A 55,745-nucleotide genomic window follows, 5' to 3' on the forward strand; every position below is an offset into this window, starting at 1 on the left:
CGTTCATCCTGAGCCAGGATCAAACTCTCCAATAAAGTTAGTTTGTCTAGCATCTAAAAATAAAAATTGACGTTTCACGTTGTTTGTTTCGTTCAGTTTTCAAAGAACTACTTGGTCGCTCATTTGCGACTTCCTTATGTTAACATCTTCGTTTTTCGATGTCAACTAAGTTTTTCAATTTCTTTTTTGTCGTTTTCTGCGTTTCCGCATCAGCGACGGTTATTAATATATCATGCAGAAAAATGAAATGCAACACCTTTTGAAAACTTTTTTAAATTAACTACATTTCTTTTTTAATATCATATACTTAAACGAAATATCTCTTTCATGTATGAGCAATTCCTACATATATTCTATATAAAGTTACTCTATCAAAAAGCGTTTCTTTCTATAATAAACGTTTTATTCATATACCATATCATACAAGGAGGAATATATATGGACTATACCGATTTATTAATCAAACTAGGTCTCTCGGCAATTTTAGGATTTGCCATCGGTTTAGAGCGCGAATTAAAACGGAAACCACTTGGTTTAAAAACTTGTTTAGTTATTTCTATCATTAGTTGCCTCCTGACGATTGTTTCTATTAAAGCAGCTTACAATTTACCACATACCGACCATATGAATATGGATCCTCTTCGACTTGCAGCTCAAATTGTATCTGGAATTGGTTTTTTAGGTGCCGGTGTTATTTTACGTAGAGGAAACGATAGTATTGCAGGATTAACAACTGCTGCTATGATTTGGGGTGCTTCCGGTATCGGTATTGCCGTTGGGGCCGGATTCTATATCGAAGCGATTTTCGGGATGTGTTTCCTTATGATTAGTGTAGAACTTATACCATTAACAATGAAATTTGTAGGACCTAGATCATTTCGCCAACGTGATATCGTAGTGAAACTTGTTGTGCGAAATATGGACAATATCCCGGTTGTAATTGAAGAAATAAAAGAAATGGATATAAAAGTGAAGAATATGAAGCTTAAAACGTTAGAAAATAGCTCTCACTATTTACATCTTAAATTATGTATCGATCAAAAAAGACATACTGCCGATGTTTACTACGCTCTCCAACATCTTGAAAGTGTCCAACAAACTGAAGTGGAAAGTATGTAACAGAAAACAAACTCCCTTTATAAATTAGAGAGTTTTTCTTTTTTCTATAATGGTAACAATGAATGTAGTCCTGCAAAGTAAGGAGGAATTGGCAATTGAAATCCCGTCCAAAATTAGTAGATACATTTCGTGATTCCATTATTTTTCGTTTAATTTGCTTTATTATTGTACTTACTGCTTTTTCCGGCTTTCTTATACATAGATTAGAGCCATCGCACTTCACCACATGGTTTGATGGAATTTGGTGGTCAATCGTTACAATTTTCACTGTTGGCTATGGTGACTTTGCCCCGCATACACTAATAGGCAAGCTTATCGGTATGGGTATTATTTTATTTGGAACCGGTTTTTGTTCTTATTATATGGTTCTATTCGCCACTGATATGATTAATAAACAATATATGAAAGTTAAAGGAGAAGAAGCTGCGACCTCTAACGGTCATATGATTATTGTCGGCTGGAACGAACGGGCAAAACACGTTGTAAAACAAATGCACATCTTACAACCGAACCTTGATATCGTTTTAATTGATGAAACACTTTCTTTACTTCCAAAACCATTTCATCATTTAGAATTTATAAAGGGATGCCCCCATCACGATCAAACGTTATTAAAAGCTAATATTACAACTGCTCACACTATATTAATAACAGCTGATAAAGAAAAAAACGAAAGCTTAGCTGATACACAGTCCATCTTAAATATTTTAACTGCAAAAGGACTCAATCCAAACATTCACTGCATCGCAGAACTTCTTACTTCTGAACAAATACAAAATGCAACGAGAGCTGGTGTATCAGAAATTATAGAAGGAAATAAATTAACGAGCTATGTTTTTACCGCTTCTCTTTTATTCCCTTCTATTTCAGGTGTACTATTTTCACTTTACGATGAAATCTCTGATAACAAATTACAACTGATGGAGCTTCCTCCATCCTGCACCGGACAAACTTTTGCAAATTGCAGCTATACTCTTTTAAAGCAAAACATTCTCTTATTAGGTATAAAGCGCGACGAACAATATATGATTAATCCAGTCCATTCCTTTGTTCTCATTGAAAGCGACATACTCATTGTTATTCACCATTAATAAAATGACGCTCTAGTTCTTGTACAAGCACTTTCCCAATATTGATATATTTTCTTTTCACATCTCCATCTGGATCTTTCGGCTCAGCAAATTGATCCATCCCACTCGTTCCAGCTGTTAAAGTATTCACATGATCATCTAGTTCGTCTTGATATACGTGCGAAAGAATATACGGCGTTTCAAGGCGGACTACTACACCAGGTACATCTAGTTCTCCATCAATGGCTGTAAATGGCACTCGTAAAAATTGATAGCCATCTTCTTCATCGATTTTATAATCAAAGCATCCTTTATCATAATCCCAGTTGCCACCAATGCTATATCCGAGTGGCTTCATTATTTCTTCTAACTTATATAACGCATATGTACGTCCTTCTAAATTTGATTGAATCGGAATCAAGTCCATCCCTCCTAGACTTTTTCTTTAGCATACCCACTCTAGTTTGAATATATTGATGGACTTTTCGATGAAATAATAAAAAGCGGCCGGATTCCGGCCGCTTTTTATTATTTTAAACGCTCTTCTAATTCTGCTTTTAATTCTTCAAATCCTGGTTTACCAAGTAAAGCAAACATGTTTTTCTTGTATGCTTCTACCCCTGGTTGGTCAAATGGATTTACGCCTAATAAGTAGCCGCTCATCGCACATGCTTTTTCGAAGAAGTATACAAGGTAACCGAATGTGTACTCATTTAATTCAGGAATATTTACGATTAAGTTTGGTACTCCGCCATCGCTATGTGCAAGTAATGTACCTTCGTATGCTTTTGTGTTTACGAAGTCTACAGTTTCACCAGCAAGGTAGTTTAATCCATCTAAATCGTTTTCTTCTGCTTCAATTGTCAGTTCATGTGTAGATTTACCTACTTTAAGAACTGTTTCAAATAAGTCACGACGACCTTCTTGAACGTATTGACCTAATGAGTGTAAGTCAGTTGAGAAGTTTGCTGAAGATGGGAAAATACCTTTTTGATCTTTTCCTTCACTTTCACCAAATAACTGTTTCCACCACTCAGCGAAGTATTGAAGTGCTGGCTCATAGTTAACAAGCATTTCAATTGTTTTTCCTTTATTGTATAGAGCGTTACGAACTACCGCGTATTGGTAAGCTGGGTTTTCTTCTAGCTCTGATGTTCCGAAGTCATCATGACCAGCAGCTGCACCTTTCATCATCTCTTCAATATTTAAGCCACTTACTGCGATTGGTAATAAACCAACTGGCGTTAATACAGAGAAACGTCCTCCAACATCATCCGGAATAACGAATGTTTCGTAACCTTCGTTATCAGCTAATGTTTTTAATGCACCACGCGCTTTATCTGTAGTTGCATAAATACGTTTGCGAGCTTCTTCTTTTCCATACTTTTCTTCTAATAACTTACGGAAAATACGGAATGCTAGTGCTGGCTCTGTTGTTGTACCTGATTTGGAAATAACGTTAATAGAGAAGTCTTTACCTTCTAATACGTCCATTAAATCTTTCATGTAAGTGGAGCTAATGTTTTGTCCAACAAATAGCACTTGTGGAGTTTTACGTTGTTCTTTAGAAAGCGTGTTGTAGAAAGAATGGTTTAACATTTCGATTGCTGCACGTGCTCCTAGGTAAGAACCACCGATACCGACAACAAGTAAAATGTCAGAGTCATTTTTAATTTTTTCTGCGCATTTTTGAATGCGAGTAAATTCTTCTTTGTCATATTGAAGCGGAAGGTCTACCCACCCAAGGAAATCGTTCCCAGCTCCAGTTTTTTCGTGGATTGCGTGATGTGTTACTTTCACTGCATCACGTAAATAAGTGATTTCATGTTCACCGATGAAGGATAACGCTTTAGAATAGTCGAACGTTACATGTGTACTCATCTTTTTCCCTCCAATTATGGATATGTATTTCTGTATTCACTTTAGCGAAACTGAAGTTGTAAATCAAGCGATTCACCCATTGTAAACGTAACCAATATATATTTTTTAGAAAAAGTTCATTTTTTGCATAAAAATTCGCATTTTTCGGTATAGATGTATATACATCCTATTTCAAACATTTTTTATGTATAAAAACAACATAACTACCCCATTCTATAAAAGAGTTAATTAACTCATCGCTTGCTCATGCTTCACAACTAAGGGGGGGCTTTTTCATGAGTACTCTGCAACGTATCGCATTAGTTTTCACTGTAATTGGCGCTGTGAACTGGGGACTAATCGGGTTCTTCCAGTTTGACTTAGTGGCAGCCATTTTCGGTGGACAAAACTCAGCTCTTTCACGTATTATTTACGGCATCGTTGGTCTTTCTGGGCTTATCAATCTTGGTTTACTCTTTAAACCATCAGAAAATCTTGGCACTCACCCAGAAACGAACGAAATTCGCTAGTCAGTATGTCTTTACTTCACCTCCGACATACGAATATGATTGCATGCAATCATATTTGCAAATATATATCATAAGATAAAGTAAAAGAGGAACGCTCATATGCGTTCCTCTTTTACTTTGTTAACTCGGACTCTTCAATCCATTCTGTTAGCTTTTCTCGCAGCGTATTAAATCCGTTCTCAGATGGATTCGGTATAAGAATCCGTCCTTGTTTTCTTTTCGCCGCTTTTAACGATAAACTCATTTTTCTGTGTTCTTCATCAATTGAAAGTACTTTTACTTCTACTGTATCGCCGACTTTTAAAAAGTCATGAATATCCTTTACATATCCATTTGTAATTTCAGATATATGCACAAGTCCTTGCGTTTCTGCATCTAACGCTACAAATGCACCGTAATCTTGAATCCCAGTCACTTTCCCTGTTACAACCACTCCTGTTGTATATTGTTCTGACATATGAAACACTCCCATACGTTTACCATTTTCTCTACAATTGTAGATAGCAAAGCAGATGATTTATTGTTAAATATCCGATTAGTTAGTACGTACCCTAAGTAAAGCTACTCAGGATACGTATACCTTATATTAGTAAATTATACCACTATGACAGAACGCATTCAAAATTCATGAAAAAATTTCCTTAAGGAAGTATAATTCTCCAATATTAGGATAGAATACTAACACATGGCTTTCTAGTATTCCCCCCCTTTTATGGACAAAACGTATTGTGTTTTGTCCTTTTTTTATTCTCTACGAACCGTTCCATTCTCTTCATTGCTTCCATTAGTTGTTCAAGCGATGTTGCATACGAGCAACGAATAAATCCTTCACCACTTTCGCCAAATACACTTCCAGGTACAACAGCCACTTTTTCTTCTAATAATAACTGTTCTGCAAATTCCGCCGAAGATAGTCCAGTTGAAGAAATAGAAGGAAAGACATAAAATGCTCCGCCAGGCACATGACATGTTAATCCCATTTCATTGAAAGATGTCGTCATAAAATTACGGCGTTTCTTATAACTATCTCTCATCCGAATTACTTCATCATTCCCCGCGCGTAACGCTTCAAGTGCTGCGAACTGAGACATCGTCGGTGCACACATCATGGAATATTGGTGAATTTTGAGCATTAATTCTGAAAACTGAACAGGAGCTGCAATCATACCAAGGCGCCATCCTGTCATCGCAAATCCTTTTGAAAACCCTGAAATTAAAATCGTATGGTCACGCATATTTTTAATACTCGCGAAACTTGTATATACTTCGTCGTATACGAGCTCTGCGTAAATTTCATCAGATAATACGATTAAATTGTACTTCTCAACAATCACTGCTATTTCTTCGAGCTCGGACTTATTTAACATTGCACCTGTTGGGTTATTTGGTGAACAAAGTAAAATTGCTTTTGTTTTCGCTGTAATAGCTGCTTCGATCTGCTGTGGTTGTACTTTAAACTCATTTTCTAAAGTAGTCGCCACAGGAACCGGAACTCCTCCAGCTAATGTCACAAGCGGGGCATAAGAAACGAAACTTGGTTCAATAATGAGTACTTCATCATCAGGATTTATAATGGTGCGCATCGCTACATCTAACGCCTGACTCGCTCCAACTGTAACAATGATTTCATCGTTTGGATCATAAGATACTTCAAATTGTTTTTTTAGATACTTTGCTATTTCTTGACGGAGCTCCAATAATCCTGCATTTGCTGTATATGACGTATATCCTTGTTCTAAAGAACGAATACATGCTTGCCTCACGTTCCAAGGTGTAACAAAGTCAGGCTCTCCTACTCCAAGAGAAATAACACCTTTCATATTTGCTGCTAAATCGAAAAACTTTCGAATACCAGATGGTTGTAAAGATTCTGCCGATCTAGATAGTTCAAATTGCTTCATGGCGTCACCACAATTCGCTTATCGTCATCGTTTTTGTCATAAATAATTCCCTCATGTTTATACTTCTTCAAAATGAAATGCGTTGTTGTAGAAACGACAGATTCAATTGTTGCTAATTTCTCAGAAACAAACATCGCTACTTCTCCCATCGTCTTTCCTTCTAATGTAATAGAAAGATCGTATGCCCCTGACATTAAATACACAGATTTCACTTCTGAATAACGATAAATTTGTTCAGCAACCGCATCGAATCCAACGCCGTGCTTTGGCGTAACTTTCACATCGATCATTGCCGTTAAACCTGTATGTTCTTTCACCTTCGTCCAATCGATATGTGTTACATAATCCACGATAATCTTTTCCGCTTCTAATTTCTCAACCATTTTCTTTATTTCTTCTACTTCTATATTTAACAGCTTCGCTAATGTATCTACAGATAATCGACTACTTTTTTCAAGACAAGCTAATAATTCTAATTCTTTTTCTGTCACCATATAAATCATCCTTCCTTTTCGTTTGTGTCTAAATTATACAAATACACTTTCCAGTTTGAAAAGAAGATTTTTTTAGTGAATTATGTCAAAATAAAGTGAAACTTTAATCCATGGAAAGGTTCACCCCATGGATTATTAGCCCACACCAATCGGGCTTTTACGAGCAGTTGATCTCCCACCTCACTTCTTTGCCTCAACCGTCTTTTTAGGTGGAGTCTTACTGCTCGTTAAAGCGGGGTAAAGTGAAACTTTAATCAGTGAAAAAATACGTGATAAAGCGAAAGGGGATGGAACCGTGAAACCAAAAGTTTATATTGCTGAACCAGTTCCAACATTTGTAGAAAACTATTTATCAGAACACTGTGATTATGAAAAATGGGAGCAAAATGAGAAGGTACCTCGTGATGTTCTATTGGAGAAAATACAAGATAAAGATGGTTTATTAAATTTTGGATCTGCTATTAATGAAGAATTATTGGAGGCGGCTCCTAACTTAAAAGTAGTGAGCAACATTTCTGTCGGTTACGATAATTTTGATTTACAAGCGATGGCAAATCGAAATGTAATCGGAACAAATACACCATACGTACTAGATGATACAGTAGCTGACCTCGTTTTCGCTCTTATGCTATCTGCTGGTCGCCGTGTTTGTGAACTCGACTCTTACGTAAAAAATGGTGAATGGAATGCCGAAATTGGAAAAGAGCACTTCGGACTGGATGTACACCATAGTACAATCGGTATTATCGGTATGGGCCGAATTGGAGAAGCCGTTGCAAAACGAGCGAGATTCGGATTTGATATGAATGTTCTTTATTACAACCGTCGCCGTAAAGAAGAGGCTGAACAAAAATTCGATGCTACATATTGTGATTTACAGACGATACTAAAACAGTCTGACTTTATCGTTCTTCTTACTCCATTAACAGATGAAACGTATCATCTTATCGGAGAAAAGGAATTTTCATTAATGAAAGAAACAGCTATTTTCATTAATGCTTCTCGCGGGAAAACAGTAGATGAAGAAGCATTAATCCATGCATTAGCAGAAAAGAAAATCTTTGCAGCAGGCATCGATACTTTTACACAAGAGCCAATTCAAAAAGATAATCCGCTCTTATCATTACAAAATGTTGTGACTTTACCGCACATCGGATCTGCAACGTTAAAAACTAGGCAGCAAATGGCTATGACAGCCGCTGAAAATTTAGTTGCAGGCTTACAAGGAAAAACACCGCCTAATGTTGTTCGCGGGTAATGATAAATAAACGAAAGGCAAGATGACATCGTCATCTTGCCTTTTTTTGTTAACATATTTTCTTTTCTCTTGGAGATGATATGAACAAAAATCAATGGAGTGACAAAAAATGAATCACGAATATACTTGTCCTTATTTCACTTTTTCCACTCGCGGCACTACTATTCATTACGAATTGTATGAACATGATAATAAAACGGAACGTCCTACTTTTGTGCTCGTTCACGGCTTTTTATCTTCCTCATTCAGTTACCGCCGTCTCATTCCTTTACTATCGAAAGAAGGAACAGTCATTGCTCTTGATTTACCACCGTTCGGAAAAAGTGATAAGTCTCATCTGTTTAAGTATTCTTATCACAATTTAGCAACGATTATTATCGATTTAATCGAACACTTATCTCTCTCAAACATTGTATTAGTTGGGCATTCTATGGGTGGGCAAATTTCTCTTTATGTAAACCGTATACGTCCTGAATTAATTTCAAAGACGATTTTACTATGCAGCTCGAGTTATTTAGCACGCGCAAACTTACCTTTAATGTATTCTTCTTATTTGCCGTTCTTTCATTTATACGTAAAGAACTGGATTATACGCCGCGGCATTGTTCATAACTTAATGAATGTCGTTCATGATCATTCATTAATTGACGATGAAATGAAGGAAGGTTACTCCGCTCCTTTTTATGACAACCGTATATTCCCCGCTTTAACTCGTATGATACGAGATCGTGAAGGTGACTTATCTTCAATTGAATTAAAAAAAATTGAAACACCTATACTGCTCATTTGGGGTGAAAAAGATCGCGTCGTCCCTGTACATGTAGGTCATCGTCTACACAAAGATTTACCGAATTCGAAATTTATTTCTTACGAAAATACAGGGCATTTACTACCTGAGGAAAAACCTGAACATGTTTATGAAGAAATTATCGCGTTTTCCGCGCAATAATATAAAAAAGGCTGTCGGAATTTCCGACAGCCTACAATGAACAACTTCCGCCTTCTTTTATTACAAGTAATTCCACAGCTAACTTCTCACATTTTTCAAGCGCAGGTACTTCCTCAAAAGACATAAAGTATATATGTTGAATCTTCTTTGCGATGTATTTTGGATCATCAAACACACTTGCGACGTTCACAGCATCGCTCGCTTCTGTTTCATAAAACTCCGGTCCCATTTGAAACGGATCCCAATTCTTCACAACCTCTATCATCTTTTCATATGTACCCATTCGCTTCCCGCCTTTTCACTTTTTAATACTTTTCTTTATCCTATCACATCAGCTATTCTATAAGAAGAGAGAGAACTTTCATAACTTAACGGTTTTACAGAAGAAGGGGGCAAACTTATGCAACTATTTCATAAAACAGTCAATCGACGTGGAACTCATAGTATAAAATGGGATACATATAAAAACGAAGAACTTATCCACGCTTGGATTGCTGATATGGATTTTGAAGTACCACAACCAATTCAAACTGCTTTAAAGAAACGTATCGAGCATCCTATTTTCGGCTATACACTTCCTCCCGAAAATATTGGCGATATTATTTGTAACTGGACAAAAAAACAGTACAACTGGGATATTCAAAAAGAATGGATTGTCTTTAGCGCTGGGATTGTTCCAGCTCTTAGTACGAGCATACAGGCCTTCACAAAGGAAAACGAATCCGTTCTCGTACAACCACCTATTTATCCCCCATTTTTCGAAATGGTCACAACAAACAACAGACAATTATGCATAAGTCCATTACAGAAACAAAATGATACATATACGATAGACTTCGAGCATTTAGAAAAACAATTTCAACAAGGCGTCAAACTCATGCTTCTTTGTAGTCCTCACAATCCGATCGGACGTGTTTGGTCAAAAGAGGAACTCACACAACTTGGCGCGTTATGTACAAAATATAATGTAATCGTTGTAGCAGACGAAATTCATTCTGATATTATTTATGCAGATCATACACATACACCGTTCGCTTCCTTATCCGAAGAATTAGCAGCGCGCACGATTACTTGTATGGCTCCGAGTAAAACATTTAATATCGCTGGATTACAAGCATCGATTATTATCATTCCAAACGAAAAACTCCGTCAAGCCTTTACATCTATCCAATATAGACAAGGATTCCACGGATTAAATATATTCGCCTATACAGCGATGCAAAGTGCCTATACAGAATGTAACGATTGGCTAAATGAAATTCGATTATATATAGAAGATAACGCTCAATTCGCTTGTAAATATATTAAAGATCACATACCTACTCTTTCCGTAACGAAGCCAGAAGGTAGCTTTTTATTATGGATTGATTGCTCTCGCCTACAACTTTCTCAAAGTGAGCGCACCACATTGCTTGAGGAAAAAGGGAAAATTATCGTTGAACCTGGTGAGAAATACGGATTAGGCGGCGAAGAACATATTCGAATTAACATCGGCTGTCCAAGATCTGTTTTAGAAGAAATTTTAAATAGAATGCGCCATACGTTTTCATCATAAGAAAGGAGGCTGTCCTACATCATTTGGGACAACCTCCTTTATCGATATCTTTTCAATTACGTCTCACAAAAAAAGCTACCATGCACGGTAGCTTTTACTTTTTCTTCATATCCGATGCTTTTTTTACAATGACGCCACAAGCAATTCGATCACCGGATTTACCTGTCGGTTGTGTCATGCCATCATCAGCGTTTTCTGTAATAATAATAGACGCTCCATCTTTTCTATGAATCGTCGTTTTTCCTTCTTCAAGTGTTATATGCGGCGCATCGATTTCTGCTTTAATTTTTCCAGAACCGTCTGCGATTACGTTCGGTAAATCACCGTTTTCTGCACCCTTCGGATTAAGAAGTCCATGTTTTTTATTATCAGGATTAAAATGATTCCCAGATGACTCAAAACGTGGTGCTTTACACTCGCCAATTTCGTGTACATGTATACCGTGCGGGCCAGGTGCAAAACCTTCTCCTTTAATCGTAATTTTCACTCCGCTTGTTTGTTGTACTACTTTCGCAGTCCCTACTTCATCACCTGAAGCATTATGTAATTTTACGTCAATTTCTTTCGGCTTTCCTTGGTCACAACCCGCCATCAGAAATAATAAACAACAACTGAAAAAAAGCCGTTTTTTCATTCAATTCCCTCCAAAATATATTCTGCCCTTAGATTGTCCGAGCATAGAGGGAAACATACAAAAATGAATTACTGTTTCTTTTCTGCTAACAATTTTTCTTCAACCTTCTGCAATCGGTCTGCTTCTCGTTTTGATACACGAATGAACATACGCCACGTGGCAACAGCACCAATGATAAATAGAACGCAAACAATCCCTGGAATAATATATTCTGTTTTATCTTCCGGAAAATATAAAGGCATCATATGAAACACTCCTTATTATAGGATTAACAAACCATCAGAATTTTCTGTTATATTATTTTAAATTATAGTTGAACCGATTCATATTCTCAAGGGGTGTTCCGAAAGCGAATGATTTCTTTGACTCCTTCTGCTACTTTCCTTACTATAAACTTGAGGTGAAAAATATGAGAGAAACATTTGAAATTGGTGAAATCGTTACTGGTATTTATAAAACGGGAAAATACATCGGCGAAGTTACAAATAGCCGCCCTGGTAGTTACGTCGTAAAAGTATTAGCTGTTTTAAAACATCCGGTGCAAGGTGACTTACATAACGTAAAACAAGCTGACGTACCATTTTTCCATGAAAGACGCGCTTTAGCTTTCCGTGAACAGACGAACATTCCAGAACAAATGGTGAAGAAATATGAAGGAGAAATTCCAGAGTATACAGATTCACTCAAATTAGCATTAGAAACTCAAATGAATTCATTTTCTGAAGATGATTCACCTTTTGCGGTTCGTAGTCTAGAAACATTAGAGCAATTAAAAAAAGACTATAAACTTTAAAAAAACAAAACGACCAAATTACATACTGTGCAATTTGGTCGTTACTGTGTACTCACTTTCTTTAACACTTTTGAAAAATCAACAAGTTCTCCCAACGTTGGAGGTGCTGGTTTCACTAAATACTCTTTATCTTTTTCTACTAACTTAAAAATATTATACGTCGTCATCGCATCATCTAGCGCACAATGATGCTTACCCGTCCCTACTTTTCCATACGCCTCAATTGCTTTCCACAACCCTGTTTGATTTCTCTCCCCAAAAAACTTCTTATACTCAAGCGATAAATCACGGCACTGTCCTAAGAATGGAAAGTCGACTCCCGCCATTTCACAATTATGCTTCAACACTTTCATATCCATATTTCCCCACGTAACAATGGTCGGTTTACATCTCTTTTCATATTCTGCAAGTTTTTCAACGAGTTCTGGAAACGAAATTCCTTTATCTACGGCTTCTTGTTTAATCCCTAAAAATTTCTTGCATCGATCTGTTAAAGAAGGAAAAGTTTTCGGCCTAACATGAGCTGAATACGTGTCTTCTACCTTACAGCCAACAACCGAAACGAGTCCTACCTCAATAATCTCCGGGAAAAATCCTTTTGGTTTTTTTCTGTGCTGGGGCATCGTAAACTCAAAATCCAAAAATAAAAATCGTTGTTCATCCATACGATCCCTTCCTTATCATCTTTGTCATTCCTTTCTATTTGACACTCCTACACGAACAAGCTCGAATGCTAATTCCATTTTAAATATTCAGATTGGATGTATCTTATATATATGTCAAATGCCCACAAATATTTTTAAAAATAAGAAAAAGTAACCGTTGCAGAAAATATAACAAAATACGCCCTTTCATTTACATCCTCCATTTTTCTACTTTATAATGACTTTATGTGTGTTTCTTTGAGAACATTTTTGACACACTAAGAAAAGTGAATGAAAGGAGATGAGAGTTTTGCACGAAACAACGCAAGAGCTCGCAAACTGGCAGTATTATTTTGCTATCGCAGTCTTTTTAATTACATATGCCATTATTATTTCTGAAAAAATTAATCGTGCTGTCATCGCACTTCTTGGTGCAGCACTCATGGTAATTATGGGGGTCGTTGATTTACACAACGCCTTTACGAAACATATTGAATGGGGGACGATTACGCTACTCATCGGTATGATGATTCTGGTGAACATTACGAGTAAATCGGGTGTCTTCCAATACGTTGCCATTAAAGCAGCAAAAGGGGCACAAGGAAATCCAATTAAAATTTTAATTTCACTTTCCTTACTTACTGCGCTTGGTTCCGCATTTTTAGATAACGTTACAACTGTACTTCTTGTTGTTCCAGTTACTTTATCTATTACGCGCATACTGAAAGTAAATCCTGTTCCTTATTTACTTTCTGAAATTATTTTTTCAAACATTGGAGGAACAGCAACATTAATTGGTGATCCACCAAATATTATGATTGGTTCTGCAAACAAGCATTTAGACTTCAATGCATTCTTGCTAAACTTAGCACCAATCGTAATTATTATTATTGCAGTTACAGCAGTAATACTTTACTTCATGTACCGTAAACAATTAATTGCTGATCCTGTACAAGTTAAGAAATTAATGAGCCTTGATGAAAAACAATACATTAAAGATCCAGTATTAATGAAAAAATCTTTAACAGTACTTGGACTTACAATCGTAGGTTTCATGACTCATTCAATCTTCCACGTTGATGCAGCTATCATTGCTTTAACTGGTGCTACTGTTCTTATGCTAATTGGTGTGAAAGAGCATGAAATTGAAGAGGTATTCGCAAGTGTAGAGTGGGTAACAATCTTCTTCTTCGCAGGACTATTCGTACTCGTTGGAGGACTTATCGATATCGGTCTTATCAAAATGTTAGCTCAAAAAGTAATTGGAATAACGGGCGGAGATATTTCTCAAGCATCTATCCTTATTTTATGGGTATCTGGTATCGCCTCGGCAACAATTGATAACATTCCATTCGTTGCAACAATGATCCCACTTATTAACGATATGGCAGTTGGGCTAGGTTTATCACCTTCTGACGCACAAATCGACGTATTATGGTGGGCATTAGCATTAGGTGCTTGTCTAGGTGGAAACGGAACATTAATCGGAGCTTCTGCTAACGTAATCGTTGCAGGTATCGCAAGCCGCGAAGGACATAAATTTAGCTACATGGACTTCCTAAAAGTCGGTTTCCCAATTATGATCGTTTCATTAATCATTTCTCATATTTATATTTATTTACGCTACCTAATGTAGTAGAAAAAGCGCCCAAATAAACAGGGCGCTTTTTTCATTACACATATTTAAAATATATCAATTTATCAACAAAAAATAACAAATCTACTCGTTATACCTCACCGGCTCATTTCGAATAATGAACAAGTGAATCGGCAAGAAAACTGAAAATGTAATGGTATGAATAATCGTAAATAATATAGAGTTCGTTCCGTATCTATCTAAAATTGCGTAGATAAGATAAATAGACAGCACAATCGATACAGCTGTTGCTATTAAATATAGAATTGGTACGAAATTAAAAATGAAACATGCGACATATATACCGAATACTTTCCATCCCGCTTCTTCTTTCAAGAAATCTGGTAATTTGTCTTTCGCTAAATCACCCCATATCTTACTATTTAAAAAAGGAATAAATGCAAGAGCACCATCGGTTGCACCATCATTTTTCGCCATCGTATACAGTGCAAAAGCCGTTAACAAATATGCAATAACTGCCCAAATCAATATAACAAGAATAAACGCAAAACTAAGAGCAAAGAAACCTGCTAGTAAACCCTGATCTTCCATCTTATCCTCTCCTCTCTACTCTCAACATATTTCATTCCATTGCAAGTTATGTTTTAAAATTTATCCAAACTCTCTGTATAATAATAAGAGCAAGATAATAAGAGAGGAGAACAACTGATGCATCCATTTGTAAAAGCATTACAAGAGCATTTCATAGCTCACAAAAATCCGGAAAAAGCAGAACCGATGGCACGTTATATGAAAAATCACTTCCCGTTTCTCGGCATTCAAACTCCCGAGAGAAGACAGTTATTAAAAGACGTCATCCAAATACATACTCTCCCAGATCAAAAAGACTTCCAAATCATCGTGCGTGAACTTTGGGACTTACCAGAACGTGAATTTCAAGCAGCCGCACTTGATATTATGCAAAAATATAAAAAGCATATAAACGAAACACATATCCCCTTCTTCGAAGAACTCATTGTCACGAAATCTTGGTGGGATTCTGTTGATAGCATCGTTCCTACTTTTTTAGGTAATATCTTTTTAAAACATCCGGAATTGATTTCTGCCTATATTCCAAAATGGATTGCATCAGATAACATATGGTTACAACGCGCAGCTATTTTATTCCAGCTGAAATATAAACAAAAGATGGATGAAGAACTTCTTTTCTGGATTATTGGACAGCTACATTCTTCAAAAGAATTTTTCATTCAAAAAGCGATTGGATGGGTCCTTCGCGAGTATGCAAAAACAAAGCCCGATGTCGTTTGGGATTACGTGCAAAATAACAAGCTTGCCCCGCCCAGTAAACGTGAAGCAATTAAGCATATTAAACAAAATTACGGAATAAATAACGAAAAAATAGGCGAGACTCTATCATAGATAGACGCGTTCCTCTATTGAGATTTAAAAAAGAACGTGTTAGAATATGTTCATTATTATTAATATAAGTAGCGATGACGGACTTATAAGTACTTGCACAAAAAGCGATTCAGGGATAGTGAAAGCCTGAAGCCGCAAGGAAACGGCAGTCTCGAGCAATACGTGATAAAGTGGATGCACCTTTTGTGTATCAACTAGGGTGGAACCGCGGGCAAACGCTCGTCCCTAGGCAATTAAGCCTTGGGATGAGCGTTTTTTTATGTTTTTCAAAGCATACACTGCTCGTTTCACAAGTTACCTGAGCACGTCATCGCCAATACGTTAACTTTCAAAAGGAGGATTTTATTATGTATTCAATGGAACAAGTAGTAAACTTAGCGAAACATCGCGGTTTCGTTTTCCCTGGTTCTGAAATTTACGGTGGTCTTGCAAACACTTGGGATTACGGTCCACTTGGAATCGAATTAAAAAATAACGTTAAAAAAGCTTGGTGGAAAAAATTCATTCAAGAATCTCCATACAACGTTGGTTTAGACGCAGCTATTTTAATGAATCCCAAAACTTGGATCGCTTCTGGTCACGTTGGTAACTTCAACGATCCAATGATCGACTGTAAAAAATGTAAAGCGCGTCACCGTGCTGACAAATTAATTGAAGATGCATTAGATGCAAAAGGCATCGAAATGGTTGTTGACGGTCTTACTTTCGACCAAATGGCTGACCTAATGAAAGAACATGAAGTAAAATGTCCTGATTGCGGTAGTGAAGAATTCACTGAAATCCGTCAGTTCAACTTAATGTTCAAAACATTCCAAGGTGTTACAGAGTCTAGCACAAACGAAATCTTCCTTCGTCCTGAAACAGCACAAGGTATTTTCGTAAACTTCAAAAACGTACAACGCTCTATGCGTAAAAAGCTTCCATTTGGTATTGGCCAAATCGGTAAGAGCTTCCGTAACGAAATCACGCCTGGTAACTTCACATTCCGTACACGTGAATTCGAACAAATGGAACTTGAATTCTTCTGTAAGCCTGGTGAAGATTTAGAGTGGTTCGCATTCTGGCGTGAAACTTGTAAGAACTGGTTACTTTCACTTGGTATGACTGAAGAAAGCATGCGTCTTCGTGACCACGGTGAAGAAGAGTTATCTCACTACAGTAACGCAACAACTGATATTGAATTCAGATTCCCATTCGGTTGGGGCGAACTATGGGGCGTAGCATCTCGTACAGACTTCGACTTAAAACGTCACATGGAACACTCTAACGAAGACTTTAACTATATCGATCCACAAACGAATGAGCGTTACGTACCGTACTGCATCGAGCCATCTTTAGGTGCTGACCGCGTAACATTAGCATTCTTATGTGATGCATATGAAGAAGAACAATTAGAAAACGATTCTCGTACAGTTCTTCGTTTCCACCCTGCTTTAGCACCATACAAAGCAGCTATCTTACCATTATCTAAAAAGCTATCTGAAGGTGCTACTGAAGTATTCGCAGAACTAGCTAAAGACTTTATGGTAGACTTTGACGAAACTGGTTCTATCGGTAAACGTTACCGTCGTCAAGACGAAATCGGTACACCATTCTGTATCACTTACGACTTCGACTCAGTTGAAGACAAAGCTGTTACAGTACGTGACCGTGACACAATGGAACAAGTTCGTATGCCAATTAGCGAACTAAAAGGTTTCTTAGAGAAGAAAATCCAGTTCTAATTATAAGAAAAAGAGGTTGCTCTAATGAGCAGCCTCTTTTTACTTTTCACGTTTTTCTTTAATTGCTACTGTACATCTTGATATACATAGTAAGTCATCATTCTCATCAATGATACGCACATCCCAAACCATCGTTGAATGTCCTCTATGTATCGGTGTTCCGATCGCTGTTACAATCCCATCTTTCTTTGAGCGAATGTGATTTGCATTAATTTCTAGACCGAAACAAATACATTTCTCTTGATCAATTAAATTGTATGAACCGACGCTTGCTACTGTTTCCGCTAATGCAAGAGATGCACCACCGTGTAAAAAACCAAACGGCTGATGTGTACGCTCATCAACAGGCATCGTAGCAACCACCTTATCTTCTGTCATCTCTAACAACTCAATTCCAAGTGAATCCATTAAAGTTTTTGCCATATCGTTTCCCCCTTCTCTTACTTTAATTAAATGTATAATTTTACCTATTTATTTTCAAACTACTTATAACACTTAAATAAGGAGGTTTTACCTAAATGAAACAGAAATTTTGTATATTACTGCTTATGTTCTCCTTGCTGACTATTGTACCAAATTGTGCACTAGCAGCCAAAGCATCCAACCTGACAATCGATGTTCAGACTGTAACACAAAAAGGTAAGAAACCTTATATAGAATATCAAATTAACAGACCTTCGTTTCACAATTTTTCTGATTCGAAATTTCAAAATAAGCTCAATTTCTATTACAAAAAGTCTACTGACAAATTTAAAACCAAATTAGAAAAAGACGCAAAAAAATATTATAAAGAAACAGAAGGATCCAGTACACCATTTCATCCGTACGTGGCGAATGTTGATTATAAAGTTTCCTTAAATAAACCACCTTTCCTCAGCCTATATTTGAATTACTATCAATATACAGGCGGAGCACACGGTCTTTATACGTGGAAGGCAAACACATTTGATTTAAAAGAAAAAAAGTTACTACACTTAGACGATTTATTTCAACAAGAAGATAAATATAAAGAAGTAATACGTGCTGAAATTGTAAGACAAATTAAACAAAATGAAAGCATTTATTTTCCCGATGCAACTGAAAAGGTCATGAGTGCTAAAAAATTTCACTTCTTTTTAGAACCGGACAATCTCGTCATTTATTTCCCATTATATGAAATTGCGCCTTACTCAAGCGGAATTCCACAATTTCGTATTCCGTATACGTTGCTAAGAGAGTATTTGAAGCCTTCTTATCAAAATATTTTGATTGACAACAAGTAAATAGTTTCGCTACGATAATGTTAACCTAAAAACAACAGGAGGTTAACATTATGAGAAGATTTCATGTTTTAGATTTAGCATTAGCTGCCATGTTCGTCGCTCTTATGGCTATTGGTGCAAATATTGTATCTTGGGCACCATTCCTACAAGTAGCAGGTATCCCCTTATCTATGCAACCATTTTTCGCAATTTTAGCAGGGCTTCTTCTTGGAAGTAGACTTGGTGCATTATCAATGACTGTTTACATGCTCGTTGGAGTAGCAGGTGCACCAATCTTCGCTAACTTCAAAGCTGGATTTGGAGCACTTTTAGATCCTACTGGTGGTTTTATTATCGCATTTATTATCGTTGCTTACGTATCAGGAAAACTAGTAGAACAAAAGGAAAAACCAACATTTAGTACATTTGCAATTGCTTCGTTCACAGGAATTATTTTAACTTATATTATCGGTACTACTTACATGTACGGGGCAGTCAATCTCTTCATGGGTGGTAATATGAGCTATAAAACAGCTTGGATGATTATGATGTGGTTTGCAGTAAAAGATATTGTATTTACAATTATCGGTGCCATTATCGCACCTCGTATATATTATGCTGTACGTCGTTCCGCTTATCAGCATTCTCATTCGACGATTTCCTAATAAAAAAGAGTTATTTCAGCGTACTGAAATAACTCTTTTTTTATTAAGACTCTTGATTCGTATGTTCTTCTAAAATTCTCTTCATCATTGTAACCATGTCACCACTTAATTCTGGGTGTTGCAGGGCCATCTCAATTGTCGTTTGAACGAATCCTAACTTTTCACCTACGTCGTAGCGCTTTCCTTCGAAATCGTAAGCGAATACACGTTGAATTTCGTTTAAGCTTTGGATAGCATCTGTTAACTGAATTTCACCACCAGCACCAACATGTTGCTGTTCTAAGAACATGAAGATTTCAGGTGTTAAAACGTAACGTCCCATAATTGCTAAGTTTGAAGGTGCTGTACCTGCTGCTGGTTTCTCAACGAAATTGCGAACTTGGTAACGACGTCCTTCCTGCTCTAACGGATCAATAATTCCGTAGCGATGTGTTTCATCTTCTGGAACCGTTTGTACACCAATAACAGAAGAAAGCGTTTTATCATATTCTTCAATTAATTGACGTAAACATGGTTTTTCAGCTTGAACGATATCATCACCTAATAAAACAGCGAATGGCTCATCACCGATGAACTTACGTGCACACCAAACAGCGTGACCTAATCCTTTTGGTTCTTTTTGACGGATATAATGAATATCTACCATTTTTGAAGAAGCCTGTACTTTTTCAAGTAACTCATACTTTTTCTTTTCTAATAAGTTTTGCTCTAACTCAAATGCATTATCAAAATGATCTTCAATAGAGCGCTTTGTTTTACCAGTAACGATAATAATATCTTCGATTCCTGATTTTATTGCTTCTTCTACAATGTATTGGATAGTCGGTTTATCTACTATCGGTAACATTTCTTTTGGCATTGCTTTTGTAGCTGGTAAAAAACGTGTTCCTAATCCAGCTGCTGGGATTATCGCTTTTCTTACTCTTTTCATCACAAAATACCCTCTCTTCTGTCAGAATAAATAACGATTATTTCCTTACATAGAATAAAAGGGAGGTTTCACTCCCTTTTATTCCCTACTACTTAAAATTACTTTATATTATAAACGATTCATAATATCTTCTTTAATAGTAAGTAACTTTTGTTCACTATTTTGTAAAGAATTATCTTGAACACCGAAGTAGAACTTAATCTTCGGTTCAGTTCCAGATGGACGTAGGCAGAACCAAGAACCATCTTCTAATTGATATTTTAACACATTTGATTTCGGTAAGTGAATCTCTTCTTTATGTCCATCTTGTAAAGATGTAACGATGCTCGCTTTATAGTCTTCAACTGCTACAACTGTTAAGCCCGCTACTTCTTTCGGAGGATTTTTACGGAATGTTGCCATCATTTCTTGGATTTGTTCCGCTCCATCTTTTCCTTTTAGTGTTAACGATACAAGATCTTCACGGAAGAAACCGTACTTATCAAATACTTCTAATAGACCATCGTATAACGTTTTACCTTGTGATTTGTAGTATGCAGCTACTTCACATGCAAATAGAACAGATTGTACTGCATCTTTATCACGGCAGAATGGACGAATTAAATAACCATAGCTTTCCTCATAACCGAATTGGAATTCGTATTGTCCACTTTCTTCATACTGTTTAATTTTCTCACCAATAAATTTAAATCCAGTTAACGTATCAACTGTATCTAAACCGTATGCTTTCGCGATTGTACGGCCAATTTCAGACGTTACGATTGTTTTTAATACAACACCGTTCTCTGGAAGCGTTCCGTTTTCTTTCTTTTGAGATAATAAGTAATCAAGCATTAATGCACCTGTTTGGTTACCAGTTAATACTTGGAACTCACCATCGTGATTACGAACTGCTACGCCAAGGCGGTCTGCGTCAGGATCTGTTGCGATTAACACATCTGCGCCTACCTTCTCACCGTCACGAATTGCATACTCAAACGCTGCATGCTCTTCTGGGTTTGGTGATTTCACTGTAGAGAAGTTCGGATCTGGTAACTCTTGCTCTTTTACAACTGTTACATCTGTAAATCCAACTTCTTCTAAACCACGGCGTACAGAAATATTTGATGTTCCGTGTAGTGGTGTAAAGACGATCTTTAAGTCTTTCCCAACCTTTTGTACCATTTCTTTATTAATAATGACATTGTTCAATTCTGCTGCATATGCATCATCTACTTCTTGTCCAATAATATGTAATAAACCGTCAGCTTTTAATTGCTCCACATCAGCAACCTCAACTGTTAATTCATCTTCTACTTCATTTACGTAGCTAATTAATTCATCAGCTTCTTTTGGAGGCAACTGCCCACCATCTTCACCGTATACTTTATAACCGTTATACTCAGGCGGATTATGGCTTGCCGTAAGAACGATTCCACTCACTGTATGTAAATGACGAACTGCGAAAGAAAGCACTGGCGTTGGACGTAAGCTTTCAAACACATATGTTGTAATACCATGCGCACCAAGTGTAGCAGCTACTTCCATTGCGAACTCAGGTGATTTATGACGAGAATCATATGCTACTACAACACCGCGCTTCTTCGCTTCTTCACCTAATTTTTCAATAAACTTTGCTAATCCTTGCGTTGCTTTACGAACTATGTATACGTTTAAACGGTTCGTACCAGCACCAAGTTCACCACGCATACCACCTGTACCGAATTCTAGATTTTTATAAAAACTGTCCTCGATTTTCTTCTCATCTTGCTTCATGTTTTCTAACTGTTCTTTTAGTTCTGCGTCTAACTCTGCATATGAAAGCCAGCGACTAAATTCTTGTTTCCAGTTCATCCTTCTATCTCCTCTCGCTTGTCATACCTTTATTATATGAAAAAAACAACCTGTATCTCAATATTTTTTACAATCTAACAGGATTTTACTAGCAATATTTGTATACACTATGGTTAAATACTCCACTAAAGGGAATGAGGATTATGCAAGAATGGGGCTTGTCAGAAGAACTCAAAATACAAACAAAGCAAATGATTGAAATTGCCGAAAAAGAATTATCAATTATGAGGCAAGCAATTGATAAAGAAGATGAATGTATTTTGTGTAAGATGGAAGATATTCATCATATGTTAGCAAATGTACAAACACTGGCAGCTACATACTATATTCAAGCGTATTTATCACCTTATACGGAAAGCTCACAGTTCATTACAACAGCTGTCCAACATTTAAGCGCCAGAAAACACGGTGCTCTTATTGTTGTGGAACGAAACGAGACACTTGAATCTTGTATTCAAACTGGAACAACGTTAAATGCTCATTTAACCGCACCACTGCTCGAATCGATTTTTTATCCAGGTAACCCTCTTCATGACGGAGCCGTTCTCGTTAAAAATAATCATATTGTTTCAGCTGCTAATATTCTTCCACTAACAAAAAGTACAGAAGTTGATCCAGAGCTAGGAACACGTCACAGAGCTGCAATTGGGTTATCAGAAAAAAGCGATGCACTTATTTTAGTTGTCTCTGAAGAAACGGGTCGCACTTCATTTGCTTTAAACGGTACTTTATATACAATTTCTTTATAAAGTGAAACTATAGTTTACGGGCAGTTCATGTGGGATAAGACATCCATAGTCATACCAATAAAAAAGGCTGTTCCAAAATGTAGGAACAGCCTTCTCTTATTATCTTATTCTTCTCCGAAACGTTCAACAAGTGTTGCAAGTGTACGTACCATTGCACCTGTTGCTCCAGCTGGTCCTAAATCATGCGCTCCTGATGTTTCAGATGTTCCAGCGATGTCTAGGTGTACCCAAGGTGTGTCTTCAGCGAATTCACCTAGGAATGTACCTGCCATAACCGCATGTCCTTCACGGCCTGGTGAGTTATTTAAATCAGCAAACTTACTGTTTCTCACGCGTTCTTTATCACGATCAAAAATTGGTAATTGCCAAATTGATTCATCTGTTTCCATAGATGCCTCTAGCACTTGCTCAAACAGCTCTTCATTGTTTGTCATTGCGCCTGTCGTATGATTTCCAAGTGCAACAATTACACCGCCTGTTAATGTCGCAACATCAACAAGGTAGTTTGCACCTAATTTTTTCGCATACGTAATACCGTCAGCTAATGCTAAGCGACCTTCTGCATCTGTATTTAATACTTCAATTGTTTTTCCGCTCATAGATGTGATTACATCGTCTGGCTTAAATGCTGTACCACTTACAACGTTATCCGTTGATGGAATAACAGCGATCACATTTTGCTCAGGGCGAAGTTCACCGATAATTTCCATCGCACCTAATACAGCAGCTGCACCGCCCATATCACCTTTCATACCGACCATGCCTTCACGTGGTTTTAAAGAATACCCGCCTGTATCGTATGTGATTCCTTTTCCAACGAATCCAATAACATCTGTCCACTCTTCTTTTCCTTTATAAATAAGAGCGATCATTTTTGGTGGCTCTACACTACCTTGGTTTACTGCAAGCAATGCACCCATACCAAGCTCTTCCATCTCTTCTTTCTCAAGAACTTTATAATCCATATCATACTTCTCCGCTAACTCAACAGCATACTCAGCAAGCTTTGTCGCTGTTAATACGTTTGGCGGCATATTTACAAGTGTACGAGCTGAATTTGTTGCACGTCCATGTACGTAGCCAACTGTTAATGCAGCTTCAATTTCCTGTGCATCTTCCGCTGTAATAGCCGTAAACTTCTCTAACTCTACACGATCCTTTTTATCTGATTTATACGTTTGTAATTCATATGTACCAAGGCCTTGTACTTCTGCTGCAATATGAGCTACATCAATCACATCTAACTTCTCTGTTACGAAAGAATCAAGTAAGATTGCTGCATCTTGTACTTTTGCTGCTTGTAACGTTTTAAACGCCTTACCAAGGGCCACACGTAATGTTTCTGTTGTATAAGATTCCTTCTTACCTAAACCAACGAAATAATAACGTTTCACATTTGTTTTTCCTAAACTATGTACTTTTGAAATAGCTTTCTTCTTAGTAGAAAGTTCTTTCTCTTCTAATAAAACTTGTAATTGTCCTTCAAACGCTTTGTCCAATTCTTGTACAAAACTACTCGTTTTCTCCTCTTCAAATAAGGCAACAATCACCGCTTCATGGCTTGCTAATTCTTTTTGTACTTGAAACATGTTCAGACCCCCTAAATTTCTCTACTCTTCCTTTATTATAACTTTATTTTCGATAAAATGCGACAATTCTAACTTCTGTCATATCCTATATACTCCATATTTCTTCTAATATAAAATTAAAAAGTCTAGCGTAATTACCACTAGACTATCTTTGTTTTAAATATTGGCCGCGAAACACTTGCATTGTTTCGTCTTGATTTAACATCGTTAACTCTTCTTCTGTAAACTTACCATTACCTACCTTAACTACATACACATTTACTTTTTTCTTACCCCATTGGCTATAAACATCTTTCACCGTATCATAATACAGATCAAGACGGTTTCCTTTTATTGCACCGCCCTTATCAGCCACTACACCATACCCATAACCTGGTACGAATAGAATTGTTCCAATTGGGAATACGCGTAAGTCCGCAGCGATCGTGGAATATAAATCCCTTTTCACCTTAACACCTGAATATGTAATACCATACTCCGGATGTCCCGGCCTCTTACCAGTCGACTCAATCCCCGACGTATAACCTGTTGCAGTCATTTCAATTGAACGATATTTAGACCAGTCGTTTGCCTGCTCTAAAGCATTTATCACTTCTTTACTCGGAGCAACATTTCTCTTAACTTCTGCTGCATGTACTTCTTTTGCACTCGTTCCCTCATATTTCTTTACAATCTCTACTAAAGAAACTCCTGTGAAAGCATTCCATGTTACGCATAATGCGGATACAAGTAAACAAGTCATCATAATGCGAATACAATATCGTTTTAACATTTTTATATTCCACACTCCTTCATCGTTAATCATTCCCTATACAATGAAGGAATATGCAAAAAAATAATCTCCAAATGAATTGGAGATTAAAACATTTGATATCCGCTTTTCCGAAGTTTCTTAATTACGATTCCTGCCAAAGCAGCACCTACTAACCCAGTAGATAAAATAAACACATCTGCTTGTCCTAAATGCGATACACTTGTCCCAAATGAAGAGAATGTTTCTTTTGGCTTTGAAAAGTAATCCCACACACTCGCCTTATTAATAATAAGTATACAAACAATCGGATACACAATAACCATTACCCATGTCGCTCGCAATATCATGTTGAGTAAAAATCCAATTCCAAAAAACAAAATAAAAAATAACATCATTGAAATAAGTAGTACCGGTATACTCACTCTTTCTCCCTCTCCTTCTCATGCGCCGTAAATACGTGATAGGCCGTATAACCAAATTGCTCTCCAGGATTTAATGTTTTGTCCATTTCAAGATGGAATTCTGATTTTCTTTCTAACAAATATGTAATAAGTACAGACGTATTTGGATCGTCTGCAATCGTATCTGGATGTAGAAACGCTACGTCAGACAATTCCTTCTCCTGTACAATAATATTTTCTCCTTCAGGTTCCAAAAGGAAAATAATCATATTATCACTAATTTCATTGCGAATCACGCCCGATCGAACGCCAATGATTCCCTTCACATGAGCGACAATGCCTGTCTCTTCTAACACTTCACGTTTCACAGCTTCATCAACCGTCTCACCTTCATTTACAAAACCAGCCGGTAAAGACCATTTCCCCTTTAATCCACTGTATTTCTTCTTAACGAATAGCCACCTGCCATCTTTTGTAGCTACTAGGCCACTAACAGCTAACCATACTTTCCCTCGCTTCTCCATGATGTAATACCCTCCTCTACCAGAACGGACAGAATATTCTTTCTTTTTATATATTATACTATATTTTTAAAATGAAAAAAGCAGAAACAGCTCTTAGCCGTTTCTGCTTTCTCTACTATATATTAAAAGAACTTTAATTTACCTTTTTTAAGAACTAATAAAGGTCCACCTAATAAGAATAGGTAACGGTTATCGATAACTTTCTTCATGAAAGAAGCTTTCCAACCTGTTAACTTTTTGCCCATAACAACGCCCATTGCATCGTCATGACCTAAAGAACATACAGATCCTTTATTATCGAATGCGAATGTTTTCATTTCGCCTTTGCCACGAACTAACACAGTTAAGTTGTGTGCAATATTGTAACCTTGTTGAATTGCGATTTGTGCTGTTGGTGGGTATGGACGGTTAATTTCTTCGTTAATGATTAACGCTGCGTCACCAACCATGAATACATCTTCGTATCCTGGAGCGTGCATGTACTCATCAACTTTTACACGTCCGCGCATTGCTTCAAAGCCAGACTCTTCCACAATACCGTTACCACGAACACCTGCAGCCCAAACTACTGTTTCAGACTTAATTAATTCAGTATCATCGCCATTTGCAACGATAATACCTTCTTCAGTTGCTTCTTTAATTGCTGTACCGATGCGGAATTCTACGCCTTTTTTCTCAAGTTGTTTTACAGCGTATTCTACTAATGCTGGATCGAAACCTGGAAGTGCTGTTGGAGCAGCTTCTACACAGATGATACGTGCTTTTTCACGTGGTACATTGTACTGTTTGCAAAGTTCAGGAACACGGTTTGCAAGCTCACCTACGTATTCGATACCAGTAAATCCAGCACCACCAACAACGATTGTTATTAACTCATCGCGTTGTTCAGTTGCATATTTAGCGAAACTAGCTTCCATATGCTCACGAATTTGACGAGTTGCATTAATGTTAGCGATTGAGAATGCGTGCTCTTTTAATCCTGTAATACCGAATGTTTCTGATTCGAAACCAAGACCGATTACTAAGTAGTCATACTCTAACTCGCCGTCTTTTAAGATAATGCGTTTTTCAGCAGCTTTAATTTCTACTACTGTATCTTGTACAAAGTTCACTTTATTTGTATCGATAACGTCTTGAATATCTAGACAGATTTTTTCATCTTGTAATGTACCAGCTGCGCTCTCGTGTAACCAAGTCGCTTGGTAGTGATAGCTGTTGTTGTTTACTAACGTAATTTCAGCTTCATTTACAGATAATGCTTTTTGCAGACGAACAGTCGTAATCATCCCGCCATAACCTGCACCTAAAACTACGATTTTTGGAGTCTTCACCAAATCACAACCCTTTTCTTTATATAATAGTAATGAAAAATAATACCAAGTACTAAAAACTCTATTTGTCAAGAATGTGGAATTTATCACATTCTATATCATAACAAAACGCAGTCAAAAAATCGTACGAATTTTGTCATAGAAATTTAACATAATACTTCCCTATATTAGTCGGTTTTATTCCAGAATTCAAGCGTCTGGAGAATTATCAATATTTTAAAATAACATAGCGTTTTCAAGGGTTTTTCAGCCTTTTTTTCATGTATTTTCCTTTCTCCATATTTTATACAATTTAAAAAGCATCTATGCGAAAACTTACACACAATTCAGTCGTTTTCAGAAGTATTCTGAACTCAAATATGCTATCATTTATTTGAAAGTGTCATCATTTGCAGGATTTTCATGTACATATGAACAATATATGAAATCAATATCAAAATTCCATCTATAGGGGGAATGAAAGTGGCAGAAAATCAAAAAGTTTATGACATAACAATTATTGGTGGTGGTCCAACAGGGCTGTTCACAGCATTTTATGGCGGTATGAGACAAGCTAGTGTAAAAATCATTGAAAGCTTACCTCAGCTTGGAGGACAATTATCCGCACTCTACCCTGAAAAATACATTTATGATGTAGCTGGATTTCCAAAAGTGCGCGCACAAGAATTAGTTGATAACTTAAAAGAGCAAATGAAGAAATTCGACCCAACCGTTTGTTTAGAAGAAGCTGTTGATACGCTTGAGAAACAAGCTGACGGTATATTTAAACTTGTTACGAATAAGCAAACTCACTATTCTAAATCAGTTATTATTACTGCTGGCAATGGTGCTTTCCAACCACGTCGCTTAGAATTAGAAGGTATAGCTAAGTATGAAAAGAAAAACTTACATTATTTCGTTGATGATATGAATAAATTTGCTGGTAAGCGCGTCGTAGTATTTGGTGGCGGCGACTCAGCCGTTGATTGGACAATGATGTTAGAGCCAATCGCCGACAAAGTTACAATCGTTCATCGCCGTGATAAATTCCGTGCGCATGAACATAGCGTAGAAAGCTTAATGAATTCTCGTGCAGAAGTAAGCACACCGTACGTTCCAGTAGAACTCATTGGTGATGACAAAATTGAACAAGTCGTTCTTCAGCATGTAAAAACAGAAGAAAAAATTATCATCGATGTTGATGACGTAATTGTAAACTACGGCTTCGTTTCCTCTCTTGGTCCAATTAAAAACTGGGGCTTAGATATACAAAAAAACAGCATTCTCGTGAACTCGAAAATGGAAACAAATATTCCTGGCATTTACGCTGCTGGTGACATTTGTACATATGAAGGAAAAGTAAAACTCATTGCTTGCGGCTTCGGTGAAGCACCGACAGCAGTAAACAATGCAAAAGCTTACTTCGATCCAAACGCAAAACTTCAACCGATGCATAGCTCTAGTATGTTTTAATATAGAAATGAAAAGAACTCCTTTTACGTAAAAGGAGTTCTTTTTTATTGTACTACCGTTCTCTTCCAAAATATGTTACAATAAATAGAACGAACGTTCTATTTATTGAGGGGGATATTTTAAAATGAAAGAACCTATCATCGTAAAAAAAGAAGCTTTCCAAGTAATCGGCGTTTCGATTACGACGACAAATGAAATAGAGGCATCTATTGAAGGAAAAATTCCCGGGCTTTGGAACCGGTACTTCCAAGAACAAATCATGCACCACATTCCAAATCAACAAACGAAAGAAACATTCGCTTTCTACTCAAACTACGAATCAGATGAAACGGGTACATATACCTTTACGATTGGCATGCCTGTTTCTTCATTAGAAGACGTTCCTGAAAATATGACAACTTTAACAATACCTGCCGCTACGTATGCGGTATTTACAACAAGAAAGGGACCAGTTGCTGAAGTTGTTTGCGAAGCTTGGGAATATATTTGGAAATGGTCAAAGGAAAACAAACGTGCTTTTACAACAGACTTTGAGCTTTATGATGAAAGAGCGTTAGATCCAACCAACGTACAATTGGATATTTATATTGCATTAGCCTAAACGACAAAAAAGAAGATACCCTTTGGTATCTTCTTTTTTGTCGTTAAATAGCCACTGTGCAAATTCATTATTATTGTCTACAATGAGAAAGTGCAGTATAGAAATATTAGAAACTGTATAAAACGATTGTTAACAGGTTTTTTAGTTTAAATTTGTCACATAGAAAGGAAGCAATATGGAGGAACTACAACAAAATAAATCTGCTTTAGAAGGAAGCGGAAAACCGTTATTAAAAAATACGAATTTCCTTTTTCTTTGGGCAGCTACTCTTTTTTCAAGTTTTGCTTTAGCCTTTTTTACTTTTTCACAAACGTGGTACATAGCAAAAACATTAAACCTTGAAGCTTCACTCGGTGTTGTTTTCGTAGCTCTTAGTGTTCCAAGGCTTATTTTTATGATTATCGGCGGCGCTGTAGCTGATAAATTCCCGAAAAAAAATATTATGTTTTATTCTAATATTATTCGCGCTATTCTCGTTGCAACCATTCTCACATGGTTCATCGTAGGTGATGTAACACTATATACATTTGCTTTATTCGCCTTATTCTTTGGACTTGCTGATGCTTTTTTCTGGTCAGCTGACGGATCTATCTTACCTGAACTTGTAGAAAAAAACCGTTTAACACAAGCAAACTCACTTACACAAATGACAAACCAAGCATCGGTCATCTTAGGCCCTGTACTTGGCGGCATTCTTATCAAATTTACGAACTATGAAACGATCTTTTCGATCACAATTTTATTACTAATCGTCGCAGCCATACTCGTTCAAAAAATACAATTTACGATGCCAGAGCAGCAAAATACAGACAAAGGCATGTTTACTTCTATTAAAGAAGGAATTTTATACGTAAAGGAATCACCATTCCTTTCAACTTTCCTTCTTTGTAGCGCCTTTTTAAATTTATTTTTAATCGGTCCGATGCAAGTCGGTTTCCCGCTTTTCGTTAAAAATGTTCTGCACGGTGATTCGCTTCAGTTTAGTTACTTAGAAGCATCTGTCGGCGGCGGAATGGCAATAGGCGCGGTCATTGTCGGTTTAAAAAATATTAATCGTAGACGCGGTCTATTTTGCATTATCATGATGCTACTGTCTGGTGTATTCTTCTTATCCATCAACTTTAGCACCGTACTTTGGCAAGCATTATTAGCTGGCATGTTTTACGGTATTACAATTGCAATGGCTATCGTTCCGCTTATGGCGATGATTCAATCGACAGTAAAAGAAGAAATGATGGGACGCGTAATGAGTCTACTTATGCTATCATCCATGGGCTTTATCCCGCTTTCTTATGCATTCACATCAATCGCACTTGCAGTAGGAATTCCAATCGTAGCCGTTATGAAAAGCGGTGCAATCGCCGTTATCGTCTTCGTACTATTTGTAGCGATTCGTGTTCCAGTTGTAAGAAAGTTTGATTAACTACTCGGAGTCATGTGTTATACGCATGGCTCCTTTTTAAATGGATCAAATAACGGTATCCCCTTACTTCTTCTCACAGCTGCTCCCCATTCTAATCCAACCTCTAAAAATAAATCTCGCACTGTACTATATAAAAGTGCCTTAACATTTTTACGGATTTCCCCGTATTTATACGCTCTCACGACACTCTTCACTCGCCAGATGAAATTTCCATACACTTCTTCATCAGCTAATATTTGCTCCAGTAAAACACCTTGTTCTAATAATCCGCTCTTTTTATACGCAAGTTCCACCTTACTCCAAAATATATTAATCTTCTTCGGATTACTCGTCATCGGCAGAAGTGCGTATATAAAAGGCTTCGGTATATCATGGCGACAATACGTCTCATCAAGCTCGTACGTTACTTTTCTATTCTCTTTTATTGGTGGAATGTTTTTATAAAGAATTGTTTCCCGCTCATATTTTTGCTCATTTTTACTACAGCCAGCTGCACAGTCCCCACTTTCACATGCGGACATTTTCATACGGTCATCCATGCGGTCAATTGCAGATGTAAGAAATACATATAAGTTCGCACTATATCCGCCGCGTTTATGTCTTTCTTTTGTCGCAACACGTTTTATAATTCCTAGTTCCTCTAACTTTGCAATGGAACGGCGTACTGTACGAATACTTTTTCTAATATTCGTCGCAATCGTCTCCATTAACGGACAAGCAACTCCTACTGTTTTCTGTTTCTCATTCACTGCATACTTTCCTAAAAAATGAATAATGGTAGCATCCGTTTTATTTAATTGAAATCGATAATATTTCAAAACTTGCTTTTGATATGTATTAAACTCTTCTTTACTTCGAAATTCACTGTATGGTTTCATTAAGTTATATAAACTTCCCATTTTTATCACCTCACTTATAAATAAGAGGCAGGAAGAGAAATTGGCGTGACATTAAATATTTTTTATTGGAGATGAAAATATGATCGTAATTAGCGCTTGTTTAGGTGGAATCGCTTGCCGGTATGATGGAAATGACAATCTCGTTTCAAAAATAGAGGAGCTTCTGCAACAAGAAGATACAGTCCTCATTTGTCCTGAAGTATTAGGGGGATTACCAACACCTCGTCCCTCTGCCGAAATTATTGGCGGGAATGGCGATGACGTTTTAGACGGAAAAGCAAAGGTAATGACAAAAGATGGTGAGGATGTCACAGAAGCTTTCGTAAACGGTGCTTATAAAGCATTAGAACAAATCAAAAATTTACACCCAGAATATATTATTTTAAAAGAACGCAGCCCATCTTGTGGTAGTTCTACAATTTACACCGGAGAATTTAACGGCAATAAACAAATTGGTTACGGGGTAACAACTGCTTTATTTAAAAGACATGGCTTTAAAGTCATTTCAGAAGAGGATTTTGAGAATCAAAAAAGGAATTGACCCTGTTCGTCAATTCCTTTTTATCTTTCTTATTTCACACTTAACTTTTCTTTCACTTTCGCAGGAAGCTCGTCTTTCTTCACTTCTTCCCAAGCTGTTACACCTTTTTTATCTGAATTGTATACGCGTAAGAATGCATCTTTACGAAGATTTTTTTGAGCTGTGAATTCTAATTCTTTTTCTTTTTCTTTTCCGTCTTTATCGAATCCTTTTAATTTATACTCGAAATATTTATGTGGCTCTCCGTTATCAAACTTCTCATTTTTTTCAATTCCATCAGCTGTAACTTGAACGTAATACTCATCTTTTCCTAAACGATTAATATCACAACCAACTAAAAGGCTTGCGAATACAACTAAAATACTAAACAGTGCAATATATCTTTTCATTTCCTTCACCTCATGTTTTTTTCTTATATTGTTATCTTAATGCCCAGAGCTTAAAGAAGAAATTCAAAAACATGACATGAACATTACACTTTTGTAAGATAATAATTATTTCTTCACTTTAGAAATCGTCATCCCGTCACCAATTAGAATAAGTACAGATTCTAAATTTGGATGAGTTGCTACTACTCCGGCAAACTTCTTCATACACATAAACCCACTTCTAATCATGTAAAAGACAGAAATTAGAAGAAAAATAATAATTCCTTATTCAACTAACGGTTTCATTTTCAATATGTAAAAAGGGATTTCTAAATGATGAAGTGAATATGTATTTATTATTTTCTAACTTTTGAGCGAAAGTGTTTTTACATAAGTTTCGCTATGTCCTAATTTAAAATTTTCGAGGGGAAAAATAATATGAATCCTATTTTATTAGATGTTCCGTTACAAATAGAAACAGATAGACTCATTCTTCGAGCACCACTGCAAACCGGTGAAGGGAATGTAGTACACGAAGCTATTAAAGATTCAATCCGTGAATTAAAGCAGTGGTTGTTTTTATTCCAGTCCATTCCTACTGTTGAAGAAACAGAAATTCTCTTGAGAAATGCGCATATAGATTTTTTGAAAAGAGAAAGCTTTCGCTACCTTATCTATCATAAGGAGACGAATGATTTTATTGGAACTGCAAGCCTTCACCGAATTGATTGGAATATTTCTAAATGTGAAATTGGATACTGGATTAACACCCAATTCAGTGGCAGTGGATATATGACAGAAACAGTAAGTGCATTAACAAACCTTGGATTTCAGTTATTTAAATTTAGAAGGATTGAAATACGATGTGAATGTAATAACACGAAAAGTCGTGCAATCCCTGAAAAATTAGGTTTTGAGCTTGAAGGGGTATTACGTAATGAAGATTTTTCAGCTGACGGCAAACAACTAACTGATACTTGCATCTATGCAAAGATAAAGTAAAACTTTAATCAGCCCTTACCAACTGGACTTTTATGGCAAAAGAAAAGACCTCCCTAACGATTGTATTCCATCGCTAAAAAGGTCTTTTTCTATTTCGGCTAAAAACTTAGCACTCTTCTGGCTTACCAGCATTCGTCGCTGTACGGAAAGATGATCCACATCCGCATGATGCGATTGCATTTGGATTATCGATTGTAAATCCGCCACCAAGCATAGATTGTTTATAATCAATTTTTACTCCTTTAACAATTGGAGCACTTTCTGTATCGATAACAAATTCAACACCGAAAAACTCAAGAACTGTGTCGTCTTCTTTTGGTTCTACTTCAAATCCTAATCCGTAAGAAAGGCCAGTACATCCGCCGCCGTGTACAGCAAGGCGCACGTACTTCTCTCCATCTTCAGCATCTTTTAACATATCTTTAATTTGAAAAGCTGCTTGTTCTGTTACTTCAATCATGAAATACACCATCCTTTCTGTTCTCATTCTATTATACATCTTTACGCTTCTATCTTGTACTCATACACTCCGCGGCAAATTACTTCTGCTGGTCCTTTCATTAACACATTGCCTTCTTCTGTCCATGCAATCATTAAATCGCCGCCAGCTAAATGAACTGTAATTTCCTTACCACGTTCCATCTTTCCATTTAAAATAGAGGCTACAACCGCAGCACACGCTCCTGTTCCGCAAGCTTGTGTTACACCAGATCCTCGTTCCCAAACACGGAAGTTCATCTCTTCTTCATTCAAAATCTCGATAAATTCAACATTTACTCGCTCTGGGAACATTTCATGTGTCTCAAGAACTGGTCCAAGCGTTGTAAGAGGTGCTTGTTCTACATCATCAACAAAAATAACTGCATGCGGATTCCCCATAGAAACAGCTGTAAATGCATAACGATGATTATTGTATAAGAAGTTTTCACGAATAAATGGCGTTTCACTTTCGCCAAGCATCGGTATTTCTGCACGTGTTAAACGCGGTGCTCCCATATCGATTTTCGCTAACGTAACTTTCCCTTCTTCTACCGTTACTTCCGCCGTTACAATACCAGCTAACGTTTCAATTGTGAAGACTGTATCTTCTACTAGTTTATGCTCATACGCATATTTCGCTACGCAGCGTAAACCGTTACCACAGCTCTTTCCTTCTGACCCATCATTATTAAACATGCGCATTTTCACCGGCGCTACGTCAGATGGACAAATTAAAATCATTCCATCTGCTCCAATACCAGTATTAATATTTGAAACCTTTTCCGCCACAAGAGCTAAATCTTCTTCAGGAATTTGTTCTTCAAACATATTTACATATATATAACTATTGCCAAGACCATGCATTTTTGTAAAAGAAAATTGGCTCATTTGCATTCACTCCAAAAATAATTTGTTATTTTAAGTATAAAATGCACGCTTTTAGAACACAATATGAATGTCCCCCGTTTCTCATATTTGACAACATTTGGCGATGAGCCATTCTTGCGCAAATTGTGTAAGAAACAAGCCCTTCTAAAAGGGCCTTTTTTTATTTATATACAATTTTATCTTCCCCTGCGAAATAAAATTTTATCTAATGGAAAAAGAAAAAGGTGCTGCTGATTGCAACACCTTAAAACATTGGATTTTCATCTAAATACTCATATACATTATTAACAAGTTCTTCTACTGTAGCACCTTGTACGACTTCACCATTTACAAGAGCAAATGGTCCTTCAAAACAAATACCACAATATCCTAAACAACCATACTCCATTACATCTAAATTCGGATCTTTTTCTAATTTCTCTAAAGCTGCTTGTGAGCCACTCGCAAGGTTACCTACACAAAATTCAATTAATGGTTTAATCAAAATTCTCCCCCCTGTACTACAAAACAAATTACTTTCTGACTTTATCTATAAGAAGAAAACTAAGTTTTCTCTTGTTGTTTTCGTTATACATTCTAAACTATTTAGTTACTTCACTATTTCACTTCAAAGTAGATGGTTTTATTTTATATAACATGCTATTCATAATGAAATAGTAACTAAAAAATGAAAACAGTTTACTTTACTTTTCTTCTTATTGTACAACAGAGTATTCATTCATGCATTGTTATTTGTTCACAAATTCGATATAATTTGATTGAGTAAAGTCGAAATATTTTATTAATATAAAATTGTGTGATTAGGGGATATTTCAACAGAAAAGGGGTAATCCATCATGAAACACCTCGTAATACTAGGTGGCGGCTACGGTGGAATGAGAATTCTGCAACGGCTACTTCCAAGCAACCAACTTCCGGATGATGTACAAGTGACATTAATCGACAAAGTACCATACCATTGTTTCAAAACTGAATATTATGCATTAGTAGCGGGTACAATTTCAGAAACGCATATTCGCATACCGTTTCCTGAGCACCCACGCCTTAATATTCAATACGGCACAATAACAAATATTGATCTCGAAGAAAAAGCTGTTCATCTTGATGGCGGCGAAGCAATCCAATATGATGATTTAATTATCGGACTTGGCTGTGAAGATAAATATCATAATGTTCCTGGAGCAAAGGAATATACACATAGCCTACAATCGATTGAACAAACACGTAAGACATATGAACAATTAAATAGCCTAGAACCAAATGCAACAGTTGCTGTTGTTGGTGCTGGCTTAAGTGGCGTTGAAGTAGCAAGCGAACTTCGTGAAAGCCGTTCTGATTTAAAAATCTATTTATTTGATCGAAAAGATAGAATTTTATTCCCATATCCAGAGAAATTAAGTAGATATGTAGAAGAATGGTTTGTAAAGCATAAAGTTAACATTATACGAAACTCTAACATTACAAAAGTAGAACCAAATATTGTGTACAACCACGATGAGCCACTTGAATGTGATGCAATCGTCTGGACAGCTGGTATTCAAGCAAATGAAGTTGTTCGAAACCTTCCAGTTGAACAAGATGGTAGCGGACGGGTTGTTTTAACAAAATATCACAATATTCCAAATAACGAGCACGTTTACGTTGTAGGAGATTGCGCAGCACTTCCACATGCACCATCTGCACAACTTGCTGAAGGCCAAGGAGAACAAATTGTCCAAATATTATTAAAACGTTGGAATAATGAACCACTTCCTGACGAACTACCTGTAATTAAATTAAAAGGTGTTCTCGGTTCTCTTGGTAAGAAGCATGGCTTCGGTTTACTCGCAAACCAACCATTAATGGGACGTGTACCGAGATTATTAAAATCTGGCCTTCTTTGGATGTACAAATATCATAAGGGTTAATACTTAAAAGGCTGTCTACTAATTAGACAGCCTCTTTTATTAGTTAAAATATAATTATCAGACACATCTTTCTCAATATGGATCATGATTAATTTTTCATTTTTATATTAAAAACTATTGATGAACAGTGTATGCTATTTATAAGTTGTTTTATTTCCTTTAAGACCGAAGTCATTCGGTCTTATTTTTTTATGTTGTAAATACTTTTACAGGAGGTATTCCATTTCACTTATGAACTTAACGAAACTAAACAATCGAATAGAAGTAAAGAAGAAAGAATTGATCTATCTCGTTGAAAAGTACGGATTCACTCATGATAAAGTGATTTCTTTCAGTCAAGAATTAGATCGTTTACTTAACTTATTAATAAAACTCAAGACGAAGAAAAAACGTTGCTCTTTATAACCGTTTTGCAATCTTTTTTGATACGATATAACTAGAATCAGAAAGGAGCCATCTATGTTTATATTAAAAGACGTTACATATAAAGATATACTGCACATTCCTTATTTACAGATTCAAAAAGAAAAAATCACATGTATTATCGGAGAGAGTGGGAGCGGGAAAAGTACATTGCTTCGCATGCTAAATGATTTACAATCTCCAACATCCGGTACAATTGAATACAACGGAAAGCTGATTTCTGATTATCCTCCTATTCAATTACGACGTGACGTAGTCATGCTTGGGCAAACCCCACCTATTTTTGATGGAACGATTAAAGACAATCTATTAATGGGACTTCGTCTTTCTGAAAAACCATTTCCAAATGATGATATTTTGCGGAGCGCGTTAACGACTGTTAGCTTAGAAAAAAATTTAGAAGATAACGCCGATTCATTATCAGGCGGTGAAAAACAACGACTTGCTTTTGCACGTATTGTACTTATGGATCCACCTGTTTATTTATTAGATGAACCAACCTCGGCACTAGATAGCGATACAGAACGCCGCGTTATGAAACAATTTACTATACTAGCAAAAGAAAAGAAAAAAACAGTTATCTTCATCACACACTCACAACAACTTCCAGAAGAAATTGCGGACGATATTATTGAGATTAGTAAAGCAAACGGTGCAACTAGAAAGGAAGTGCTCTCAGTTGAAGGGCGTTATTGAACTACAAATTTGGCAACTTGCCGCTGCATATATTTTTATTCTTATTTTAATCGGGCTTGTGAAATTAAAAGGAATACCTCGCGAAAAACAAATCGCGCTCGCAACATTCCGTATGACCATTCAGCTCGTACTTGTTGCATATGTCCTTACATACGTATTTGAAAACAGTAATCCATTTTATACAATTGCTCTCATTACTTCTATTACTACCTTTGCAATTTTTAATATTTATAAACGAGTTAACATCCCTATGTCCAAAGAATTAAAACGAGTAGCCGCCCTTTCCATGGTTGCCGGATCAATTGGGCCACTTCTACTATTTATCTTTGTTATTATCGGACATAATCCTTGGTATGCGCCGCAATATATCGTTCCGATTACAGGAATGTTAGTTGGGAATGCCATGACTGGTGTTTCTCTCGGTGCAAATACGTTCTTAAACAATATGAAATCACAAAGAGGTCAAATTGAAGGAGCACTTATGCTTGGTGCAACACCGAAAGAAGCAACTGCTCCGCTCATACGCGACGCTTTTGACTCTGCCATTTTACCAACGATCAATTCTATGGTCGGAATGGGGATTATAAGCTTACCGGGCATGATGACCGGTCAAATCTTAGCAGGTGTATCACCATTTACAGCCATTCAATATCAAATCGCAATTATACTCGGTATTTCAGGAAGTACCGCTTTCGCTGTCATTCTCTTCTTACAGCTTGGATATAAGACCTTCTTTAATAAGCGGTGTCAGTTGAAAGAGGTTGACTATAGTGCGAAGTGAATCGTAACTCTCGCTTGGTAAATGATGCACCGTTCTCGGTGAGTGAAATTATATAGACGATTTTTCGAATATATCTATCATAACTCAAAATATATCAACGATTTTTGAAATATATCGACGATTCGACAAGGAATATCGACTTACCGACAAAAAATGACATAATAAAAAGAGGAGGCCTATTCGCCTCCTCTTTTTATTTACTTACGCCTTCTTAACGAATTGTGATTTTAACTTCATTGCTCCGAAACCGTCGATTTTGCAATCGATATCGTGATCGCCATCAACTAGACGGATACTCTTTACTTTCGTACCGATCTTCACAACTGAAGAAGTTCCTTTTACTTTTAAATCTTTAATGACAGTAACAGCATCGCCGTCTTGAAGAACGTTTCCGTTCGCATCTTTTACAACTTTTGCACCATCATTATTTTCAGCTTCTGCTTCTTGGCCCCACTCATGAGCACATTCTGGACATACGAAAAGAACGCCATCCTCATACGTATATTCTGAATTACATTTTGGACAATTTGGTAAAGTAGCCATAAATTCATTTCCTCCGTTCATTATTTATACGTAAAAATCAAAATTGATGTTTACATCTCGATAAATAAAATTTGTATAGCATTTCTTTATACTGCCATAGTCTCACGTTATTGACAAGCCTACCTGGAATTCTCATTTTTTATTTTATTTTACAAAATTTCAATTCGTATGGTGTTTCCAAGTAAAAAAGAAGAACCTTCACAAGATTGTCCTTTTCAAAATGAACGAGTTCTGACTAGAACCCCCAACCATTTTCTTCAATGTAAAATTGATACTCTTCTAACTCATCTTCGCTTAACTTCTTATTATTCTCATATACTTCTTGCCATTCAAAATAGTCTTCACTAAAATAAACAGCAAATTTAATTTTCACGTTTTTCTTCTCTGTATAATCATAACCAGTAAACTCTACTACATCATAATCTTGTTCTTTCTTCACAAGCTTCCAAGCTGGATTATCGGTCATAACCTCGAAAGTAAATCCTTCACTACTTGAACGAACGACATTTTTAATATTCGGCTCAGTTGGTAAAAGTGAGAGTCCGAACATAGCTCCACCAAACACGATTCCAACTATAATCTGGAAACCAACCATACCAGCAAAACTAGCTCCACTCTTTGATTGTAAGTAATACGCCTTCTCATGATCTGGCATATCTTCTCCCTTATGTAATACACGAACAGCATGCTTATAATATAAACGGTTTCCTTGCCATCCAGTAAATATCATCATTCCTAATTGAAGAACTAAACTACATGTTAAATAAATCCCATCTGGAATATCTATAAAAGGAGTTACAACGATACTAGGTACCGCCAATAACGTAAGTATAATAAACAACTTATACATTTTACGATAAGCTAACCAAAAAGTTGGGAAGAAAAAGGCTACCCAATTCCACGTATTCCCTTGCGCTGGATTTTCTACTTTGCCCCACTTAAAGTCATAATAAGCTGTATTCTTTTGAACAACTTTATGCAACTCTTGCGGGGAATTTGTTTCTTGTAAAACAGTTTCCTTCACGTACATCATCCTTTTCTTCTTTCTACATACATGTATTTTATAGAAAGAAAAAGAAGGAATCTAACAAAAAGTACATATATTTCATAAAAATGAACAGAAATCGAATATATTCCTACAATTACCCGTTTATTATTCCATTTTACTTTTTAATATATTAAAATACTTATGAATGATAGGTTTAATACACTAAGTTAAACATTTTACATATTTGATAATAAAAATGTTTCACATGAAACTATTTATATTTTGTATTACCTTGCCTCTACACAATGCTTGTAAAGCCCTTTCTACTTACTACAAAATAGGAAAGACGCCCTTTTCAAAAAGGCGTCTTTTTACAGTTGAAAATTCAATAATAAATAGAATGAATTGTTGAATACATGAATCCCAATTGGAACGAGTAAATTATTTGTTTTCTTATATGTATAGGCTAAACATACACCTATACCAAAAATATATAAAATACTACCTACTGTAAGGGGGTGACCTAAAGTAAATATGAAAGCACTTATGACGGCACTACTAAGTGTAGAAAAACGCTGAGATAATTTCGCGAAAAACATACCTCGAAATACAATTTCTTCCCAAATAGGCGCAAAAATTGTGAGCACAACTACGTATAAAATGAGTTTACTTATAGTAGGCTCTATTACTCTATTAGACTCATCCACACCAAGCCCATGTGGTAAAACTACATTTAATACTGCAAGATATATAAGCAGTACAATCGTTGTTATTACTATCGTTACATAATATTTAAAATTATTGAATTGTAATGATTTTATTAAATGTAAACAGTAATTTCTCGCTGGTGCATACATTAAAATAATTACAAAAAATGTAAAAGGTGAAATGAGATGATTTACATACCACGGATATAATGAGGAGTCATATAAAAAGTTCAAAAAACCAATTCCATACATGACCCCAAAAATAATTACTATCATACTGATTACTTCGAGCATACTCATTTGTACATTCTTTTCTTTATATGTAACTAATTCCGTGTCCATCATATCCCCTCCAGTATAATTAAACATTTTAACCATTATATACCAAAATAAATATAAAAAAAGACAATACAACCAACTGTATTGTCCATTTCCTTCCCTACCATTTCTCTCTACATGTCTCAATTAAGTGCAGTAAATACCTCTTCGTCATATCTGCCCTCCTCCACCTTGAGAGCATTCGCTTTTCTTTTGGATTCTGCCGTATTCTCGCTACTTCTTTTAATAAAAGCTCCCATTCTTCCGCTGAACGTTCTAACAAATATTGCAATCCTCTATCTTTTGAAACGATTGTTTTATGATCTAGTGTATATAAAATACGCCCCATCGTAACGACCGCTGATTCTACCCACTCTTCTATAAAGAATAAATATGGCTGCTTCGCCTTCCCACTCCAGTACTGTTCTACGTTGTATTTCATCGTATTTACTACATCATCCCACCTTATTTGAAACGAAAGGTCTTCTGCTTCTTTCCCGGTAACTGTAATACCTTGATTTTTCAATGTCCACCATGTGACTGCATTAATATCCCAATGTCCTATATTCGCCTTACCATCTGCACAATGCACGTACTCATTCATTTCATCGTTGTATTTCCCTAAATCAACAAGCGGAATATACATACCATCCATTCTTTCCCCTAACGCACTACCACTAAGTTTCTTATGTAATTCTACAAGTTGTTGTTTTTCAGCCTCATTCACAGAATCACTTATTACCGTAACAAAATCAACATCGCTCGTTTCTACATGAAATGCACCAAGTGCGATAGACCCGTAAATATATACCCCGACTATTTTTTCATCCAAAAAAATTTCTTTTAATTCTACTGTGTACCGCTCCATTAACTGTTGTACTTCTGTTGGTAACGCATGCTTCACTCCATTTTTCACATCTATCCCTCCAATAAAAAAAGCCTTTGCAAATTCGCAAAGACTTCCTGCTTTATAAATATTTCTCGATTTCTTCGTAAACATCCTTCAAACGAGGATTTCCTTCTCCAACAATTTCTCCATTTACAAGAACGACTGGATAAAATAAATCTTCTTCCACTACTCGCTCTGCGAATGCTTTCTTATCTTCATCTTCTTGTTCTTCTTGAAAATCAATATACTCGAAATTAAATTTATTTTCTTTTCCTTCATATTTACGACCAATCGCCGCTTGTAACCACTCAAACGTTTCTGTTGAAGATGGCATTCCAACGCAGCTCGCACAAATTACTTTCGTCCCATACACTTGAACATTAACCATTTCTTCTCCCCCACTTCTTGTTTCAACAGTATATTCAGATGTCTTAGTACATAAGCACATCATTTTACAAACTTATTCCATATCCCTATACTGAAAAAACACGTTGTAAACATGATAAAAAATTTCGACAATAAAACAAGAACAGAAAAAATAGATTTTCCCCTCTATCTTGATTATAATAAAACTGATGAAAGGAGTCGATAAAAATGGAAAACCCACATATGCAAGAACAAGTACTAGAAGTATTAGATAAATTACGTCCATTCTTACTTCGCGATGGCGGAGACGTTGAATTAGTAGACATTGAAGAAGGTATCGTAAAATTACGCCTTATGGGTGCATGCGGAAGCTGCCCAAGTTCTACAATCACACTAAAAGCTGGTATCGAGCGCGCGTTACTTGAAGAAGTACCAGGCGTTATCGAAGTAGAACAAGTATTTTAATCTAAAAGCGGAAGCGGCTCGTTCAAAGTCACTTGCTAAAAAGAGACCCCAATGGGTCTCTTTTTTTATTCAAATATCACTTATGCGTTAACATCATAAAACAAAATTGGAAATCCTTCTCAAAAAATGCGATAATTGATACTATATAATGAATCGTTCACACATATAAAGTAAAAAACATAGGGGGACGACACATGCCAAAAATGGGGAACACTTTTTTAACAATTCAAGAACTAGAAAAGAAAAAAGAGTATTTATTAGATCTTTCATCCGTTATACCAACATGGAATGCGAGCTATCAATTTTTATTTAAAGAAATCCAGCAAGAATTATTAAGTAAAGTAAATGAAAAACTCGAAAAGCATCAATTCGTTTTAAATATATGTGCAGATCAACAGGTAGGGGCATAATGTATTACATACAATTGTAGTATAAAAAAAGAGACCTCAATCGGTCTCTTTTTTATTTTAAGACAGCCAATCTAATTTCCTAATCCCGAGCTTATCGACTGGTAAACGAAGTGAGCCATAAAAATGCTTCATAAATTGCTCAGAGCGGTTCACATCGTGTAAAATGGCTTCTAAGCGATCTCTATATATGCTTTTTTGTTCTTCGTTTCCAGTTTGGTAATAGCGTTCGACTGTTTCAAAATAGTGAAGCGGGAACAAGAGTCTTGCAAATAATAGGCGCCAACCAAATGAGGATAGTGAATAATTTCGTTCGTAATCTGTAACAAATTGAACGATTGTTTTCTCCCAGTCTTTCTTTTTTTCTATCATCATATAGCGAATCAATTCTGCCATATCTCGAGTTGGGTGATCATACACCCAGTCAAAAGGAAGTTTGAGACGCTTCGTTTGATGCCATAATAAAGGTGTGAATCGTTCTTGGCAAATTGTTGCTGCATCAGTTAATTGCGGCGTATCATCCATTTCTGTATCAACAACATATTGAATTGCATTTTCTGCAACTCCTAAGTAATACGGGAAGGATTCAATAAACAATTGATCGAATACGTCTGTAGGGTGGTTCATCACTTGTGATTGCCAAAACTTTTCTAATTGATCGAGCCTTTTTTCCCATAACGCTTTCCATTCACCAATACGGCTTAATTGCTCAACTTCTTCTGGAAAGAATGCACCTCGTTTATGGAATATAGAAAGCTCACTTCCTAATGACGTAGCATGTCGTTCTAACGCACGCATACCTTTTAATAAGCAGTAATTTTGTTCTTCTATCTCGCTTACATAGTAGCCGTGTATAGTCGGAACGAAAGTCGCTACAGTTAAATCCCCTTGCTGGTTCATATAGTCACTGAGCTTTTTCATCTCTACAAGTACTTCTTCCTCCATTTCTCCAATTGGAACAAGTACATAAATTTTGTTGCGAATCCAAAAGCTTTTATAGGGGCCAAGGGGGATTAATTCTTTAACATGCATGTGATAATGCTCATAAATATGATGAATCATCGCAGTCGCCACCTATGGTTTTTCTTTATATATATGAGCTTGTGCTCGCCTTTCATTCCTATGCACATGATAAAGCAACGAAACGTATACAAATACTAAAAAGAAAAAAAGGTGATAAACATGAAAGAATCAAATCAACTACAAGAAAAAGCATTACAACTATTACAAGAACGCGGTGTAACAATTGACGATATTGCTGAGCTTGTTCATTTTCTTCAAAAAAAATATCATCCAAATTTAGAGATGTCAGAATGCCGTTATAACGTTGAGCGTGTATTATCAAAACGTGAAGTACAAAATGCACTGATTACAGGTATCGAACTCGATGTCCTTACTGAAAAAGGAATGTTAAGTCAGCCGTTACAAGATATCGTAAAACGTGATGAAGGCTTATACGGAATTGATGAAGTGATCGCACTTTCTATCGTTAATGTGTACGGTTCTATCGGTTTCACGAACTTTGGATATATCGATAAATTAAAACCTGGTATTTTAGAATACTTAAATGATAAATCATCTGGAAAGGTGCATACATTCCTTGATGATATCGTTGGCGGAATCGCTGCCGCTGCTTCAAGCCGCTTAGCGCACAGAGCTGAGCATTCGGAATAAAGTAAAACTTTAATCAGTGGGGGTTTTGTTCATCCCCCACTGATTATTAGCCTTCACCAATCAGGCTTTTACGGGCAGTTGATGTGGGATGAAATATGAAAGACCGTCAGTTTCATACTGACGGTCTTTTGTATTCCATGAGCATAAATTCTCTCCCGCGGCTTACAAAAATAGGGCCTTGTTGAAAACCTATGTGTTTATAAAGCGTAATCGCTCTTGTATTAAATGTCGCTACACTAAGTCGAAACGTTTTCGGCTTATATTCTTTAACAGCAAAGGCTATCCCAGCTTGAAAAAACATTTTCCCCAGCCCTTTCCCTGTTAACGCTGGCTTCATGCCAAGTCCGATATCAATTACATCTTCTCCACCATATAAATTTGCATCACTTCCACCGGGCACTTGTGCATTTTCTCCAAAACAAAAATAGCCGATAAACTCCCCATTATCGTTACAACAGCCATAATACGTTCCATCTAATAATTCTTCTATTACTTCTTTCTCACCTGAAAAATCATACAAATTATAAGGTTCTTCGTACGTCCACGTATTTATCTCATTTGCTTCTTCTACCGTTAACTTATGTATATCCATCCTTCTCTCCCCTTATCAAATATTCTATATATACTCATTCATTTTTCGTGCCTCATTTCCCTCTAATTGCAATATGCAGAATTACATACGCACAGCCATTAAACAAGTGGTACAATTTATTTGAATCGCTGTTGCTACACTTCTTGATTAGAGAAAAGGCGTTAACACGGAAATTAGCGTCTTATCAACCTCAAGCAATTGGCACATTTTGTCATCTTAAAAGACACTCGAAAGAGTGTCTTTTTTTCTATATCCAACAAGGACTTACTCATTTCAAAGTATAAATACATAAAATAATGTAAATCATTACACGCATAAATCACTTTCTAAAAGTTATAAAGTAGATTCAAAATAAAAAAGCACTCTTAACTAGAGTGCTTTTTACTTTCAAACAAGGAGGCTACATATATGGATAGTACTCTCGTATTTAACTTCGGCATTGGTATTGTCATCATTTTATTCGTCTTCTTTGTTCTTTGTATGAGCGGGGTATAGCAATCTTTTATGCTGATAACTCCTTTAAAGTATCACTTAATTTAAACTTTCTTAATTGTAATGACGCAATCAATGCTGCTCCTGCTCCAAGCACCACACTAGCAAAAGCTAATATGCAAACTTGATTATACGGAATGATAATAACCGTTAGATCTAAGCTTGATAACACAATATAACTAAACAAAATCCCGCCAAAAATGCCAATACAACCAGCTATCGCTCCAAGTAAAGTTCCCTCTAATAAAACGATCCGTCTCATTTGCTTCGGAATAGCTCCTACCGCACGAATCATACTAATTTCAGCACGTCTTTCATGTAAACTTGAGACAATCGCATTCATTAACCCTATACCAGAAATAATAAAAACAATTACGACTAACAAGCGAATTAACATCATCATTTGCGATAATAACTCCTCCTGTTCTTTTAATAACTCATGACTATTAATAACTTCTACATTCTCTTTATTATTTGTAATTTGTTTTACTTGCTTCTTAATCTCTTCAAATGATTGATTAGAATTTGTCATAACTTGAATTGCTTCATATCCTTGCACGTGAAACTTATCACGAACCCATTGTTCATTTACGAAAATGTCTAATCCTCTTCCCCTTAATCCTTGCTCAATAATCGAAACGACTTTAATCGTTTGTTTTTCTTTCCCTTTTCCTTGTACTTCAATCGTATCATGCAACTGAATCCCTAATGTTTTAGCAGTTCTCTTCGTAACGACTCCCTCACCATCTTTTAATGGCTTATTTAAATCTTGTCCTGTAATCACTTTCGCTTTTGTTACTTTTTGATAAGCAACAATATCATTCCCCACAACCTCTATCACATCATATTCAAAATCATCTTTCCTCACATTTTCATACCACTCTTGATCCGCTTTTTTAAAATCATAATTTATAAGTTTCGCTGTAAAGTCAGTAACATTTGCTACGCTCTCTTCTACACCATCAATTTTTTTAATCTGCTCCATCCAACTAAATGGTAATACTTCAGTACTTTGCGATTCTATTGGAATTCTTATTACTAAATCAGCCGGTAAATGTTTTTGTAACCCATCTTTCATGCCTTCGTAAATAGAGTTTATATACATCGTCCCAACAAGCGCTAACATAAAACCAAATGCTAATATAGCAACTGACACAGCTGCCTTATTCCGATAACGAATTACATTCCGGCTACTAATTGTCGTTTCAATTCGTAATATCATTTGAAGTGGTTTTGCAATTACTGGTGCTATCATACGAATAAATAACGGAATCGCAAATAACAAACCGACCGCAAATAACAGCGCACCTATCGCACTTGGATTAAAACCGATATACTGCTCTAATATGTTACCCGTGAGTCCAATAACAGTACCAATGATTAGAATGCTAAGGCTAAAAGCACTCCATCTCTTTTCTTTTTTCTCATTACTAGGAAGACCTGGCCGAAGTGCTTGAACTGGCGGAATCTTTCTAACCATGAAAGCAGGTATAATGGCCCCTATGATAGACATAACTATCCCTAATAAAAACGTAATGAGTAAAATCTCGCCTGAAATCGAGAATGATGCTTTCCCTGCTTCCTCAATATTCACCCATTTGTTAATGAATGATGCTGCAATTGTTTGCGTACCTGCTCCAAGAATAACTCCTGCTAGTGATCCGATTGCCCCAATACATAAAGCCTCTAATAAAACGACTAATATAATTTGATTTGGATTACTACCAAGTGCACGTAATAATGCCCATTGCTTAAATCGACTTCTGACAGATAAGAAGAAACTTCCCATTATTAAAAGGGCTACAACAAATAAGGCAATACCACCTAAACTAAAAATTAATGGCTTCAGTACATTTAGTCGTTCAAATGCCTTATCTACATAAGTACGTTGGTCCACCTTTATATTTTCAATCTTTTTATGTACATCAAAAGTAATTGCTTCTTTCACATTTACATCTTGTACTTTCACTTGAACGAGATTGAATTGATTTGGTAAATTTAATTCTTTTTGAAGCCAATGGATTGGAAAATAAGCACTATGTCCCATTGACGCCATTAACGGTGGATTTAAAATACCGACAACTTTCACAGTCTTTTCACCATGCTGCGGAAATGGCAGTTTAATCGTATCTCCTACCCGTATATTTTCACGATCTATATACCCTTTTGTCAGTGCTACTTCAGCACCTTCTTTCGGATATCGTCCTTCTAATATTTTATAAGAATGCATTTCTGGAGAATCTTGCTCAACACCCCAGTAAGATGGCTTTCCCGATAATTCTTTATAATGTGGAAAAGGATACGGTATAAGTGCTTTTGATATTTTTTCAGCATTTTCTAAGCCATCTATTCCTTTTAAACTTTCATTATTTAAATACATATCGTTTTTTATATAGCCAAATTGTAAATTATAATCTCCATACCGACTTACTACTTGTTCCTTCACACTTTGTTCTACTGATTGATTACCAAGTAATAACATCGTTGCTAACATAACACCTAAAGCTGCACCGAGAGCAATCAACATATTTCGCAGCCAATTTTGTTTCATCGATTTTACCGCGTATTTAATTACCCATCGCATCACCTTTACCTCCTACTTTAAAGTGACGATTCATAATCTCTTGAATGTGAGTAACTTGTTGCGGGATATTTCGAAATTTCCATCTTTTACTTTCAGCATGTTCATGAATCACTTCACCATCTAATAAGAAAGCAACTTTATCCGCATGGGCCGCTACGAATGGGTCGTGCGTTACAATGACAGCTGTTTGTCCTAGCTCATCACACGCATTGCGAAGTGCTGCGATTATATTTTTGCTATTTTCTGAATCTAATGCCCCTGTTGGCTCATCCGCTAATAGAATAGCCGGCTCATTTGCAAAAGCTCTTGCGATCGCAACCCTTTGCTGTTGCCCACCAGATAACTGTGCTGGTAAATGCTTTTCTTTTCCCTTCAATCCAACAAGTTCTAATAAACGAGTTGCTTTCACCGTTGCCTTCTTTTGCGAGACATTATCTAACAGTAACGGCAACCCTACATTCTCTTCTGCGCTAAACACTGGAATCAAATTAAACTGCTGAAAAATAAAACCGATTTTATGCCTTCTAAATAAAGCGAGCTCTTTTTCTTTTAATGTTGAAATCTCTGTACCGTCAACTCGAATACTACCTACCGACGGAATATCTAATCCACCTAACAACTGAAGTAAGGTCGTTTTACCCGATCCACTTGCCCCCATAATACAAACGAAATCTCCTTTTTGAATTTGAAGATTAATACCTTTTAATATCTTTACTTTACTATCCCCAATATCAAATGATTTTTCTAACCTTTCAATTTCAATAATATTCATCCCCATATCCCCTTCTCTCTCTATTTACCGATCTATATATTCTATTCAGAAATGCAAAATCCCTACTATTTTGTATTTTTTTGTCACACACTAATATTTCTCATGTCAGAAAAGTTGACTCTCATAATAAAAGTAACCATAATAGTTACACGAATACATAAAAGCTATTCACATATCCACAAATAGGAGGAAGAACAATGAAACATGTAATCGTTTATGCACACCCAAATACAGAAAGCTTCAACCATGCGATTTTAGAAACGGTAAAAAGTGAATTAGAAGGAAAAGGTCACGAAGTACGCGTTCGCGATCTATACGAATTAAACTTCAATCCAGTATTAGGCGCTTCCGATTTCATCTCATTTTCTCAAGGAAACACACCAGAAGATATTAAAGAAGAGCAAGAGCATATCTCTTGGGCTGATAGCATTACATTCATTTACCCAGTTTGGTGGGCGGGACTTCCTGCTATTTTAAAAGGATACGTTGACCGTGTATTTAGCCACGGCTTCGCTTATGCTTACGGTGAAAATGGTATCGAGAAGTTATTAAGCGGTAAAAAAGGCTTACTATTATCTACAATGGGAAATACGAAAGAAGCATACACAGCAGGCGGTATGTTTGACGCAATGAAGAAAACAGCTGATGTTGGTATTTTTGAATTTACAGGCATTGAAACAATTGAGCACACATTCTATACGAGTGTTCCTTCTGTGGATGATAATGTGCGTAAACAATATCTTGAAGAAGTTAAAGATGTTGTGAATCGTGCATTTTAATAAAAAAACTCCGGCTTTAACAACCGGAGTTTTTTTATTTCATCATTAATTTCGGAATATACCTTTGAAGAATGCTTTCTAATTCATTCATATCTTCCTGTCTAATAAGTAAATTCACATTGTCATTCATTTTTTCTCGCCCGCGATATAAAAATATATTTTCTTTTGGATTTTCCCATGTTGATGTTTTATAGCCTTTCAATTCTTCGTATGAATAAAAGTTTAGTCCGTCTACTACACCTTTTTCATATATTTGTACACTTTTAATAAGATGGATGGCTATTAAAGTCATAAAACAACTTGCTACAGCATGAATACCTAGCTGAATGAGAAACTGTTCAACTGTATCAATATCGCCACTTACGTATCGAGCATATATATACATACATTGTCCAATGAAATATGCTGGTCCAAGTAATGCAACCCAACGTCTTTTCACCCGAGGATACATTGCAATGCGTTTTCCTGCGCTTTTTTTCATTTCATTTATTTTATATATCTTCCATAGAATAAAAAACAAAACACATAATGTAAAAACAAACATAATACATGACATCCAGTACATTCTTATTCTCTCCCCTTACATCACTACATTTAAATTTTACATTTTATATACTTATAGTACATATGCAATTATGCATAAAAAAACAGGTAACCTCTTCCGGTTACCTGCATTTCATTACATCTTCTCAATCCACTCCGTCAAGTTATGCACAACTTGCGTTGGTTGAACTTCATATTCTGTTAACTTCTCCACAGTTGTGACTCCTGTGTGGACAAGAAGAGTATGCATGCCAGCATTTACTCCTGCTAAAATGTCTGTATCGTAGTTATCCCCAACCATTAATGCTTCATTCTTTTCTATGCCAAGCACTTTCAAAGCTTGTTCCATAATGATTGATTCTGGTTTTCCGATAAAGATTGGATCCACACCTGTTGATACTGCTACAACTGATGTTAATGAACCGTTACCTGGTAATAATCCGCGCTCAGTCGGAATGGCAATGTCTCCATTTGTGGAAATAAACGTTGCGCCGTTACGCACAGCAAGACAAGCTTTTGCTAATTTTTCATATGTGATGTCACGATCTAAACCGACAACAACGAAATCAGGATTTTCATCCACAAGTTCAAATCCTTTTTCCACAAGTGCATCATGTAAGCCTTCTTCACCAATCATATATACAGTTGCGTCTTGTTTACGTTCGTAAATGAAGTTTGCTGTTGCCATACTCGTTGTGAATACTTGCTCTGCTTTCGCTGGAATATCGAAACGAACAAGCTTTTCTGCCACTTGTTCTGGTTTGCGAGTTGAATTATTCGTAACGAATAAATATGGAATGCCGCGCTCTCCTAATGCTTTTACGAAGTCGCTCGCTTCTTCAATTTGTTCTTCTCCGCGATACATCGTACCGTCTAAGTCAATTAAGTAACCTTTATACATCGATTATGTCTCTCCTTCTATGCTAACGTTCTCACCTTATCATACCACTCTTATATTACCCGCTTTTTGCAAAGAAAAAAACGCTTTACCTTAAAGCGCCCCATAACGTTCATTTTTTCTCTTTTACTTGGTAAGAACAACTACAATCGCCCTCGCACATGTTTGCTAGCGTCTTTACATCTGCTCCTGCAAATAAACGCTTATACATTTCTTTTTCATCTTCACATACTTGCGGGAATCTCTCGGCAATTTCCTTTAACGGACAGTTTTGTTTTTCAATTACAAAAGAGTTCTCTCCGTCTCTCTTAATTTGAACCATATAACCATTTTTCTCTTGCATAGCTGCTATCTCTTGCACTTTATATGCTAAATTCTTTTGATTACTCACTCTCTTTTGCAACTGTTCTTCCATTCGCTTCGTTCTCTCTTTTAAAACGTAACGAAGTATTTTCTCATCACCCATTCGAGCTAAATCTTCTAGCATATCAATCGCAAATTGCTTATACTCCTTCGGGAATGTATCTTCTCCCTTTTCGCTTAATCCATACAAATAAGTTGGTCTTCCGACATGTTGCCTTACCATCTTAGAATAGATTAAACCATCTTTCTCGAGATTACTTAAATGTCTACGGATTGCCATTTCTGTAATCTCTAAAACGTCAGCCAGTTCCGCTACCGTGTGCTCTCCCTTTACTTTCAACAATTGCACAATTTCATCTTTCGTCGTACGTGCTTCCCCCATGCTTCAACCTTCTCCCTTTTCTTTCTCACATACAATATAAGATCCCCAAAAAGGTACCTTGGGGATCTTATAAGCATAATTATTCTGGTACAAATGCAGATACAGGCCCTAATTCCTTTTCTAAATAACTGCGAATATTTGCTGGGTATTTCTCTACCACTGCAATATGTTTTTGAATCGTCTTATATAATTCATCATGATTCATTTGAATATAATCTTGCGTAAGCATTTTTCGAAGAAGGATAATTTCTTTCATTCCTTGTCCATCTTCTGCACTTATCACTCGCTCGTCCATTAAAATATCAATAATATCTTCATAGCTTCCTGGATCGCGCATAATAAATCCATCAATCATCGCATTCCCTACATCTAATACACAATCAATAATTAGATGAGCTATACGTTCTAATGCGTAAAATTCAAACTCGGTTTCATATATCTTTTTCTCTTGAAATGTACTTGTTGCTCGTTCTAAACATACTAGCATTTGTTCTATTTTCTTTCTGTCTACAAAATACATGAATGTCACCTACCTGGAAATTAAAGCATTTACATTTTAATTGTAACGCTTTCTTCTGAAAAAATCGACAATTTTTCGAATTCACCTTTTCTCCGTTATTTGTTATAGTTATATTTGTATGATTTTTGAAATTGGAGGAATGGAATCTTGGAACGTGAACTCGCACTAGAAATTGTCCGTGTAACAGAAGCAGCAGCATTAGCATCCGCACAGTGGATGGGCCGCGGAAAGAAGAATGAAGCAGATGATGCAGCAACTACAGCAATGCGTGATATGTTCGATTCAGTAAACATGGCAGGTACAGTTGTAATTGGTGAAGGAGAACTTGATGAAGCACCGATGTTATATATTGGTGAAGAACTAGGAACAGGTAACGGTCCAGAAGTAGATATCGCCGTTGATCCATTAGAAGGTACAAACATCGTTGCAAAAGGTCTTGCAAATGCAATGGCAGTTATCGCAATCGCAGATAAAGGAAACCTTCTTCATGCTCCTGATATGTACATGGAAAAAATCGCGGTTGGTCCAAAAGCAGCTGGTAAAATTAGCTTAGATGATCCAATTGAAAAAACAATTGAAATTGTAGCAGAAGCTAACAATAAAAAGATTCGTGACCTAACGGTTATCGTTCAAGAACGTGAACGTCATCAAGATATTATTGATCGTGTTCGTGCTAAAGGTGCACGCGTAAAATTATTTGGTGATGGTGATGTTGGTGCGTCAATCGCAACAGCACTACCTGGAACGGGTATCGACTTATTCGTAGGTATTGGCGGAGCTCCAGAAGGCGTTATTTCTGCAGCAGCATTAAAATGCCTTGAAGGTGAAATGCAAGCTCGCTTAGTTCCAATGAACGAAGAAGAAGAAGCTCGTTGTCGTGAAATGGGATTAGAAGACCCTCGTCAACTTCTTATGTTAGACGATTTAGTATCTGGTGATGATGCAATCTTCTCAGCAACTGGTGTATCTGCTGGTGAGTTATTAGATGGCGTGAAATTCCTAGGCGGAGATTTAGCTGAAACATACTCTATCGTAATGCGTTACAAAACAAGAACAGTACGATTCATTAAAACGCATCACCATTTAGATCATAAGCCACACTTAAACTTAGATATTTAATAAAGGAGCCATGTGTATGGAAGAACGTTTCTTTCTGTACGACGATACTGTCGCTACAAAAACGCGTTTCGTTAGCTTTATGGGAGAAAATGAGCGTCATGATTTAGCGCTTTTATACTCTGATCGTCATTACGGTAAAACAATTGTCCTTGATATGCAAAGTAATAAATTTGCAATCATCGGTCCTGACGATTTAAACGAACCAGGCTACTTAGAGCACGCATTTTCTATGACTGAAGAAATTGCAGAAGAACTACGCTCATTTTTATTTGAACTTATATAATTTATCTCAAACACCAGCTATTTTAGCTGGTGTTTTTTCACTTTGAGTATTTAGAATTTTCAAACCTTTATGTTATAATGAAGGATAAATCTATTTGGATAGAAAGGACGTTATCTACGTATGCCAACAACTACTTTGTAATGGACCAGCAATTGGATAGCATTACTCTCAAAAAAGCTCCGTGCTTTTTCAAGGGAGTAGTCTGCCCATTCCCATTACAAAGGAACGTAACGCATCTGTAGTATGATGTTTACGGAGGTTCCTAAGGGGACCTCCTTTTATTTTTGTCTTTTTCTCATGTCTTCATACTACAAGACATCCAAATAGCTGTATTACGTTCCTTTACCACTACTATAAGAGGTGAAGGAAAATGCAGAAAGTACAACTTTCTTGGAGTTTATATGAAAACGAGCAAAACACAATCGAAAAATATTGTAAAAATTGCAGACGCTCTACCCTATTTACTGACACGAATATTCGTAGGCATAACGCCAACGGAAAAAACATATACCGCTTTGCCATTTATAAATGTCCAAAAGACCATACGTGGAATCAAAAACTTCGTATTTATAAAGCATTTACTGATCACGTTGAAACAGTCGATATGACGCAGCAGGATCAACCAGAAACAACTACTACCACTTCTCCATTACGCAACATAAAGAAAGTGGCATAGCCGAAATCACGATCGTATTAGACGTCGTTTTCGGTTCCCACCGCATCGATAAAGCCTTATCCACATATATTTCCGACTGGAGCCGTACACGCATTGTGGATAAAATTAAAAATGGGGATATTCAATTAAACGGAAAACAAATGAAACCAAATACAATACTTTCTGAAGGCGATCATATCTCGATTTGTTTATAAGCGAGAATATGTAAAAAATCCTCTTACAATCGTAAGAGGATTTTTTTATTTCTTCACTTTTCGTAATACGAAGTGTGCACAACCGAAGTTACAGTACTCGTATAAATACTCTGATAAAGTACTAATTTTCGTATCATATGTCGAACGTTGGTTACTATCATC

At 36.4% G+C, this 55,745-nt stretch carries 66 protein-coding genes and 1 pseudogene (1 of these 67 running past the window's edge); 29 read left to right on the forward strand and 38 right to left on the reverse strand.

Annotation, left to right across the window (positions count from 1 at the left end; translation table 11 throughout):
* Positions 1 to 438 precede the first annotated feature (438 nt).
* Together V7S50_RS19990 and V7S50_RS19995 are read left to right on the forward strand one after the other, a co-directional pair.
* Positions 439 to 1,119, forward strand: coding sequence for an MgtC/SapB family protein (locus V7S50_RS19990; RefSeq protein ID WP_242256541.1), 681 nt, complete (start codon positions 439 to 441; stop codon positions 1,117 to 1,119).
* Positions 1,120 to 1,214: 95 nt separating this feature from the next.
* Positions 1,215 to 2,210: a potassium channel family protein gene (locus V7S50_RS19995; RefSeq protein WP_242256539.1), complete on the forward strand. Its 996-nt coding sequence runs from the start codon at positions 1,215 to 1,217 to the stop codon at positions 2,208 to 2,210.
* Here V7S50_RS19995 and V7S50_RS20000 read toward each other — a convergent pair.
* Both V7S50_RS20000 and V7S50_RS20005 read right to left on the reverse strand, forming a co-directional pair.
* Positions 2,197 to 2,610, reverse strand: a complete 414-nt coding sequence (locus V7S50_RS20000) for a YugN-like family protein (RefSeq protein WP_242256536.1) — start codon at positions 2,608 to 2,610, stop codon at positions 2,197 to 2,199. The genes V7S50_RS19995 and V7S50_RS20000 overlap by 14 nt on opposite strands.
* 107 nt (positions 2,611 to 2,717) lie before the next feature.
* A complete protein-coding gene (locus V7S50_RS20005; RefSeq protein WP_063222082.1) occupies positions 2,718 to 4,070 on the reverse strand; it encodes a glucose-6-phosphate isomerase in 1,353 nt (450 codons plus the stop codon).
* A gap of 275 nt (positions 4,071 to 4,345) precedes the next feature.
* Between V7S50_RS20005 and V7S50_RS20010 the strand changes: the two genes are divergently transcribed.
* A complete protein-coding gene (locus V7S50_RS20010) occupies positions 4,346 to 4,579 on the forward strand; it encodes a DUF378 domain-containing protein (protein WP_063222083.1) in 234 nt (77 codons plus the stop codon).
* Positions 4,580 to 4,691: 112 nt separating this feature from the next.
* Here V7S50_RS20010 and yugI read toward each other — a convergent pair whose 3' ends face one another.
* The 3 genes from yugI to V7S50_RS20025 form a co-directional block, all read right to left on the reverse strand.
* Complete coding sequence (gene yugI / locus V7S50_RS20015) at positions 4,692 to 5,036, reverse strand: S1 domain-containing post-transcriptional regulator GSP13 (RefSeq protein WP_000003765.1); 345 nt, start codon at positions 5,034 to 5,036, stop codon at positions 4,692 to 4,694.
* Positions 5,037 to 5,289: 253 nt separating this feature from the next.
* Positions 5,290 to 6,480 carry an aminotransferase gene (locus tag V7S50_RS20020; RefSeq protein WP_252209182.1) on the reverse strand — a complete coding sequence of 397 codons (1,191 nt, stop codon included), beginning with the start codon at positions 6,478 to 6,480 and terminating at the stop codon, positions 5,290 to 5,292.
* Positions 6,477 to 6,974, reverse strand: coding sequence for an Lrp/AsnC family transcriptional regulator (locus tag V7S50_RS20025; RefSeq protein WP_242256532.1), 498 nt, complete (start codon positions 6,972 to 6,974; stop codon positions 6,477 to 6,479). The genes V7S50_RS20020 and V7S50_RS20025 overlap by 4 nt, the downstream gene beginning before the upstream one ends.
* Before the next feature lie 265 nt (positions 6,975 to 7,239).
* On the opposite strand from V7S50_RS20025, the gene V7S50_RS20030 reads away from it, so the two are divergent.
* Positions 7,240 to 8,232: a 2-hydroxyacid dehydrogenase gene (locus V7S50_RS20030; protein WP_252209279.1), complete on the forward strand. Its 993-nt coding sequence runs from the start codon at positions 7,240 to 7,242 to the stop codon at positions 8,230 to 8,232.
* A 109-nt stretch (positions 8,233 to 8,341) separates the two neighbouring features.
* The gene (locus V7S50_RS20035; RefSeq protein ID WP_063222087.1) at positions 8,342 to 9,181 is read left to right on the forward strand and encodes an alpha/beta fold hydrolase; all 840 of its coding nucleotides are present in this window, start codon (positions 8,342 to 8,344) and stop codon (positions 9,179 to 9,181) included.
* Positions 9,182 to 9,212: 31 nt separating this feature from the next.
* Here the strand turns inward: V7S50_RS20035 and V7S50_RS20040 are convergent, their stop codons facing one another.
* Complete coding sequence (locus V7S50_RS20040) at positions 9,213 to 9,464, reverse strand: YugE family protein (RefSeq protein WP_242256530.1); 252 nt, start codon at positions 9,462 to 9,464, stop codon at positions 9,213 to 9,215.
* A gap of 117 nt (positions 9,465 to 9,581) precedes the next feature.
* Between V7S50_RS20040 and V7S50_RS20045 the strand changes: the two genes are divergently transcribed.
* Positions 9,582 to 10,736 carry a MalY/PatB family protein gene (locus V7S50_RS20045; RefSeq protein ID WP_242256528.1) on the forward strand — a complete coding sequence of 385 codons (1,155 nt, stop codon included), beginning with the start codon at positions 9,582 to 9,584 and terminating at the stop codon, positions 10,734 to 10,736.
* A gap of 94 nt (positions 10,737 to 10,830) precedes the next feature.
* Here V7S50_RS20045 and sodC read toward each other — a convergent pair whose 3' ends face one another.
* Positions 10,831 to 11,370 (reverse strand): superoxide dismutase [Cu-Zn], encoded by a 540-nt coding sequence (gene sodC, locus V7S50_RS20050; RefSeq protein ID WP_088027852.1) that lies wholly within the window; start codon positions 11,368 to 11,370, stop codon positions 10,831 to 10,833.
* Positions 11,371 to 11,438: 68 nt separating this feature from the next.
* On the reverse strand, positions 11,439 to 11,615 hold the full coding sequence (locus V7S50_RS20055; protein ID WP_000982762.1) for a hypothetical protein: 177 nt from the start codon (positions 11,613 to 11,615) through the stop codon (positions 11,439 to 11,441).
* Positions 11,616 to 11,779: 164 nt separating this feature from the next.
* Here V7S50_RS20055 and V7S50_RS20060 point away from each other — a divergent pair, with 164 nt between their 5' ends.
* The gene (locus V7S50_RS20060; protein ID WP_101168059.1) at positions 11,780 to 12,163 is read left to right on the forward strand and encodes a kinase-associated lipoprotein B; all 384 of its coding nucleotides are present in this window, start codon (positions 11,780 to 11,782) and stop codon (positions 12,161 to 12,163) included.
* A gap of 41 nt (positions 12,164 to 12,204) precedes the next feature.
* Here V7S50_RS20060 and kapD read toward each other — a convergent pair whose 3' ends face one another.
* Entirely contained in the window at positions 12,205 to 12,828 is a 624-nt protein-coding gene (kapD, locus tag V7S50_RS20065; protein ID WP_048553468.1) for a 3'-5' exonuclease KapD, read from the reverse strand.
* 289 nt (positions 12,829 to 13,117) lie between these two features.
* Between kapD and V7S50_RS20070 the strand changes: the two genes are divergently transcribed.
* Positions 13,118 to 14,443 carry an ArsB/NhaD family transporter gene (locus V7S50_RS20070; protein WP_242256527.1) on the forward strand — a complete coding sequence of 442 codons (1,326 nt, stop codon included), beginning with the start codon at positions 13,118 to 13,120 and terminating at the stop codon, positions 14,441 to 14,443.
* A gap of 84 nt (positions 14,444 to 14,527) precedes the next feature.
* Here V7S50_RS20070 and V7S50_RS20075 read toward each other — a convergent pair whose 3' ends face one another.
* The gene (locus tag V7S50_RS20075; RefSeq protein ID WP_063222091.1) at positions 14,528 to 14,995 is read right to left on the reverse strand and encodes a hypothetical protein; all 468 of its coding nucleotides are present in this window, start codon (positions 14,993 to 14,995) and stop codon (positions 14,528 to 14,530) included.
* A 117-nt stretch (positions 14,996 to 15,112) separates the two neighbouring features.
* Between V7S50_RS20075 and V7S50_RS20080 the strand changes: the two genes are divergently transcribed.
* Both V7S50_RS20080 and V7S50_RS20085 read left to right on the forward strand, forming a co-directional pair.
* On the forward strand, positions 15,113 to 15,826 hold the full coding sequence (locus V7S50_RS20080) for a DNA alkylation repair protein (RefSeq protein WP_242256525.1): 714 nt from the start codon (positions 15,113 to 15,115) through the stop codon (positions 15,824 to 15,826).
* Between the two features lie 347 nt (positions 15,827 to 16,173).
* Complete coding sequence (locus tag V7S50_RS20085; protein ID WP_000287155.1) at positions 16,174 to 17,550, forward strand: glycine--tRNA ligase; 1,377 nt, start codon at positions 16,174 to 16,176, stop codon at positions 17,548 to 17,550.
* 39 nt (positions 17,551 to 17,589) lie between these two features.
* Here V7S50_RS20085 and V7S50_RS20090 read toward each other — a convergent pair whose 3' ends face one another.
* Entirely contained in the window at positions 17,590 to 17,973 is a 384-nt protein-coding gene (locus V7S50_RS20090; protein WP_001140606.1) for a hotdog fold thioesterase, read from the reverse strand.
* 95 nt (positions 17,974 to 18,068) lie between these two features.
* On the opposite strand from V7S50_RS20090, the gene V7S50_RS20095 reads away from it, so the two are divergent.
* Both V7S50_RS20095 and V7S50_RS20100 read left to right on the forward strand, forming a co-directional pair.
* The gene (locus V7S50_RS20095; protein ID WP_098555351.1) at positions 18,069 to 18,812 is read left to right on the forward strand and encodes a DUF3298 and DUF4163 domain-containing protein; all 744 of its coding nucleotides are present in this window, start codon (positions 18,069 to 18,071) and stop codon (positions 18,810 to 18,812) included.
* Between the two features lie 50 nt (positions 18,813 to 18,862).
* Entirely contained in the window at positions 18,863 to 19,456 is a 594-nt protein-coding gene (locus V7S50_RS20100; protein ID WP_063222094.1) for a biotin transporter BioY, read from the forward strand.
* 43 nt (positions 19,457 to 19,499) lie between these two features.
* On the opposite strand, the gene galU is transcribed toward V7S50_RS20100, so the two are convergent.
* Entirely contained in the window at positions 19,500 to 20,387 is an 888-nt protein-coding gene (gene galU / locus V7S50_RS20105) for a UTP--glucose-1-phosphate uridylyltransferase GalU (RefSeq protein WP_063222095.1), read from the reverse strand.
* 108 nt (positions 20,388 to 20,495) lie between these two features.
* The gene (locus V7S50_RS20110) at positions 20,496 to 22,220 is read right to left on the reverse strand and encodes a phospho-sugar mutase (RefSeq protein WP_336376464.1); all 1,725 of its coding nucleotides are present in this window, start codon (positions 22,218 to 22,220) and stop codon (positions 20,496 to 20,498) included.
* A gap of 143 nt (positions 22,221 to 22,363) precedes the next feature.
* On the opposite strand from V7S50_RS20110, the gene cdaS reads away from it, so the two are divergent.
* A complete protein-coding gene (gene cdaS, locus V7S50_RS20115) occupies positions 22,364 to 22,969 on the forward strand; it encodes a sporulation-specific diadenylate cyclase CdaS (protein WP_001158741.1) in 606 nt (201 codons plus the stop codon).
* 104 nt (positions 22,970 to 23,073) lie between these two features.
* Here the strand turns inward: cdaS and pepA are convergent, their stop codons facing one another.
* From pepA to V7S50_RS20140, 5 genes are all read right to left on the reverse strand, one after another.
* Positions 23,074 to 24,558, reverse strand: coding sequence for a cytosol aminopeptidase (pepA, locus tag V7S50_RS20120; RefSeq protein WP_242256521.1), 1,485 nt, complete (start codon positions 24,556 to 24,558; stop codon positions 23,074 to 23,076).
* A 145-nt stretch (positions 24,559 to 24,703) separates the two neighbouring features.
* Positions 24,704 to 25,330, reverse strand: a complete 627-nt coding sequence (locus V7S50_RS20125) for a 3D domain-containing protein (protein ID WP_242256544.1) — start codon at positions 25,328 to 25,330, stop codon at positions 24,704 to 24,706.
* 86 nt (positions 25,331 to 25,416) lie between these two features.
* Complete coding sequence (locus tag V7S50_RS20130; RefSeq protein ID WP_000027007.1) at positions 25,417 to 25,734, reverse strand: YuiB family protein; 318 nt, start codon at positions 25,732 to 25,734, stop codon at positions 25,417 to 25,419.
* Positions 25,731 to 26,237: an NUDIX hydrolase gene (locus V7S50_RS20135; RefSeq protein WP_063222099.1), complete on the reverse strand. Its 507-nt coding sequence runs from the start codon at positions 26,235 to 26,237 to the stop codon at positions 25,731 to 25,733. Before V7S50_RS20135 ends, V7S50_RS20130 begins: the two co-directional genes overlap by 4 nt.
* Positions 26,238 to 26,359: 122 nt before the next feature.
* Positions 26,360 to 27,568: an NAD(P)/FAD-dependent oxidoreductase gene (locus tag V7S50_RS20140; protein ID WP_063222100.1), complete on the reverse strand. Its 1,209-nt coding sequence runs from the start codon at positions 27,566 to 27,568 to the stop codon at positions 26,360 to 26,362.
* Positions 27,569 to 28,030: 462 nt separating this feature from the next.
* Between V7S50_RS20140 and V7S50_RS20145 the strand changes: the two genes are divergently transcribed.
* The 3 genes from V7S50_RS20145 (at position 28,031) to V7S50_RS20155 (ending at position 31,044) form a co-directional block, all read left to right on the forward strand.
* Positions 28,031 to 29,020: an NAD(P)/FAD-dependent oxidoreductase gene (locus V7S50_RS20145; protein ID WP_141547382.1), complete on the forward strand. Its 990-nt coding sequence runs from the start codon at positions 28,031 to 28,033 to the stop codon at positions 29,018 to 29,020.
* Between the two features lie 124 nt (positions 29,021 to 29,144).
* Complete coding sequence (locus tag V7S50_RS20150; RefSeq protein ID WP_242256519.1) at positions 29,145 to 29,621, forward strand: GyrI-like domain-containing protein; 477 nt, start codon at positions 29,145 to 29,147, stop codon at positions 29,619 to 29,621.
* Positions 29,622 to 29,796: 175 nt separating this feature from the next.
* A complete protein-coding gene (locus V7S50_RS20155; RefSeq protein WP_242256518.1) occupies positions 29,797 to 31,044 on the forward strand; it encodes an MFS transporter in 1,248 nt (415 codons plus the stop codon).
* A 17-nt stretch (positions 31,045 to 31,061) separates the two neighbouring features.
* Here V7S50_RS20155 and V7S50_RS20160 read toward each other — a convergent pair whose 3' ends face one another.
* Complete coding sequence (locus tag V7S50_RS20160) at positions 31,062 to 31,943, reverse strand: helix-turn-helix domain-containing protein (protein ID WP_242256516.1); 882 nt, start codon at positions 31,941 to 31,943, stop codon at positions 31,062 to 31,064.
* 79 nt (positions 31,944 to 32,022) lie between these two features.
* Here V7S50_RS20160 and V7S50_RS20165 point away from each other — a divergent pair, with 79 nt between their 5' ends.
* The gene (locus tag V7S50_RS20165; protein ID WP_242256514.1) at positions 32,023 to 32,484 is read left to right on the forward strand and encodes a DUF523 domain-containing protein; all 462 of its coding nucleotides are present in this window, start codon (positions 32,023 to 32,025) and stop codon (positions 32,482 to 32,484) included.
* A gap of 29 nt (positions 32,485 to 32,513) precedes the next feature.
* On the opposite strand, the gene V7S50_RS20170 is transcribed toward V7S50_RS20165, so the two are convergent.
* Entirely contained in the window at positions 32,514 to 32,873 is a 360-nt protein-coding gene (locus tag V7S50_RS20170; RefSeq protein WP_242256512.1) for a YxeA family protein, read from the reverse strand.
* Between the two features lie 105 nt (positions 32,874 to 32,978).
* Positions 32,979 to 33,101: a methyltransferase gene (locus V7S50_RS20175; RefSeq protein ID WP_309259480.1), complete on the reverse strand. Its 123-nt coding sequence runs from the start codon at positions 33,099 to 33,101 to the stop codon at positions 32,979 to 32,981.
* A 189-nt stretch (positions 33,102 to 33,290) separates the two neighbouring features.
* Here V7S50_RS20175 and V7S50_RS20180 point away from each other — a divergent pair, with 189 nt between their 5' ends.
* Positions 33,291 to 33,854, forward strand: coding sequence for a GNAT family N-acetyltransferase (locus V7S50_RS20180; protein WP_242256510.1), 564 nt, complete (start codon positions 33,291 to 33,293; stop codon positions 33,852 to 33,854).
* 106 nt (positions 33,855 to 33,960) lie between these two features.
* Here V7S50_RS20180 and V7S50_RS20185 read toward each other — a convergent pair whose 3' ends face one another.
* From V7S50_RS20185 to V7S50_RS20195, 3 genes are all read right to left on the reverse strand, one after another.
* Positions 33,961 to 34,314, reverse strand: coding sequence for a HesB/IscA family protein (locus V7S50_RS20185; RefSeq protein WP_000573830.1), 354 nt, complete (start codon positions 34,312 to 34,314; stop codon positions 33,961 to 33,963).
* A gap of 41 nt (positions 34,315 to 34,355) precedes the next feature.
* Positions 34,356 to 35,222, reverse strand: coding sequence for a diaminopimelate epimerase (gene dapF, locus V7S50_RS20190; RefSeq protein WP_166704715.1), 867 nt, complete (start codon positions 35,220 to 35,222; stop codon positions 34,356 to 34,358).
* Positions 35,223 to 35,466: 244 nt separating this feature from the next.
* The gene (locus V7S50_RS20195; protein WP_000595026.1) at positions 35,467 to 35,706 is read right to left on the reverse strand and encodes a YuzB family protein; all 240 of its coding nucleotides are present in this window, start codon (positions 35,704 to 35,706) and stop codon (positions 35,467 to 35,469) included.
* Positions 35,707 to 36,058: 352 nt separating this feature from the next.
* On the opposite strand from V7S50_RS20195, the gene V7S50_RS20200 reads away from it, so the two are divergent.
* From V7S50_RS20200 to V7S50_RS20215, 4 genes are all read left to right on the forward strand, one after another.
* Positions 36,059 to 37,129 carry an NAD(P)/FAD-dependent oxidoreductase gene (locus V7S50_RS20200; protein ID WP_000682065.1) on the forward strand — a complete coding sequence of 357 codons (1,071 nt, stop codon included), beginning with the start codon at positions 36,059 to 36,061 and terminating at the stop codon, positions 37,127 to 37,129.
* A 231-nt stretch (positions 37,130 to 37,360) separates the two neighbouring features.
* The gene (locus V7S50_RS20205) at positions 37,361 to 37,534 is read left to right on the forward strand and encodes an aspartyl-phosphate phosphatase Spo0E family protein (protein ID WP_063222111.1); all 174 of its coding nucleotides are present in this window, start codon (positions 37,361 to 37,363) and stop codon (positions 37,532 to 37,534) included.
* A 54-nt stretch (positions 37,535 to 37,588) separates the two neighbouring features.
* Positions 37,589 to 38,248 (forward strand): ABC transporter ATP-binding protein, encoded by a 660-nt coding sequence (locus V7S50_RS20210; RefSeq protein ID WP_242256508.1) that lies wholly within the window; start codon positions 37,589 to 37,591, stop codon positions 38,246 to 38,248.
* Positions 38,232 to 39,029, forward strand: a complete 798-nt coding sequence (locus V7S50_RS20215) for an ABC transporter permease (RefSeq protein ID WP_063222113.1) — start codon at positions 38,232 to 38,234, stop codon at positions 39,027 to 39,029. Before V7S50_RS20210 ends, V7S50_RS20215 begins: the two co-directional genes overlap by 17 nt.
* Positions 39,030 to 39,230: 201 nt before the next feature.
* Here V7S50_RS20215 and phnA read toward each other — a convergent pair whose 3' ends face one another.
* The 5 genes from phnA to V7S50_RS20240 form a co-directional block, all read right to left on the reverse strand.
* The gene (gene phnA, locus V7S50_RS20220) at positions 39,231 to 39,572 is read right to left on the reverse strand and encodes an alkylphosphonate utilization operon protein PhnA (protein ID WP_000212737.1); all 342 of its coding nucleotides are present in this window, start codon (positions 39,570 to 39,572) and stop codon (positions 39,231 to 39,233) included.
* Between the two features lie 235 nt (positions 39,573 to 39,807).
* Positions 39,808 to 40,602 (reverse strand): DUF2628 domain-containing protein, encoded by a 795-nt coding sequence (locus V7S50_RS20225; RefSeq protein WP_242256543.1) that lies wholly within the window; start codon positions 40,600 to 40,602, stop codon positions 39,808 to 39,810.
* Between the two features lie 329 nt (positions 40,603 to 40,931).
* On the reverse strand, positions 40,932 to 41,609 hold the full coding sequence (locus V7S50_RS20230; protein ID WP_242256506.1) for a CPBP family intramembrane glutamic endopeptidase: 678 nt from the start codon (positions 41,607 to 41,609) through the stop codon (positions 40,932 to 40,934).
* Positions 41,610 to 41,706: 97 nt separating this feature from the next.
* Positions 41,707 to 42,585 carry a nucleotidyltransferase domain-containing protein gene (locus V7S50_RS20235; RefSeq protein WP_242256504.1) on the reverse strand — a complete coding sequence of 293 codons (879 nt, stop codon included), beginning with the start codon at positions 42,583 to 42,585 and terminating at the stop codon, positions 41,707 to 41,709.
* On the reverse strand, positions 42,554 to 42,862 hold the full coding sequence (locus tag V7S50_RS20240) for a YuzD family protein (RefSeq protein WP_044740522.1): 309 nt from the start codon (positions 42,860 to 42,862) through the stop codon (positions 42,554 to 42,556). Before V7S50_RS20240 ends, V7S50_RS20235 begins: the two co-directional genes overlap by 32 nt.
* A gap of 206 nt (positions 42,863 to 43,068) precedes the next feature.
* On the opposite strand from V7S50_RS20240, the gene V7S50_RS20245 reads away from it, so the two are divergent.
* Both V7S50_RS20245 and V7S50_RS20250 read left to right on the forward strand, forming a co-directional pair.
* On the forward strand, positions 43,069 to 43,305 hold the full coding sequence (locus tag V7S50_RS20245; protein WP_000431159.1) for a NifU family protein: 237 nt from the start codon (positions 43,069 to 43,071) through the stop codon (positions 43,303 to 43,305).
* A 194-nt stretch (positions 43,306 to 43,499) separates the two neighbouring features.
* Positions 43,500 to 43,715, forward strand: coding sequence for a hypothetical protein (locus tag V7S50_RS20250; RefSeq protein ID WP_016136920.1), 216 nt, complete (start codon positions 43,500 to 43,502; stop codon positions 43,713 to 43,715).
* Positions 43,716 to 43,772: 57 nt separating this feature from the next.
* Here the strand turns inward: V7S50_RS20250 and yutH are convergent, their stop codons facing one another.
* On the reverse strand, positions 43,773 to 44,774 hold the full coding sequence (gene yutH / locus V7S50_RS20255; RefSeq protein WP_242256502.1) for a spore coat putative kinase YutH: 1,002 nt from the start codon (positions 44,772 to 44,774) through the stop codon (positions 43,773 to 43,775).
* 120 nt (positions 44,775 to 44,894) lie between these two features.
* Between yutH and V7S50_RS20260 the strand changes: the two genes are divergently transcribed.
* Positions 44,895 to 45,386 carry a phosphatidylglycerophosphatase A family protein gene (locus tag V7S50_RS20260; protein WP_336376465.1) on the forward strand — a complete coding sequence of 164 codons (492 nt, stop codon included), beginning with the start codon at positions 44,895 to 44,897 and terminating at the stop codon, positions 45,384 to 45,386.
* Positions 45,387 to 45,498: 112 nt separating this feature from the next.
* Here V7S50_RS20260 and V7S50_RS20265 read toward each other — a convergent pair whose 3' ends face one another.
* The 3 genes from V7S50_RS20265 to V7S50_RS20275 form a co-directional block, all read right to left on the reverse strand.
* Positions 45,499 to 45,978: a GNAT family N-acetyltransferase gene (locus tag V7S50_RS20265; RefSeq protein WP_242256501.1), complete on the reverse strand. Its 480-nt coding sequence runs from the start codon at positions 45,976 to 45,978 to the stop codon at positions 45,499 to 45,501.
* Between the two features lie 502 nt (positions 45,979 to 46,480).
* On the reverse strand, positions 46,481 to 49,054 hold the full coding sequence (locus tag V7S50_RS20270; protein ID WP_242256499.1) for an FtsX-like permease family protein: 2,574 nt from the start codon (positions 49,052 to 49,054) through the stop codon (positions 46,481 to 46,483).
* On the reverse strand, positions 49,038 to 49,826 hold the full coding sequence (locus V7S50_RS20275) for an ABC transporter ATP-binding protein (RefSeq protein ID WP_242256497.1): 789 nt from the start codon (positions 49,824 to 49,826) through the stop codon (positions 49,038 to 49,040). Before V7S50_RS20275 ends, V7S50_RS20270 begins: the two co-directional genes overlap by 17 nt.
* A 197-nt stretch (positions 49,827 to 50,023) precedes the next feature.
* Here V7S50_RS20275 and V7S50_RS20280 point away from each other — a divergent pair, with 197 nt between their 5' ends.
* Complete coding sequence (locus V7S50_RS20280) at positions 50,024 to 50,605, forward strand: NAD(P)H-dependent oxidoreductase (RefSeq protein WP_048534641.1); 582 nt, start codon at positions 50,024 to 50,026, stop codon at positions 50,603 to 50,605.
* Positions 50,606 to 50,639: 34 nt separating this feature from the next.
* On the opposite strand, the gene V7S50_RS20285 is transcribed toward V7S50_RS20280, so the two are convergent.
* The 4 genes from V7S50_RS20285 to V7S50_RS20300 all read right to left on the reverse strand — a co-directional run bounded on the left by V7S50_RS20285 (position 50,640) and on the right by V7S50_RS20300 (position 53,311).
* A complete protein-coding gene (locus V7S50_RS20285; RefSeq protein ID WP_242256495.1) occupies positions 50,640 to 51,170 on the reverse strand; it encodes an iron ABC transporter substrate-binding protein in 531 nt (176 codons plus the stop codon).
* A gap of 114 nt (positions 51,171 to 51,284) precedes the next feature.
* Positions 51,285 to 52,049: a TIGR01457 family HAD-type hydrolase gene (locus V7S50_RS20290; protein ID WP_063537924.1), complete on the reverse strand. Its 765-nt coding sequence runs from the start codon at positions 52,047 to 52,049 to the stop codon at positions 51,285 to 51,287.
* Positions 52,050 to 52,158: 109 nt separating this feature from the next.
* Positions 52,159 to 52,791, reverse strand: a complete 633-nt coding sequence (locus V7S50_RS20295) for a helix-turn-helix transcriptional regulator (protein WP_000503346.1) — start codon at positions 52,789 to 52,791, stop codon at positions 52,159 to 52,161.
* A gap of 79 nt (positions 52,792 to 52,870) precedes the next feature.
* Positions 52,871 to 53,311 carry a DUF86 domain-containing protein gene (locus V7S50_RS20300; protein WP_000274001.1) on the reverse strand — a complete coding sequence of 147 codons (441 nt, stop codon included), beginning with the start codon at positions 53,309 to 53,311 and terminating at the stop codon, positions 52,871 to 52,873.
* Positions 53,312 to 53,458: 147 nt separating this feature from the next.
* On the opposite strand from V7S50_RS20300, the gene glpX reads away from it, so the two are divergent.
* The 3 genes and pseudogenes from glpX to V7S50_RS20315 all read left to right on the forward strand — a co-directional run bounded on the left by glpX (position 53,459) and on the right by V7S50_RS20315 (position 55,583).
* Positions 53,459 to 54,430, forward strand: a complete 972-nt coding sequence (glpX, locus tag V7S50_RS20305) for a class II fructose-bisphosphatase (RefSeq protein ID WP_000439090.1) — start codon at positions 53,459 to 53,461, stop codon at positions 54,428 to 54,430.
* A gap of 16 nt (positions 54,431 to 54,446) precedes the next feature.
* Positions 54,447 to 54,713 carry a DUF3055 domain-containing protein gene (locus tag V7S50_RS20310; RefSeq protein WP_000392613.1) on the forward strand — a complete coding sequence of 89 codons (267 nt, stop codon included), beginning with the start codon at positions 54,447 to 54,449 and terminating at the stop codon, positions 54,711 to 54,713.
* Positions 54,714 to 55,083: 370 nt separating this feature from the next.
* Positions 55,084 to 55,583: pseudogene (locus tag V7S50_RS20315) on the forward strand (cytoplasmic protein).
* Positions 55,584 to 55,628: 45 nt separating this feature from the next.
* Here V7S50_RS20315 and V7S50_RS20320 read toward each other — a convergent pair.
* Positions 55,629 to 55,745: the end of a YutD family protein gene (locus V7S50_RS20320; RefSeq protein WP_002003766.1), read on the reverse strand. It continues 195 nt past the right edge of the window; only the last 117 of its 312 coding nucleotides appear in the window; its start codon lies off the right edge, out of view; the stop codon is at positions 55,629 to 55,631.

The organism is Bacillus sp. CCNWLW194, assembly GCF_037120585.1.
Taxonomy (GTDB): Bacteria; Bacillota; Bacilli; order Bacillales; family Bacillaceae_G; genus Bacillus_A; species Bacillus_A basilensis.

What these genes read in the sequence shown, in the direction of transcription:
- V7S50_RS19990 (WP_242256541.1), top strand. Translation starts at nt 439, where the DNA reads ATGGACTATACCGATTTATTAATCAAACTAGGTCTCTCGGCAATTTTA.
- V7S50_RS20005 (WP_063222082.1), bottom strand. Translation starts at nt 4,070, where the DNA reads ATGAGTACACATGTAACGTTCGACTATTCTAAAGCGTTATCCTTCATC.
- V7S50_RS20010 (WP_063222083.1), top strand. Translation starts at nt 4,346, where the DNA reads ATGAGTACTCTGCAACGTATCGCATTAGTTTTCACTGTAATTGGCGCT.
- yugI (WP_000003765.1), bottom strand. Translation starts at nt 5,036, where the DNA reads ATGTCAGAACAATATACAACAGGAGTGGTTGTAACAGGGAAAGTGACT.
- V7S50_RS20020 (WP_252209182.1), bottom strand. Translation starts at nt 6,480, where the DNA reads ATGAAGCAATTTGAACTATCTAGATCGGCAGAATCTTTACAACCATCT.
- V7S50_RS20025 (WP_242256532.1), bottom strand. Translation starts at nt 6,974, where the DNA reads ATGGTGACAGAAAAAGAATTAGAATTATTAGCTTGTCTTGAAAAAAGT.
- V7S50_RS20035 (WP_063222087.1), top strand. Translation starts at nt 8,342, where the DNA reads ATGAATCACGAATATACTTGTCCTTATTTCACTTTTTCCACTCGCGGC.
- V7S50_RS20040 (WP_242256530.1), bottom strand. Translation starts at nt 9,464, where the DNA reads ATGGGTACATATGAAAAGATGATAGAGGTTGTGAAGAATTGGGATCCG.
- V7S50_RS20045 (WP_242256528.1), top strand. Translation starts at nt 9,582, where the DNA reads ATGCAACTATTTCATAAAACAGTCAATCGACGTGGAACTCATAGTATA.
- sodC (WP_088027852.1), bottom strand. Translation starts at nt 11,370, where the DNA reads ATGAAAAAACGGCTTTTTTTCAGTTGTTGTTTATTATTTCTGATGGCG.
- V7S50_RS20055 (WP_000982762.1), bottom strand. Translation starts at nt 11,615, where the DNA reads ATGATGCCTTTATATTTTCCGGAAGATAAAACAGAATATATTATTCCA.
- V7S50_RS20060 (WP_101168059.1), top strand. Translation starts at nt 11,780, where the DNA reads ATGAGAGAAACATTTGAAATTGGTGAAATCGTTACTGGTATTTATAAA.
- kapD (WP_048553468.1), bottom strand. Translation starts at nt 12,828, where the DNA reads ATGGATGAACAACGATTTTTATTTTTGGATTTTGAGTTTACGATGCCC.
- V7S50_RS20075 (WP_063222091.1), bottom strand. Translation starts at nt 14,995, where the DNA reads ATGGAAGATCAGGGTTTACTAGCAGGTTTCTTTGCTCTTAGTTTTGCG.
- V7S50_RS20080 (WP_242256525.1), top strand. Translation starts at nt 15,113, where the DNA reads ATGCATCCATTTGTAAAAGCATTACAAGAGCATTTCATAGCTCACAAA.
- V7S50_RS20085 (WP_000287155.1), top strand. Translation starts at nt 16,174, where the DNA reads ATGTATTCAATGGAACAAGTAGTAAACTTAGCGAAACATCGCGGTTTC.
- V7S50_RS20090 (WP_001140606.1), bottom strand. Translation starts at nt 17,973, where the DNA reads ATGGCAAAAACTTTAATGGATTCACTTGGAATTGAGTTGTTAGAGATG.
- V7S50_RS20095 (WP_098555351.1), top strand. Translation starts at nt 18,069, where the DNA reads ATGAAACAGAAATTTTGTATATTACTGCTTATGTTCTCCTTGCTGACT.
- V7S50_RS20100 (WP_063222094.1), top strand. Translation starts at nt 18,863, where the DNA reads ATGAGAAGATTTCATGTTTTAGATTTAGCATTAGCTGCCATGTTCGTC.
- galU (WP_063222095.1), bottom strand. Translation starts at nt 20,387, where the DNA reads ATGAAAAGAGTAAGAAAAGCGATAATCCCAGCAGCTGGATTAGGAACA.
- V7S50_RS20110 (WP_336376464.1), bottom strand. Translation starts at nt 22,220, where the DNA reads ATGAACTGGAAACAAGAATTTAGTCGCTGGCTTTCATATGCAGAGTTA.
- cdaS (WP_001158741.1), top strand. Translation starts at nt 22,364, where the DNA reads ATGCAAGAATGGGGCTTGTCAGAAGAACTCAAAATACAAACAAAGCAA.
- pepA (WP_242256521.1), bottom strand. Translation starts at nt 24,558, where the DNA reads ATGTTTCAAGTACAAAAAGAATTAGCAAGCCATGAAGCGGTGATTGTT.
- V7S50_RS20125 (WP_242256544.1), bottom strand. Translation starts at nt 25,330, where the DNA reads ATGTTAAAACGATATTGTATTCGCATTATGATGACTTGTTTACTTGTA.
- V7S50_RS20135 (WP_063222099.1), bottom strand. Translation starts at nt 26,237, where the DNA reads ATGGAGAAGCGAGGGAAAGTATGGTTAGCTGTTAGTGGCCTAGTAGCT.
- V7S50_RS20150 (WP_242256519.1), top strand. Translation starts at nt 29,145, where the DNA reads ATGAAAGAACCTATCATCGTAAAAAAAGAAGCTTTCCAAGTAATCGGC.
- V7S50_RS20155 (WP_242256518.1), top strand. Translation starts at nt 29,797, where the DNA reads ATGGAGGAACTACAACAAAATAAATCTGCTTTAGAAGGAAGCGGAAAA.
- V7S50_RS20160 (WP_242256516.1), bottom strand. Translation starts at nt 31,943, where the DNA reads ATGGGAAGTTTATATAACTTAATGAAACCATACAGTGAATTTCGAAGT.
- V7S50_RS20165 (WP_242256514.1), top strand. Translation starts at nt 32,023, where the DNA reads ATGATCGTAATTAGCGCTTGTTTAGGTGGAATCGCTTGCCGGTATGAT.
- V7S50_RS20170 (WP_242256512.1), bottom strand. Translation starts at nt 32,873, where the DNA reads ATGAAAAGATATATTGCACTGTTTAGTATTTTAGTTGTATTCGCAAGC.
- V7S50_RS20175 (WP_309259480.1), bottom strand. Translation starts at nt 33,101, where the DNA reads ATGATTAGAAGTGGGTTTATGTGTATGAAGAAGTTTGCCGGAGTAGTA.
- V7S50_RS20180 (WP_242256510.1), top strand. Translation starts at nt 33,291, where the DNA reads ATGAATCCTATTTTATTAGATGTTCCGTTACAAATAGAAACAGATAGA.
- V7S50_RS20185 (WP_000573830.1), bottom strand. Translation starts at nt 34,314, where the DNA reads ATGATTGAAGTAACAGAACAAGCAGCTTTTCAAATTAAAGATATGTTA.
- dapF (WP_166704715.1), bottom strand. Translation starts at nt 35,222, where the DNA reads ATGAGCCAATTTTCTTTTACAAAAATGCATGGTCTTGGCAATAGTTAT.
- V7S50_RS20200 (WP_000682065.1), top strand. Translation starts at nt 36,059, where the DNA reads ATGAAACACCTCGTAATACTAGGTGGCGGCTACGGTGGAATGAGAATT.
- V7S50_RS20205 (WP_063222111.1), top strand. Translation starts at nt 37,361, where the DNA reads ATGAACTTAACGAAACTAAACAATCGAATAGAAGTAAAGAAGAAAGAA.
- V7S50_RS20210 (WP_242256508.1), top strand. Translation starts at nt 37,589, where the DNA reads ATGTTTATATTAAAAGACGTTACATATAAAGATATACTGCACATTCCT.
- phnA (WP_000212737.1), bottom strand. Translation starts at nt 39,572, where the DNA reads ATGGCTACTTTACCAAATTGTCCAAAATGTAATTCAGAATATACGTAT.
- V7S50_RS20225 (WP_242256543.1), bottom strand. Translation starts at nt 40,602, where the DNA reads ATGTACGTGAAGGAAACTGTTTTACAAGAAACAAATTCCCCGCAAGAG.
- V7S50_RS20230 (WP_242256506.1), bottom strand. Translation starts at nt 41,609, where the DNA reads ATGGACACGGAATTAGTTACATATAAAGAAAAGAATGTACAAATGAGT.
- V7S50_RS20235 (WP_242256504.1), bottom strand. Translation starts at nt 42,585, where the DNA reads ATGTTTACGAAGAAATCGAGAAATATTTATAAAGCAGGAAGTCTTTGC.
- V7S50_RS20240 (WP_044740522.1), bottom strand. Translation starts at nt 42,862, where the DNA reads ATGGTTAATGTTCAAGTGTATGGGACGAAAGTAATTTGTGCGAGCTGC.
- V7S50_RS20245 (WP_000431159.1), top strand. Translation starts at nt 43,069, where the DNA reads ATGGAAAACCCACATATGCAAGAACAAGTACTAGAAGTATTAGATAAA.
- V7S50_RS20250 (WP_016136920.1), top strand. Translation starts at nt 43,500, where the DNA reads ATGCCAAAAATGGGGAACACTTTTTTAACAATTCAAGAACTAGAAAAG.
- yutH (WP_242256502.1), bottom strand. Translation starts at nt 44,774, where the DNA reads ATGATTCATCATATTTATGAGCATTATCACATGCATGTTAAAGAATTA.
- V7S50_RS20260 (WP_336376465.1), top strand. Translation starts at nt 44,895, where the DNA reads ATGAAAGAATCAAATCAACTACAAGAAAAAGCATTACAACTATTACAA.
- V7S50_RS20265 (WP_242256501.1), bottom strand. Translation starts at nt 45,978, where the DNA reads ATGGATATACATAAGTTAACGGTAGAAGAAGCAAATGAGATAAATACG.
- V7S50_RS20270 (WP_242256499.1), bottom strand. Translation starts at nt 49,054, where the DNA reads ATGCGATGGGTAATTAAATACGCGGTAAAATCGATGAAACAAAATTGG.
- V7S50_RS20275 (WP_242256497.1), bottom strand. Translation starts at nt 49,826, where the DNA reads ATGAATATTATTGAAATTGAAAGGTTAGAAAAATCATTTGATATTGGG.
- V7S50_RS20280 (WP_048534641.1), top strand. Translation starts at nt 50,024, where the DNA reads ATGAAACATGTAATCGTTTATGCACACCCAAATACAGAAAGCTTCAAC.
- V7S50_RS20285 (WP_242256495.1), bottom strand. Translation starts at nt 51,170, where the DNA reads ATGTACTGGATGTCATGTATTATGTTTGTTTTTACATTATGTGTTTTG.
- V7S50_RS20290 (WP_063537924.1), bottom strand. Translation starts at nt 52,049, where the DNA reads ATGTATAAAGGTTACTTAATTGACTTAGACGGTACGATGTATCGCGGA.
- V7S50_RS20295 (WP_000503346.1), bottom strand. Translation starts at nt 52,791, where the DNA reads ATGGGGGAAGCACGTACGACGAAAGATGAAATTGTGCAATTGTTGAAA.
- V7S50_RS20300 (WP_000274001.1), bottom strand. Translation starts at nt 53,311, where the DNA reads ATGTATTTTGTAGACAGAAAGAAAATAGAACAAATGCTAGTATGTTTA.
- V7S50_RS20310 (WP_000392613.1), top strand. Translation starts at nt 54,447, where the DNA reads ATGGAAGAACGTTTCTTTCTGTACGACGATACTGTCGCTACAAAAACG.